49 protein-coding genes and 1 riboswitch are annotated in these 55,335 nt (G+C 67.0%); of the genes, 27 read left to right on the plus strand and 22 right to left on the minus strand.

Annotated features, from left to right (window positions below; translation table 11 throughout):
• Window position 1: 1 nt before the first annotated feature.
• Complete coding sequence (locus tag ACSQ3Q_RS01060) at window positions 2-646, minus strand: hypothetical protein (protein WP_436132592.1); 645 nt, start codon at window positions 644-646, stop codon at window positions 2-4.
• 216 nt (window positions 647-862) lie between these two features.
• Between ACSQ3Q_RS01060 and ACSQ3Q_RS01065 the strand changes: the two genes are divergently transcribed.
• On the plus strand, window positions 863-2,005 hold the full coding sequence (locus ACSQ3Q_RS01065; RefSeq protein ID WP_436132593.1) for a hypothetical protein: 1,143 nt from the start codon (window positions 863-865) through the stop codon (window positions 2,003-2,005).
• A gap of 373 nt (window positions 2,006-2,378) precedes the next feature.
• On the plus strand, window positions 2,379-2,798 hold the full coding sequence (locus ACSQ3Q_RS01070) for a BLUF domain-containing protein (RefSeq protein ID WP_436132594.1): 420 nt from the start codon (window positions 2,379-2,381) through the stop codon (window positions 2,796-2,798).
• A 96-nt stretch (window positions 2,799-2,894) separates the two neighbouring features.
• Here ACSQ3Q_RS01070 and ACSQ3Q_RS01075 read toward each other — a convergent pair whose 3' ends face one another.
• From ACSQ3Q_RS01075 to ACSQ3Q_RS01100, 6 genes are all read right to left on the minus strand, one after another.
• Window positions 2,895-4,280: an MFS transporter gene (locus ACSQ3Q_RS01075; RefSeq protein WP_436132595.1), complete on the minus strand. Its 1,386-nt coding sequence runs from the start codon at window positions 4,278-4,280 to the stop codon at window positions 2,895-2,897.
• Entirely contained in the window at window positions 4,280-5,935 is a 1,656-nt protein-coding gene (locus ACSQ3Q_RS01080) for a class I adenylate-forming enzyme family protein (protein ID WP_436132596.1), read from the minus strand. The genes ACSQ3Q_RS01075 and ACSQ3Q_RS01080 overlap by 1 nt, the downstream gene beginning before the upstream one ends.
• 307 nt (window positions 5,936-6,242) lie before the next feature.
• Complete coding sequence (locus ACSQ3Q_RS01085; protein WP_436132597.1) at window positions 6,243-7,562, minus strand: Glu/Leu/Phe/Val family dehydrogenase; 1,320 nt, start codon at window positions 7,560-7,562, stop codon at window positions 6,243-6,245.
• 149 nt (window positions 7,563-7,711) lie between these two features.
• Complete coding sequence (locus ACSQ3Q_RS01090) at window positions 7,712-8,608, minus strand: PPK2 family polyphosphate kinase (RefSeq protein WP_436132598.1); 897 nt, start codon at window positions 8,606-8,608, stop codon at window positions 7,712-7,714.
• 35 nt (window positions 8,609-8,643) lie between these two features.
• The gene (locus tag ACSQ3Q_RS01095) at window positions 8,644-9,045 is read right to left on the minus strand and encodes a GFA family protein (RefSeq protein ID WP_436132599.1); all 402 of its coding nucleotides are present in this window, start codon (window positions 9,043-9,045) and stop codon (window positions 8,644-8,646) included.
• Between the two features lie 178 nt (window positions 9,046-9,223).
• Window positions 9,224-10,213, minus strand: a complete 990-nt coding sequence (locus ACSQ3Q_RS01100; RefSeq protein WP_436132600.1) for a GlxA family transcriptional regulator — start codon at window positions 10,211-10,213, stop codon at window positions 9,224-9,226.
• A gap of 153 nt (window positions 10,214-10,366) precedes the next feature.
• Between ACSQ3Q_RS01100 and ACSQ3Q_RS01105 the strand changes: the two genes are divergently transcribed.
• Complete coding sequence (locus ACSQ3Q_RS01105; RefSeq protein WP_436132601.1) at window positions 10,367-11,191, plus strand: MBL fold metallo-hydrolase; 825 nt, start codon at window positions 10,367-10,369, stop codon at window positions 11,189-11,191.
• A gap of 204 nt (window positions 11,192-11,395) precedes the next feature.
• Here the strand turns inward: ACSQ3Q_RS01105 and ACSQ3Q_RS01110 are convergent, their stop codons facing one another.
• Together ACSQ3Q_RS01110 and ACSQ3Q_RS01115 are read right to left on the minus strand one after the other, a co-directional pair.
• Window positions 11,396-13,546: a TonB-dependent siderophore receptor gene (locus ACSQ3Q_RS01110; protein WP_436132602.1), complete on the minus strand. Its 2,151-nt coding sequence runs from the start codon at window positions 13,544-13,546 to the stop codon at window positions 11,396-11,398.
• Window positions 13,547-13,821: 275 nt separating this feature from the next.
• Complete coding sequence (locus ACSQ3Q_RS01115; protein ID WP_436132603.1) at window positions 13,822-14,772, minus strand: LysR family transcriptional regulator; 951 nt, start codon at window positions 14,770-14,772, stop codon at window positions 13,822-13,824.
• 75 nt (window positions 14,773-14,847) lie between these two features.
• On the opposite strand from ACSQ3Q_RS01115, the gene ACSQ3Q_RS01120 reads away from it, so the two are divergent.
• The 3 genes from ACSQ3Q_RS01120 to metH all read left to right on the plus strand — a co-directional run bounded on the left by ACSQ3Q_RS01120 (window position 14,848) and on the right by metH (window position 19,085).
• Window positions 14,848-15,303, plus strand: a complete 456-nt coding sequence (locus tag ACSQ3Q_RS01120) for a PACE efflux transporter (protein ID WP_436132604.1) — start codon at window positions 14,848-14,850, stop codon at window positions 15,301-15,303.
• A gap of 102 nt (window positions 15,304-15,405) precedes the next feature.
• On the plus strand, window positions 15,406-16,158 hold the full coding sequence (locus ACSQ3Q_RS01125) for a hypothetical protein (protein WP_436132605.1): 753 nt from the start codon (window positions 15,406-15,408) through the stop codon (window positions 16,156-16,158).
• Between the two features lie 34 nt (window positions 16,159-16,192).
• Window positions 16,193-16,314: riboswitch (S-adenosyl-L-homocysteine riboswitch) on the plus strand.
• Between the two features lie 29 nt (window positions 16,315-16,343).
• Window positions 16,344-19,085, plus strand: a complete 2,742-nt coding sequence (gene metH / locus ACSQ3Q_RS01130) for a methionine synthase (RefSeq protein ID WP_436132606.1) — start codon at window positions 16,344-16,346, stop codon at window positions 19,083-19,085.
• A gap of 74 nt (window positions 19,086-19,159) precedes the next feature.
• On the opposite strand, the gene ACSQ3Q_RS01135 is transcribed toward metH, so the two are convergent.
• Complete coding sequence (locus ACSQ3Q_RS01135; protein WP_436132607.1) at window positions 19,160-20,053, minus strand: LysR family transcriptional regulator; 894 nt, start codon at window positions 20,051-20,053, stop codon at window positions 19,160-19,162.
• Between the two features lie 249 nt (window positions 20,054-20,302).
• Between ACSQ3Q_RS01135 and ACSQ3Q_RS01140 the strand changes: the two genes are divergently transcribed.
• The 3 genes from ACSQ3Q_RS01140 (at window position 20,303) to ACSQ3Q_RS01150 (ending at window position 23,124) form a co-directional block, all read left to right on the plus strand.
• Window positions 20,303-20,656: a cyclophilin-like fold protein gene (locus ACSQ3Q_RS01140; protein WP_436132608.1), complete on the plus strand. Its 354-nt coding sequence runs from the start codon at window positions 20,303-20,305 to the stop codon at window positions 20,654-20,656.
• Window positions 20,657-20,762: 106 nt separating this feature from the next.
• Window positions 20,763-21,893, plus strand: a complete 1,131-nt coding sequence (locus tag ACSQ3Q_RS01145; RefSeq protein WP_436132609.1) for an alpha/beta hydrolase — start codon at window positions 20,763-20,765, stop codon at window positions 21,891-21,893.
• Window positions 21,894-21,906: 13 nt separating this feature from the next.
• Complete coding sequence (locus tag ACSQ3Q_RS01150) at window positions 21,907-23,124, plus strand: MFS transporter (RefSeq protein ID WP_436132610.1); 1,218 nt, start codon at window positions 21,907-21,909, stop codon at window positions 23,122-23,124.
• A 28-nt stretch (window positions 23,125-23,152) separates the two neighbouring features.
• Here the strand turns inward: ACSQ3Q_RS01150 and ACSQ3Q_RS01155 are convergent, their stop codons facing one another.
• Both ACSQ3Q_RS01155 and ACSQ3Q_RS01160 read right to left on the minus strand, forming a co-directional pair.
• Entirely contained in the window at window positions 23,153-23,299 is a 147-nt protein-coding gene (locus tag ACSQ3Q_RS01155) for a hypothetical protein (protein WP_436132611.1), read from the minus strand.
• Entirely contained in the window at window positions 23,275-23,967 is a 693-nt protein-coding gene (locus ACSQ3Q_RS01160) for an NAD(P)H-binding protein (RefSeq protein WP_436132612.1), read from the minus strand. Before ACSQ3Q_RS01160 ends, ACSQ3Q_RS01155 begins: the two co-directional genes overlap by 25 nt.
• A 94-nt stretch (window positions 23,968-24,061) precedes the next feature.
• Here ACSQ3Q_RS01160 and ACSQ3Q_RS01165 point away from each other — a divergent pair, with 94 nt between their 5' ends.
• Window positions 24,062-24,757: a TetR/AcrR family transcriptional regulator gene (locus tag ACSQ3Q_RS01165; protein WP_436132613.1), complete on the plus strand. Its 696-nt coding sequence runs from the start codon at window positions 24,062-24,064 to the stop codon at window positions 24,755-24,757.
• Between the two features lie 120 nt (window positions 24,758-24,877).
• On the opposite strand, the gene ACSQ3Q_RS01170 is transcribed toward ACSQ3Q_RS01165, so the two are convergent.
• Together ACSQ3Q_RS01170 and ACSQ3Q_RS01175 are read right to left on the minus strand one after the other, a co-directional pair.
• On the minus strand, window positions 24,878-25,426 hold the full coding sequence (locus ACSQ3Q_RS01170) for a shikimate kinase (RefSeq protein ID WP_436132614.1): 549 nt from the start codon (window positions 25,424-25,426) through the stop codon (window positions 24,878-24,880).
• 90 nt (window positions 25,427-25,516) lie between these two features.
• On the minus strand, window positions 25,517-26,662 hold the full coding sequence (locus tag ACSQ3Q_RS01175) for a serine hydrolase domain-containing protein (protein ID WP_436132615.1): 1,146 nt from the start codon (window positions 26,660-26,662) through the stop codon (window positions 25,517-25,519).
• Window positions 26,663-26,901: 239 nt separating this feature from the next.
• Here ACSQ3Q_RS01175 and ACSQ3Q_RS01180 point away from each other — a divergent pair, with 239 nt between their 5' ends.
• The gene (locus ACSQ3Q_RS01180) at window positions 26,902-27,855 is read left to right on the plus strand and encodes a YihY/virulence factor BrkB family protein (RefSeq protein ID WP_436132616.1); all 954 of its coding nucleotides are present in this window, start codon (window positions 26,902-26,904) and stop codon (window positions 27,853-27,855) included.
• Between the two features lie 48 nt (window positions 27,856-27,903).
• Here the strand turns inward: ACSQ3Q_RS01180 and ACSQ3Q_RS01185 are convergent, their stop codons facing one another.
• Window positions 27,904-28,815, minus strand: coding sequence for a DUF72 domain-containing protein (locus tag ACSQ3Q_RS01185; protein ID WP_436132617.1), 912 nt, complete (start codon window positions 28,813-28,815; stop codon window positions 27,904-27,906).
• 199 nt (window positions 28,816-29,014) lie between these two features.
• Between ACSQ3Q_RS01185 and ACSQ3Q_RS01190 the strand changes: the two genes are divergently transcribed.
• On the plus strand, window positions 29,015-29,812 hold the full coding sequence (locus ACSQ3Q_RS01190) for a glycine zipper 2TM domain-containing protein (RefSeq protein ID WP_436132618.1): 798 nt from the start codon (window positions 29,015-29,017) through the stop codon (window positions 29,810-29,812).
• Window positions 29,813-29,880: 68 nt separating this feature from the next.
• Here ACSQ3Q_RS01190 and ACSQ3Q_RS01195 read toward each other — a convergent pair whose 3' ends face one another.
• From ACSQ3Q_RS01195 to fdxA, 4 genes are all read right to left on the minus strand, one after another.
• Entirely contained in the window at window positions 29,881-31,068 is a 1,188-nt protein-coding gene (locus ACSQ3Q_RS01195; RefSeq protein ID WP_436132619.1) for an amidohydrolase family protein, read from the minus strand.
• A 104-nt stretch (window positions 31,069-31,172) separates the two neighbouring features.
• Complete coding sequence (locus ACSQ3Q_RS01200) at window positions 31,173-31,889, minus strand: TetR/AcrR family transcriptional regulator (RefSeq protein ID WP_436132620.1); 717 nt, start codon at window positions 31,887-31,889, stop codon at window positions 31,173-31,175.
• A 66-nt stretch (window positions 31,890-31,955) separates the two neighbouring features.
• Complete coding sequence (locus ACSQ3Q_RS01205) at window positions 31,956-32,732, minus strand: ferredoxin--NADP reductase (protein WP_436132621.1); 777 nt, start codon at window positions 32,730-32,732, stop codon at window positions 31,956-31,958.
• Between the two features lie 76 nt (window positions 32,733-32,808).
• Window positions 32,809-33,138: a ferredoxin FdxA gene (fdxA, locus tag ACSQ3Q_RS01210; protein ID WP_436132622.1), complete on the minus strand. Its 330-nt coding sequence runs from the start codon at window positions 33,136-33,138 to the stop codon at window positions 32,809-32,811.
• 174 nt (window positions 33,139-33,312) lie between these two features.
• On the opposite strand from fdxA, the gene ACSQ3Q_RS01215 reads away from it, so the two are divergent.
• The 13 genes from ACSQ3Q_RS01215 to ACSQ3Q_RS01275 all read left to right on the plus strand — a co-directional run bounded on the left by ACSQ3Q_RS01215 (window position 33,313) and on the right by ACSQ3Q_RS01275 (window position 49,276).
• Window positions 33,313-34,947: a 6-hydroxynicotinate reductase gene (locus ACSQ3Q_RS01215; protein WP_436132623.1), complete on the plus strand. Its 1,635-nt coding sequence runs from the start codon at window positions 33,313-33,315 to the stop codon at window positions 34,945-34,947.
• 10 nt (window positions 34,948-34,957) lie between these two features.
• Entirely contained in the window at window positions 34,958-35,878 is a 921-nt protein-coding gene (locus ACSQ3Q_RS01220; protein ID WP_436132624.1) for a UPF0280 family protein, read from the plus strand.
• Window positions 35,879-35,911: 33 nt separating this feature from the next.
• A complete protein-coding gene (locus ACSQ3Q_RS01225) occupies window positions 35,912-36,553 on the plus strand; it encodes an amino acid synthesis family protein (RefSeq protein WP_436132625.1) in 642 nt (213 codons plus the stop codon).
• A 53-nt stretch (window positions 36,554-36,606) separates the two neighbouring features.
• Window positions 36,607-37,191, plus strand: a complete 585-nt coding sequence (locus ACSQ3Q_RS01230) for an amino acid synthesis family protein (protein ID WP_436132626.1) — start codon at window positions 36,607-36,609, stop codon at window positions 37,189-37,191.
• Window positions 37,192-37,278: 87 nt separating this feature from the next.
• Window positions 37,279-38,484 (plus strand): ABC transporter substrate-binding protein, encoded by a 1,206-nt coding sequence (locus ACSQ3Q_RS01235; RefSeq protein WP_436132627.1) that lies wholly within the window; start codon window positions 37,279-37,281, stop codon window positions 38,482-38,484.
• 162 nt (window positions 38,485-38,646) lie between these two features.
• The gene (locus ACSQ3Q_RS01240) at window positions 38,647-40,554 is read left to right on the plus strand and encodes an ABC transporter permease (protein WP_436132628.1); all 1,908 of its coding nucleotides are present in this window, start codon (window positions 38,647-38,649) and stop codon (window positions 40,552-40,554) included.
• Entirely contained in the window at window positions 40,551-41,351 is an 801-nt protein-coding gene (locus ACSQ3Q_RS01245; protein ID WP_436132629.1) for an ABC transporter ATP-binding protein, read from the plus strand. Before ACSQ3Q_RS01240 ends, ACSQ3Q_RS01245 begins: the two co-directional genes overlap by 4 nt.
• 2 nt (window positions 41,352-41,353) lie before the next feature.
• Window positions 41,354-42,109 (plus strand): ABC transporter ATP-binding protein, encoded by a 756-nt coding sequence (locus ACSQ3Q_RS01250; RefSeq protein ID WP_436136910.1) that lies wholly within the window; start codon window positions 41,354-41,356, stop codon window positions 42,107-42,109.
• A gap of 80 nt (window positions 42,110-42,189) precedes the next feature.
• A complete protein-coding gene (pncA, locus tag ACSQ3Q_RS01255; protein WP_436136911.1) occupies window positions 42,190-42,915 on the plus strand; it encodes a bifunctional nicotinamidase/pyrazinamidase in 726 nt (241 codons plus the stop codon).
• Window positions 42,916-43,102: 187 nt separating this feature from the next.
• Window positions 43,103-44,278, plus strand: a complete 1,176-nt coding sequence (locus ACSQ3Q_RS01260) for an ABC transporter substrate-binding protein (RefSeq protein ID WP_436132630.1) — start codon at window positions 43,103-43,105, stop codon at window positions 44,276-44,278.
• 222 nt (window positions 44,279-44,500) lie between these two features.
• A complete protein-coding gene (locus ACSQ3Q_RS01265) occupies window positions 44,501-45,016 on the plus strand; it encodes a (2Fe-2S)-binding protein (protein WP_436132631.1) in 516 nt (171 codons plus the stop codon).
• Window positions 45,013-48,804, plus strand: a complete 3,792-nt coding sequence (locus ACSQ3Q_RS01270) for a molybdopterin cofactor-binding domain-containing protein (protein WP_436132632.1) — start codon at window positions 45,013-45,015, stop codon at window positions 48,802-48,804. Before ACSQ3Q_RS01265 ends, ACSQ3Q_RS01270 begins: the two co-directional genes overlap by 4 nt.
• Window positions 48,805-48,991: 187 nt before the next feature.
• Window positions 48,992-49,276 carry a TIGR03643 family protein gene (locus ACSQ3Q_RS01275; RefSeq protein WP_436132633.1) on the plus strand — a complete coding sequence of 95 codons (285 nt, stop codon included), beginning with the start codon at window positions 48,992-48,994 and terminating at the stop codon, window positions 49,274-49,276.
• 31 nt (window positions 49,277-49,307) lie between these two features.
• Here the strand turns inward: ACSQ3Q_RS01275 and ACSQ3Q_RS01280 are convergent, their stop codons facing one another.
• From ACSQ3Q_RS01280 to ACSQ3Q_RS01290, 3 genes are all read right to left on the minus strand, one after another.
• Window positions 49,308-49,847, minus strand: a complete 540-nt coding sequence (locus tag ACSQ3Q_RS01280) for an EVE domain-containing protein (RefSeq protein ID WP_436132634.1) — start codon at window positions 49,845-49,847, stop codon at window positions 49,308-49,310.
• 178 nt (window positions 49,848-50,025) lie between these two features.
• Window positions 50,026-50,403: a VOC family protein gene (locus ACSQ3Q_RS01285; RefSeq protein ID WP_436132635.1), complete on the minus strand. Its 378-nt coding sequence runs from the start codon at window positions 50,401-50,403 to the stop codon at window positions 50,026-50,028.
• A gap of 204 nt (window positions 50,404-50,607) precedes the next feature.
• The gene (locus ACSQ3Q_RS01290) at window positions 50,608-51,036 is read right to left on the minus strand and encodes a VOC family protein (protein ID WP_436132636.1); all 429 of its coding nucleotides are present in this window, start codon (window positions 51,034-51,036) and stop codon (window positions 50,608-50,610) included.
• 622 nt (window positions 51,037-51,658) lie between these two features.
• Between ACSQ3Q_RS01290 and ACSQ3Q_RS01295 the strand changes: the two genes are divergently transcribed.
• Complete coding sequence (locus ACSQ3Q_RS01295; protein ID WP_436132637.1) at window positions 51,659-53,425, plus strand: ATP-dependent nuclease; 1,767 nt, start codon at window positions 51,659-51,661, stop codon at window positions 53,423-53,425.
• Entirely contained in the window at window positions 53,418-55,241 is a 1,824-nt protein-coding gene (locus tag ACSQ3Q_RS01300) for a UvrD-helicase domain-containing protein (protein WP_436132638.1), read from the plus strand. Before ACSQ3Q_RS01295 ends, ACSQ3Q_RS01300 begins: the two co-directional genes overlap by 8 nt.
• The last annotated feature ends 94 nt before the right edge of the window (window positions 55,242-55,335 follow it).

A 55,335-nucleotide genomic window follows, 5' to 3' on the forward strand; every position in this document is an offset into this window, starting at 1 on the left:
CTCACCGCAGACCGGGCTGCCGCAGCAGCGCCGCCAGCACCAGCGCCTCGGCCACCACTTCCAGCGCCTCTTCCAGCGCGGCGATCAGAGCGGGTAGCTCCGGCAGCCACGGCCAATGCGGCTGCGCTTCGGGCCAGAGGTCCACCCCAATCGCCGCCACCCCCACGGCGAACCCGGTCCACAACAGCACGCGGGTGCTGCGGTGCGACAGTGCCCGGTGCAACCAGGCCAAGGTGACCAAGCCCACGGCGGCCACAGCCAGGATCGGTGCCTCGCGCACGGCGCTGGCTCGGCAGGCGTCGAGCCACTCGTGGCAGCGAAACTTCCACAGCTCGTGCAGCATGAACTGTTCGTCCAGCGCCAGCGCGCCAAACGCCAGCGTCAGCCACACGCCCAGCCGCCAAGGCAGGGCGCGCTCGGCGGTCAGGCGCAGGGTGGTGATGCTCAGCGTGAGCAGCAGCGCGCCGGACAACCACGATGTGGGCGAGTTGTCCGAGCGGAAAGCGCGCTCCCAGCCCGGCGCAAACAACCAGGCGCTGAGCAGCAGAAAGCCCAGCACCGCGCACAGCAGTGCCGGCGCAACCCACGGGTAGGGCGCTGGTGTGGCGCCGGGCAGGGTGTGGGGCGCGCGGCGGTGTGGGGTCATGGCAGCAGACGGCAAGTAAAGGAAAAGAGGGCGCCAACGGGCCAGCGGGCGGGCTCAGGCAGTGTGATTTTGGATGAAATACGGCTCCAGCGCTGATTCGTATTGCACTTTATGCTATCAATTTTGTAGTAACCGCGATTTGGCGCATCACGGCGGCCGGCGCCTGTTCATGCGGGCTGAATCGCTACAGAATCGGGCTCTCCCTCCTTTCCCGCCATGGCCCTCCCCATCGACCCCTCCCGCAGCGCGCTGCCGCCCGTGGCCCAGTTTCTGGCCGAGGCGGCGCTGCAGCGGCAGTCGTCGCTGCTGGGGCTGGACAAGCCCGGCGCCGTGCCTGCCCCCCTCCCAGCCGACGCCAGCGCGCCGCCGCCATCGGCCACATCTCCGTCGCCGCCCGCCGGCCCGCTGCCTGCGCCGGCGCCTGCTGACAAAGCCAGCATCTCGGCCCAGGCGCGCGAGCAGCTGGGGGCAGGCTTCGATCCGCGGCGTGCTGCGGCGGATGGCGCAGCGCAGAGCGCGCGGGCCGGCGGCACGTTGCGCGCGCCGTCAGCGCCGCCGCTGCCCAAGGGCGCGCCGGCGAGTGCGGGGGCGTCCGCCGGTGCCGGGGTCACGTCCGGCACTGCGGCCACGTCGGGCGCTGCCTGGCCCGCCACGGGGCTGGCCGCACCGCTGATGCGCTGGGTGAGTGCGCTGGTGCAGCAGGTCACGGCCGGCAGCGGCGCGCCGCAGCGGGTGGTGTCGGCACAGCCGTGGCCGATGGGCCTCGCGCAGGCGCTGGAGAGCGGCGCCCTGGACCCTGAGCAGCCTCCGCTGCAGACCTGGCTGGTGCAGCAGGGCACAGCGCAGACGCCCGAGGGGCCGCGCGGTTTTGCGCTCACGCTGCGGGTGCCGGTGCCCTGGCTCGCGGCCCAGGCACCGCTGCCGGCGGGCCCGGCCGCAGCGGGCGCATCCTTGCCCGCGCCTGCATTGCAGCTGCCTTTTGCGGGGAGCGTTTCAGGCGGGGCGCTGGGGCTGCAGTCCGGCGTGGTGGCCTTGGTGCTCCAGGGCGCTGACGCCGCCACGCCCCGCACCAGCGCGCTGCTGGTGCTGGACTTTCAGCCGCAGCTGGCGGCCACCGTGTACGGCCGCGACATGCTGCAGCAGGCCACCGGCCGCCTGGACCCGTGGACCCAGATGGCCGTGCTGCAGGCCAGCGGCCAGCTGCCGCGCGAGGACGAGCGTGCGCGCAATGGCGCGTCGGGCCTGTGCGAAACCGTGGGTTGCCCGTATGCGGCGCGCGCCGAATGCGTCCAGCCGTTTTGCCTGGCGCTGCGCGGCGTGGTGCCGCCCGAACCGGTGGGACCTGTGCCCGCCGCGTAGAGGTGTGGCGCGGCCCGCCGAAAGGATGGCGGGTCCGTCATCGGTGGTGGGTGCATCGCCTCGGCCGTGCAGAGCGGTTCATGGCTTGGGGTATGCGGGATCTGCAACACACAAGGCAGCAGAGTGTTGAGATGGAACAGGGCTCGGCCGAATGCTGAGCGCATAGCACCTCACCTCACCGCATCTCTGCACACCGCGCGTTTGCACACTGCCGAATGCGGCGAGCGCTAGCCGCAGCCGTGCGCCCACCCCACACCATTTCTTCTCCCGCGCACGGACGGCGCCCGGATGCACGAGCGGTTTAGGAGGTCATTCATCGCGCGCCCAAAGCCAGGCCCCCATCGCTGACACACTCCGCCCCAAGGAGACATACATGTTGATACAACTGATCTACGCCAGCCGCACCGCGCGCATCCTGGGGCCCGCAGACGTCAAGGACATCCTGGGCGCATCCCAGCGCAACAACACGCGGGCGGGCGTCACCGGCGCGCTGTGCCTGAACAACGGCATTTTTCTTCAGCTGCTCGAAGGCGACCGCACGGCGGTCAATGCGCTGTACCACCGGCTGCTCAAGGACAGCCGCCACCGCGACCCGGCGGTGCTGGACCTGAGCGAAATTCCCTACCGGCGTTTTACCGGCTGGTCGATGGGGCTCATCGCCTCGCTCGAGGCCAACCGCCAGCTGTTCCTCAAATATTCCGGCACCGCCGACTTCGATCCGTACAGCATGCGCGCGGCCACGCTGCGCAGTTTCTTCGACGAGATCGTGGAGAACGTGCGCTGGCTGGAGTGAGCGCGACCGCGGCCCCGGGGGCTGGGTCGGGTGCCGCGAACGCGGCAACCTCAAAACGTGTTGCCGCGTGCGCCCTGCCGGCGCGGGGGCAGGGGCTCAGGGAGCCCCGGTGCGGCGCAGGATGTCCGCGTGGCGCGTGCGCGTGATCGGGTATGCCACCAGCAGCGGGATCGCCAGCACCAGGCACACTGCGGGCAGCACGCCCGTCATCAGCGTGATGCCCTGCAGCGCACTGGCCGACTGCGCCACGTTGGGCACGTAGCCCGTGATGTCGAGCATGCCGGCGACCATTACCGTGGCCAGCGTGCGCGCCAGCTTGTCCATCAGGCCGTACAGCCCGTAGTACATGCCCGTCTTGCGCTCGCCGGCCTGCATCTCCCCGTGGTCGATGGTGTCGGGCACCATCGCAAATGGCACGATCCAGTGCGCGCCCATGCCAATGCCAATCACCACCAGGATGCCCGTCACCAGGCGCTGGTCGCCCGGGCTTACCCAGTACAGCGCAATCAGGCCGCCCGCGCACAGCGCCAGGCCCAGGATGTAGGCCCAGTTCTTTTCCCAGCGGTCCACCACGACCTTCCACACGAACAGCGACAGGCCCACCACCCCGAGCAGCGTGCCCATGTAGCGCGGCAGGTCGCCCTTGTCGCCCTGCAGCTGGTAGATCACGAAGTACGCGAGCGATGCCTGCACCAGCGTCAGGCCCAGGCGCACCAGCGTGGCGGCGCTCATGAGCATGAGGAAAGGCCGGTTGCGCAGCGTGGTGCGCAGGGTCTCGCGCACCGATTCCCACATCGCCGGCGCCTCGGCCTCGTCCGGCTGCACGGGGCTGGCTGCGGGCTCGCGCACGCGCCAGGCCACCACGGCAATCGCCACGCCGGCCACCAGCCCAAAACACGAGCCTGCCAGCGCATAGCCGGTGCGCGCATCGGGCGCGGCGCGCACCAGCATCGGCATGAACACGCTGCCCGAAAAGAATCCGATCAGCGCACCCATCGATGCATAGGCCGTGAGGCTGGTGCGCTCGTCGTAGTCGCGGGTCATGTTGGCGGCCATCGCCTGGTAGGGCAGCTGCACCAGGGTCATCAGCGTGTCGAACACGGTGTAGGTAATGGCGATCCAGAAGAACGCGGCCAACGGGCTCAGGCCCGGGGGCACCATCCAGACGGCGGCCGCTGCGATGCCCAGCGGAATAGCGCCGTAGATCAGGTAGACCCGGTGGCGGCCGTGGCGCGAACGCGTGCGGTCGGTCACCCAGCCAAACAGCGGGTCGTTCACGGTGTCCCACACCTTGCCCACCAGCAGCGCCGCGCCAGCCACGGCGGGCGCGACCAGGGCGACGTCGGTGTAGAAGATCATGAGCATGAAATTCATTGCCGCGATCAGCATCTGCAGGCCGACATTGCCCACCGAGTAGCTGAGCTTGGTGCCAACGGAGAGGGGTTGCGCGGCAGCAGCTGCCGTGTAAGTAGCGTCGTGCATCACAGGGCCGCAGCTGGCACAGAGGCAAACGCGGGTGCGGCGTAAGCGCCCCCCTCTGCGGCGTGCGACTCGGCCTCAAGCATCCAGCGCACCTCGCGGCGCAGCATCTTGTTGAGGAAGCTGCGCGGGATCTCCTCGACAACGCGTATCCGATCAGGCTGCTGGTGCGCAGGCAGCTTGCCGGCCAGGTACTGCGCAACGTCCGCCTCCAGCGCCTGCCAGTCGTGCGTCTTGCGCCAGCTCTGGCGCAGGCTGAGCACGAGCACCGCGCCCTCCCCATGCTGCACAAAACACGCTTCCTTGACGGCGGGGTGTGTATGCGCCGTCTCTTCCACCTCGCGGGGGTTGAGCAACTCTCCGCCGCGGAGCACACGGTCGGCATTGCGGCCCAGCACGTGCAGGTAGCCAGCGGCGTCGAAGTAGCCCAGGTCGCCCATCACTACCCAGTCGCCGCGCAGTGTTTCGGCCGTTTTTTGAGCGTCGAGCCAGTAGCCGTCAAAACGCACGGGCGTTTTCACGGTGACCAGTCCCACCTCGCCCTGGGCCAGGGGCGCGAAGCTGTCGTCACGGATGACGACCTCCACGCCTTGCATGACCCGCCCGACCGTCGACAGCACCTCGGGGCCGCGCGGGTTGCCGTCTGCATCGACGTGCTCGTGCGGCAGCAGCCAGGTGATGGGCGGCAGTGCCTCCAGGCAACCGTAGCCTTGCTGAAAGATCGGGCCAAAACGGCGGATGGCCTCGGCGATCTTGGGCGCCGGCATCATCTCGGAACCGTACGGCACATGGGTCAGGGAGGAGAGGTCGTACTGGTCGAGCGTGGGCTCATCCAGCATGTCGATGATGGCCGAGGGAGAGAGGTAGGCGCGTGACACGCGGTGGCGCTCGATCAACGCTGCCAGCGTGGGCGCACTGAAGTCCTCGGGCATCACCAGCGCCGCGCCCGACAGCAGCGTGGGCAGCACCATGCCGGAGCCCGGGCCGGTCAGCGGCAGGCCCAGCATGTTCACATCCAGCCGGTCGGCCGGTGGGCGAAAGTCGATCGACCGCGAGATAAAGCGCACGCTGTCCAGGTACTTGCGGTTGCTGTAGCCGATGGATTTGGGAAGGCCCGTCGTGCCCGAGGTCATGTGCAGGGCAAAGATGTCGTCTTCCCGCACATCGGCCGTGCCTGCGGCAGGCGGCTGCTGTGCCAGAGCCTTCTCGTAGTCGTCGCCCAGGGCCAGCAAGCGCAGGTTGGGCAGCTGCGCGCGCACTGCATCCAGAATGGGCGCGCTCAGCAGCGGATCGTGGATGAACAGCGTGGGCTTGACCCGGGTGATGGTCGTCAGCGCTGCATCCGCCGGCAGGTGCTTGTGAAAGCTGGCAAAGATGGTGCCGTTCTCAAAGGTGGCGAGCCGCGTCTCGTATTGCTCGCCGGTCTCGGGCAGCCAGGTGAAGACCACATCGCCCTTTTGGATGCCCTGTGCGTGCATCCATGCCTGCAGACGCTCCACCCGCTCCTGCAATTGGGAATAGGTGAGCGTGCCGCGCCGGTCGATGAGCGCGGGTTTGTCGGGAAATCGGCGGTAGGCAAGCCGGGCCATGGCGCGCGCCGTGCGAAGGCGGCTGAGCAGGAATCGCACCACGAGGCTGCGCAGGGTGGGTAGAGCCACTGAAATCTCCCAGGCAAAACGTCAAAAGAACCAGGGAGTTTTTCACGCAAGGCGACCCCGGACGCCCCGGATTTGTATGCATACGTATCTTTGGGGTGTGCTGCGGCTGAGCGGCGGGTCTGGCGTGGTGAGCGGCTGCTCGGCGTCGCCAACGCGCAACAGCCACGCCACAGGTGAGCGGGCTTGCTGCGGCGCACAAACAAAAACCGCCAGGGTCGGATCACGGCCGTTGGCGGTTGGGTGTTGCGCGCGCTTGCCCGGTAGGGCTGGGCGGCACAGGACGCAGCAGTGGTGCTGCGCCGCAGGCTTATGGGTACAGGCCGCGCATTTCGCGGGCGTGCAGGATGCGCTGGCAGGCCACGATAAAGGTGGCGGTGCGCAGGCTGACCTTGTGCTCTTGCGACACTTGCCAGATGCCCGCAAAGGCCTCTTGCATGATGCGCACCAGGCGGGCGTTGATCTCGTCTTCGCTCCAGAAGAAGCTGGAGAAGTCCTGCACCCATTCGAAGTAGCTCACCGTCACGCCGCCAGCGTTGGCGATCACGTCGGGCAGCACCAGCACGCCCTTGTCGTGCAGGATGTCGTCGGCCTCGGTGGTCGTGGGGCCGTTGGCGCCTTCGATCACGAGCTTGGCCTTGATCTGGCCCGCGTTGTCCTTGGTGATCTGGCCTTCCAGCGCGGCAGGGATCAGGATCTCGCAATCCACGCCCCAGAACTCCTCGGCCTTCATCACATCGGCGCCAGCAAAGCCGCCCACGCCGCCACGGGTCTTCACATGGGCCAGCAGGGCGGGCACATCCACGCCGTTGCCGTTGAAGATGGTGCCGGTGTGGTCCTGCACGGCCACGACCTTGGCGCCGGCTTCAGCAAACAGCTTGGCCGCGATGCCGCCCACGTTGCCAAAACCTTGTACTGCGATGCGGGCACCTTGCAGCGCCAGGCCGGTGAGCTTGGCGGCTTCCACGCCCACGGTGTACACGCCGCGGCCGGTGGCTTCCACACGGCCCAGCGACCCGCCCAGGTCCACGGGCTTGCCGGTGACCACGCCGGTGGCGGTGGCGCCGGTGTTCATGGAATACGTATCCATCATCCAGGCCATGATCTGGCCGTTGGTGTTCACGTCAGGTGCGGGGATGTCCTTGGACGGGCCGATCAGCAGGCCGATTTCGCTGGTGTAGCGGCGCGTCAGGCGCTCCAGTTCGCCCATCGACAGCTTCTTGGGGTCGACACGGATACCGCCCTTGGCACCGCCGTAGGGCACGTTCACCGCGGCGTTCTTCACCGACATCCAGGCCGACAGGGCCATCACCTCGGACAGCGTCACATCCTGGTGAAAACGCACGCCGCCCTTGCCGGGGCCGCGGCTCAGGTTGTGCTGCACGCGGTAGCCTTCGTAGTGGGCGATGGTGCCGTTATCGAGCTCGATCGGCACGTCCACGATCAGGATGCGCTTGGGGCGCTTGAGCGTTTCCACCCAGCGCGCCAGGTTGCCCAGGTAGGGGGTGACGCGGTCGACCTGTTGCAGGTAGTTGCCCCAGGGGCCGAGGTGGTCGGCCTGCAGGTACGACGGCAGGGTGTGTGCGGTACCCGCGGGGGTGGAGGCGGGAGCGCCGGAGGATGAAGACATGGTGAATTCCTTGTGGGATCAGTTCAAGCCGCGAACTGTATGCCTGCGCCCGCCGGCTGTCTAAGGCCGTCATGTTTGCGCGTTATGCATCAGATGCATAACCCCGGGAAAGCACCGCTGCATGCGGCACTGCAGCAAAAACGGGGGCGCTATTTGACCTTGAGCCCTGCCAGCGCAGGGTCACCCGGGGGGTAGCGCAACCCGAGGTTCTGCAGCACCTCGCGCAGCACGGTGGCAATCATCAGGTTGCGGTGTGTCTTGGAGTCGGCCGGCACGATGGTCCACGGCGCCCAGGGCGTGTGCGTGGCACCCAGCAGTGCTTCGTAGGCGCGCTGGTAGTCGTCCCACTGCTTGCGCACCTCGATGTCGCCGAGGCTGAATTTCCAGTGCTTGGCCGGGTCGTCCAGCCGCTCCTGCAGGCGCTGGCGCTGCTCCTCCACGCTGATGTGCAGCATGAACTTGAGCACGACGGTGCCGGTCTCGCTGAGCATGCGCTCAAAGTCGTTGATGTGGGCCAGCCGCTGGCGGTGCTGCTCGGGCGTGATCCAGCCGTTGACCACCGGCACCAGCACGTCCTCGTAGTGGCTGCGGTTGAACACCGTGATGTCACCTGCCTGCGGTACCTGCTGGTGGATGCGCCAGAGGTAGTCGCGGGCGCGCTCGGCCTCGCTGGGCGCCTTCCAGCCCACCGCGTGCACACCCAGCGCGCTCATGCGGCCGAACACGCCGCGCAGCGTGCCGTCCTTGCCCGAGGTGTCGGTGCCCTGCAGCACCACCAAAAGCTTGTAGCGCTTGTCGGCATAGAACACGTCCTGCAGCGTGTCGAGCTCCGTGGCCAGGGCTTCCACCGCCGCCTTGTCCTGGGCCTTGTCGCCCAATGAATACGGCTTGGCGCCCGCGTCGAAGTCCTTGAGCGACACGCCTCCCTTGCGCTTGCCGCGGGGGCTGTCTTGGTTGTCGCCCTCGGCGCTCGGCGTGCCGGGCTGCCATTTCGACCAGAGCTGTGTGGCTTTGCTGCGGGAACTCTTGGGAAAGGGTGAGGGCATAGGGGTCCTGGGCAGTGGGTGGGAGAAAAGATGATCTACAGGTGACCCGCGTGCGTGGGCGCTACCTGCCATTGGTCGTGCAGCCCGTCGATGCGCACGATCGTCAGCCGCGACAGGTCTTCGTCGGTGAGGCCGTCGATGCAGCCCACGTTGACACCGTACATCTCGCCCATCGGCGTCTCGGTGCCGTGGCCGAATACGCGCACGCCGCAGTGCCGGCAAAAGTAGTGCAGGTTCTTGCGCGAATGGAATTGGTAGCGCGTGAGGTCGTCCTGCCCGCGCAGGATCTGAAAGCCGCCGGGCAGCACCACCGCGGCCCAGAAGCGCGTTCGCCGGCAGATGGAGCAATTGCAGCGAAAGGTGGGCTGGGTGAGGTCGAGCGCGGCCTGCACATGGACGGCGCCGCAGTGGCAGGTGGCGGTGTAGGTCTGGGGCATGGAGGGGATCCTGGGCATGGCGAGCGCACATGATCGCAAAAGCCGGCCCGGGCGCCAAATGCTGCCGGTCATTTCGCTTTGCGCTGCGCGCTGGCTTCGACAAGCTCAGCCCGAACGGTTGGGGTGGGTGGGCCGGATGTTTGGTGCGTGACTTCTCTGGCGAAGCCTTCCGCAAGTCTCACCTCCGCCCATGCGCCATGCGGTAGGCCAGCGGCGTCTGCCCGGTGGCCTGGTGGAAGGCGCGGTGCAGGCCGGCTTCGCTGGCAAAACCCAGGTCCTCGGCAATGCGCTTCAAGGGCTGCGGGGTGTCGCACAGCGCCTCGCTCACCTGGCGCAGCTTGATGCGGCGCATCCAGTGCGCGGCCGACAGCCCCGTGTGGGCCTGCACCCGGCGCGCCAGCGTGCGGGGCGACAGGCCCAGCGCGTCGGCCAGCGCCGGCAGCCGCAGCGCTGTGGCGGGGCTGCGCTGTACCCACAGCAGCGCGCGGCGCAGGTCGGTGTCGGTCACGGCCATGAGGTCGTGGGCGGCAAACGCCGGGTGGGTGGTGCGCGGGCGCGGCAGCATCAGCAGGGCCTGCAGATCGGCGAGTGCCGTGGGCGGCAGACGCTCGCCCAGCACATGCAGCATCAGCGGCAGGTAGCCATTGGCGCCGGCCGCCGTGGTGGCGGTGGCGTCGTGCACCAGGGCTTCGTCAAAGCGCCACTGCACCGCGGCAAACTGCTGCTCCAGCGCGGCACGCAGCCACCAGGTGGCTGTGGCGCCGCGCCCGCGCAGGCGGCCGCTGGCCGCAGCCAGCGCCACGCCGGCGCAGTAGCTCCATACCTGCGTGCGCCGGGGCAACGCGGCCAGGGCCTGCACCACGGGGGCCAGTTGCTGCAGTGGCGCCTGCAGACCGTCGGCGGACGAAAGCCACAGGCCCGGGATCAGCACTGCATCCACCTCAGCCGCGGCCAAGGTGGCCGTCGGTGCCAGCGCCGGCCCCTGCCAGGTGGGCACGGGCTGCAGGTCGGCCCCCACCCACGTGGTGTGGATCACCGTGCGCTGCACCCGCAGATTGGCTGCGCGCGCCATGTCGGTGGTGGCGAACAGGCCGGCGGGCATGCAGCCGGGGTACAGGAGCAGGCCCAGCCGCAGCGGGGCGGGAGTGGGTGAAAAGGGTGCGGGCATGGTTGGCTTGAAATGGCAAGAAATTGTCTTATCAGGCCATTCTCTCCTGCGCGCGGAATCTCAACAATTGACCTCATCGCGTGGCAGGCCTCCCTTGTGTCCAGCCCCGATCTCCACCAACCCCGCCCGCCACTTCAACCCGAGCCCACCGCCATGCACATCACCCACCTGCGCAACGCCACTGTCCTGCTGGAATTCGAATCCGAAGGACGCCCTGTGGGGCTGCTGGTGGACCCCATGCTCGCGCCCCGCGGCACCTTGCCCGCGCTGCGCTACCTGGGCGTGGGCCGCCAGCGCAACCCGATCGTTGATCTGCCTGCGGGCACGGACGAAGCGCTGGAGCGCGTGACCCACGCCCTCATCACCCACTGCCAGCGCGGCCACTTCGACCACCTGGACCGCGCGGGCAAGCGTTTTCTGCGCGAGCGGCAGATCCCCGTGGTCTGCATGCCGCGCGATACGGCCTACCTGGCGCAGCGGGGCCTCAGCGTGCTGCCGCTGTCAGGCGCAGTGCGCCAGCCGTTTGCGCTGGGCGGCCACATCACGCCCATTGCCTGTGTGCACGGCCATGGCTGGGTGGGCCGCTTCATGGAGCACGGGCATGGCTACCTGCTGGAGCTGCCCGGCGAGCCCAGCGTCTACCTGGCAGGCGACACCATGCTCACCCCTGGCGTGGCCGAGTGTCTCGCGCAGCTGCGGCCCGATGTCGCCGTGCTGCCGGCCGGGGGCGCACGTTTTGACGTGGGCGCAGAGATCCTGATGGACGCCGCCGACATGGCCGAGGCCGCGGCGTTGACCCCCGGCCTGCTGGTGGTCAACCACCTGCAGGCGCTGGACCACTGCCCCACCACCCGCACGGCGGTGCGTGCGCTGGCCGAGCAGGGCGGTTGGGCGCACCGTCTGTGGGTGCCCGAGGACGGCGAGCGCCGCCGCTTCGTGCCGGCGGCTGAACCTGTTTGCTATAAAATAGATAGCTAATAGCGCTTATGGATCAAGCGCTAGGGATCCTCTGGACGGATCAAGCTGGTCAAGTGTGCGCTGCGGATCGGGATGGGCTGCTAGGCGCAAAGCGCAGCAATAGCCGCAGCTATTGCGAGCATTTGCAACGCAGCAGACCGCCCGAGGCCGCAGGTGCACACGGCGCGCTGGTTCGTGCAGAGGGTCCCTAGGCCTAAATTTGACCTAAAAAGCTACTTGCACTCCGGCCACCACCTGCCGCGCCGGCCCCGGAATGACGGTGAGCGCGCCCCACGAGGCGGTGGTGTAGGTCTTGTTGAACAGGTTGTGCACGTCCAGCGTCAGGCGCGTGCGCTTGTCGATCTGCCAGTAGCCGGTGATGCGCGCCGTGGTGTAGGCGGGCAGGCGGTAGGTGTCGGTGGCGGTACCCGTGCGCTCGCCCACATGCACCAGGCCGCCGCCCACGCCGTAGCGGCCGCCCCAGGGCGCCTGGTCTTCGCGGATGGCAAACAGCCCGGCGCTCACGCGCGGCACGTTCAGCAGGCGCTTGCCCAGCAGGGCGGCGTTGTTGTCGCGGGTTACCTCGGTGTCGGTGTAGGCGAAGTTGGCGGTCATGCGCCAATGCGCGTCGAGCTGCCCGGCCACGTCCAGCTCCAGGCCGCGGCTTTGCACCTCGCCCGCCGCAATGCTGAAGTTGGCGTTGGTGGGGCTGCGCGTGAGCACGTTGGTCTTGCGGATGTCGAACAGCGCCACACTGGCGTTCAGGCGCTGGTCGGCCGACTGCCACTTGGCGCCCAGCTCCAGCGCCTGGCCCTTTTGCGGGTCGAACGCTTTGCCGCTTTCGTCCGTGCCCGCATTGGGGCGGAAGGATCGCCCGGCCGAGGCATAAATCGACGTGTTCGGGTTGACGAGGTAGGTCAGCCCGATGCGCGGCGTGGCGGCCGAGTGCTCCTGCACCTGGCGGCTGGCGGCCAGGCGGTTTTCGCTGTCCTGGTGGAAGCGGTCAAAACGCACGCCGGCCAGCAGCTTCCATTTTTCGGACAGGTCGATCTGGTCTTGCACAAACAGGCCCGTGGCGCGGGTCTTGTCCACCAGGTCAAAGCCCGGCGTGAGGTTGCCCACGGGCTGGTTGTAGACCGGGTTGTAGATGTCGATGGCAAACGGCTGGGTGGCCAGGCTGGAGTAGCGGATGTCTTGCGCGGCGGTCAGGCGCGAGGTCTCCACGCCGGCCAGCACGGTGTGGCTGAAGCCGCCCGCTTGCAGCTTGCCTTCGACCTCGCCCTGCAGCGATGCATCGCGCGCTGGCAGGCTGCGCCAGCTGTCGCGGCGCGTTAGGGTGCGGCCGTCGGCAGCCAGCGCGCCCGTGAGGTCGATGGCCGGGCCAACCAGGTCCGTTTCGCGGTACGACGCGCCCAAGCGCGTGCGCCAGCCCCGGCCCAGGTCGTGGTCCAGCGTCACCTGGTGCGTGTCGCCGTTGACATGCAGGTTCTCGCGGCTGGGGTCGCCCAGGTAGCGGTCGGACGGCAGCGCGCCCACGTTGCCGCGCACCTGCACGATGCCCCGGTCCAGCGGCGTGCGGATGCGGATGAACTCCGCCTCGTAGTTCAGCACCGTGTTGGCGCCCAGGTTCCAGGTGAGGGACGGGGCCACCACCAGCTTGCGGTTGTCCACCAGGGCGGTGCGGCTGGCGCCTTCTTCGGCTGCCACGTTCAGGCGGTAGGCCACGTTGGCGCCCAGCGGCCCGGTGGTGTCGAGCGTGGCACGGCGATAGCCCTGGCCGCCCACCTGCACGCCCGCCTTGTGGGCCGCGGCGAATTGCGGCTTTTTGGTGACGATGTTGAGCGTGCCGCCGGGTTCGCTGCTGCCGTACAGCGCGGCCGCCGGGCCTTTCAAAAATTCAATGCGCTCAACCGAAGCAATGTCGCGCTGCGGGCCATAACCGCGGTTGGATGCAAAGCCGTTGAGCAGCTGGCCGCCGTCGGTGTTGCTGAAGCCGCGGATCGCGTAGTTGTCCCACGTGCCGCCAAAGTCGTTCAGGCGGGTGATGCCGCTGACGTAGTCCACGGTGTCGGCCAGGCGCGTGGCGCCCAGGTCTTCCATCAACTGTTGCGGCACCACGCGCACAGCTTGCGGGGTTTCGATCAGCGGCGTGTCAGTGCGCGTCGCGGCCGTGTTGCGCTGTGCGCCTTGGTAGCCCTGGGTGGCGGATGTGTCGCGCACCTGCACTTCCGACAGCGCGGCGGGGCTGGTGGCGGCAGGGTCCGCCGCTGGGGCCGTCTGGGCCATCGAGGCTGCGGCGGTGGAGAGCGCGCACAGCGCAAGGGCGGCGCGCGCGATGGCCGTGGTCTGGGCGGGCCGGTGAATCAGGGGATGCATGGTGACGAAGAGGAAATGCGAAAAGTGGTGGGGGCCATGGCGGCGCGGGCGGGTGTCCGGGGAGGTCGGCCCAACGCCGGGGCGGATCGGCCGGCGCGCCGAGAAGGTGAAAGCGCGGTGAAAAGGCGGGCTTGGCGATGAAACACGGCGGAGGGCCGTCATCATAACTTTAAATACAACTAATTCGCATTCGCTTTCATCGCCGTCCATCCACTTCGCCGGGATCGCGGGTCTGCTGCTACGTCCAATGCAGGCCAGGGCGATGCCGGAAGGGCTCAGCGCTGCGTCGTTGTGGCGGCCGCAGCGGCAGACGCCGTTTTCATCAGCGCCACAAACCGCGCAGCGCCCAGGCCCTGCGGGCGCTCCTTGGACCACACCACGTCCACCCACAGCGCCGCCCCGTTGCTCAGGTTCTCAAACGGCATCTTCACCAGCGTGCCCGCGGCAATGCGCGGCTGCACCAGCGCCTGCGGTTGCCAGCCCCAGCCGAGGCCGGCCTCGATCAAGCCCAGCGCGGCCAGGTGGTTGTCGGTGCGCCAGTGGTGGCGGGCAAACACAAACCGCGGGTCGGTCTGCGCCAGGTCGCGGCTGGCCACCACGATCTGGCGGGTGGTGGTCAGGTGCTCCTCGCGCAGCAGGGCGCTCTCAGGCGGCTCGCCCCGCGCCTGTGCCGCAGCGCGCGCGCCGGCCAGCACCGGGTGGTCGGGCGCCATCACGGCCACCAGGGTCTCGGTGCCCACTTCCTGGAAGCCCTCGCGCCCGTCGATGCTGGGGCGCTCGAACACCAGCGCCAGCTGGGCGCGCCCGCTGTGCAGCAGCGCGAGCGCATCCACCTGCGGAGCGGCCAGCACCTCCACCTGCAGCAACGGATATTCCAGCGCCAGGGCCGCCAGCGGCCCCGTCCAGCGCGCTGCCAGCAGCTCGGGTGCGATGGCCAGGGTGATGCGCTCTTCCAGCCCCTGGGTCAGCGCCAGCGCCTGGGCGTTGAGCTGCTGCAACTGCCCTGCAAGCAGCCGCGCCTGCGGCTCCAGCGCCCGCGCCGCAGCGGTAGGGCGCGGCTCGCGGCCAGCGCGGTCAAACAGCAGCACGTCGAGCTCGGCCTCCAGGTGGGCAATGGTCATGCTGACGGCCGACGGCACCCGCGACAGCGACCGGGCCGCGGCCGAGAAGGAACCCTGGTCCAGCACGGCCAGAAAGACCTGCACGCTGTCGGAATTGAAGGCCATGGTGTGCTGCAACCTATCAATAAATCTGAAAGAAGCTGACTTTATATGTCAGACGGCGGCACATACAGTGCCTGCATGGACAAGCAACCCACCCTGTTTCGGCTTCATGGCATCCGGCGCCGCCTGATCTACGTGACCCTGTACGAGCTCATCGCCATCGCGGCGGCTACGGCGGGATTGGCGCTGCTCACGGGCCAGGGCGCGGGCCATTCCAGCGTGGTGGCCGTGGCCGCCTCGGCGATCGCGGTGGTGTGGAACATCGCCTTCAACTGGGCCTTCGAGCGCTGGGAGGCGCGCCAGGCGGTGCGCGGGCGCAGCATCGCGCGCCGCATCGCGCACGCCATCGGGTTTGAGGGTGGCCTGGTCTTCACCCTGGTGCCGCTGTTCGCCTGGTGGTTTGACATCAGCCTGTGGCACGCGTTTGTGATGGACCTGGGGCTGATCGTGTTCTTCCTTTGCTACACCTTTGTCTTCAACTGGGTGTTCGACCACCTGTTCGGGTTGCCGGCCTCGGCCATGGCGCCCGCCTGAAGCTGCGGGCCATCGGCGAACCACCGTCAAACATTGTCACGACGGGCCTTGGCCGCTGCGCAAGCCTTGCGCAGCGGCAGGGCCGGCCCATAATCCGCGCCCATGCATGGGCGTTCCTCTTCCTCCACTTCTTCGACTCGGGCGGTGGCTTGGTCGCTGTGTGGTGCCTTGCTGGCCGGTTGCGCCGGCAATGCGCCCACGCCGCGCGGGGAGGTCAAGGGCGCTTCGGCATCGCCGGTGGAGATGGCCCAGTCCGACGCCAACCGCATGGCCACGCTGGCCATGCAAGAGAACCTTGAGGGCCTGTTCCGCCTCATGGACAAGCTCTACCGGCGCAACCCTGCCGAATGGCGCAAGACCAGCGCCGTCAGCCGTGAACACGCCATCGACCAGGTGCGTGCGGCCATCGTGCAGCGCCAGCCCTGGGCCCCGCTGCAAGGCCGCCGCGACATCGCCGCGATGGGCCTGGCGCTGGCGCCCGAGTTCGTGGGCGACCGCGTGGCCGCCTTCATCCATGCCACGGCCGACATGGTCATCACCGCCCATGGCGGCAAGACTGAGTTCTTCTTGCTCGACGGCATCGACGCCCAGCACGTCTACAACGCAGCGCGCAACGTGGAAAGCGCCGTCTGGCTGCTGGCCCAGCGCCGCAATGCCCAGGGCCAGCCCCTGCTGTGGGCCGACGAGATCGGCCCCCACGGCCGCAACCTGAGCTTTGAGCGCGAGTTCGGCAAGATCATCGCGCGGCTCGACCTGCTGGCCGTCTTCACGACCGAAAAGTACCGGCGCGCGGCGATCAGCTACGTGCAGGGGATCGTGGGCGGGACCTTCCTGCAGTTCCTGCCGGTGCGCTGACGGGCCTCAGAGCGCGGCCCGGTAAAATCCGCGGTTGCCCAAGGAGCGTTGCAGCGGCCCCTCACCCCGACGGGGCCGTCAGGCTTGGGCACACAAGAAGAGCCGTTCGATCGCTTGAACAGGCTCCCAGCCCCACCGCAACGACGCTCACCTGTATCCATTGCTGTTCCTGCGCAGGTGAGCCTATGTCCGATCTGTCCGTCGTCCCCCCCATGAAGTTGTCCGGCCTGGAGCCTGTCTCCATTGGCGAGGGCACGCTGTTCGTCAACATCGGCGAGCGCACCAACGTCACCGGCTCCAAGGCATTCGCGCGCATGATCCTCAACGGCCAGTACGAAGAGGCCCTGGCCGTGGCGCGCCAGCAGGTGGAGAACGGCGCGCAGGTCATCGACATCAACATGGACGAGGCCATGCTCGACAGCAAGGCGGCCATGGTGCGTTTTCTGCAGCTGATCGCGTCCGAGCCCGACATCGCGCGCGTGCCGATCATGGTGGACAGCTCCAAGTGGGAGGTGATCGAGGCCGGGCTGCGCTGCATCCAGGGCAAGGGCATCGTCAACTCGATCAGCATGAAGGAGGGCGTGGACGCCTTCAAGCACCAGGCCAAGCTGGTCAAGCGCTACGGGGCCGCAGCAGTGGTCATGGCCTTTGACGAGCAGGGCCAGGCCGACACCTACGCTCGCAAGATCGAAATCTGCGAGCGTGCCTACCGCATCCTGGTCGACGAAGTGGGCTTCCCGCCCGAAGACATCATCTTTGACCCCAACATCTTTGCCGTGGCTACCGGCATTGAAGAGCACAACAACTACGCCGTTGATTTCATCGAGGCCGTGCGCTGGATCAAGCAGAACCTGCCGGGCGCCAAGGTGTCGGGCGGGGTCAGCAACGTGTCGTTCAGCTTCCGCGGCAACGACCCGGTGCGCGAGGCCATCCACACCGTGTTCCTGTACCACGCCATTCAAGCTGGCATGGACATGGGCATTGTCAACGCGGGCATGGTGGGCGTGTACGACGACCTGGAGCCCGTGCTGCGGGAGCGCGTGGAAGACGTGGTGCTCAACCGCCGCCCCGACGCCGGCGAGCGCCTGGTCGAGATCGCCGAAACCGCCAAGAGCGGCGCCAAGGACGAGAGCAAGCGGCTCGAATGGCGCGGCACGCCCGAAAACCCCAAGACGGTGGGCGAGCGCCTGTCGCACGCGCTGGTGCACGGCATCACCGATTTCATCGTCGAAGACACCGAAGAGGCCTACCGCGAGATCCTGGCCAAGGGCGGGCGCCCACTGCACGTGATCGAAGGCCCGCTGATGGACGGCATGAACGTCGTGGGCGATTTGTTCGGTGCCGGCAAGATGTTCCTGCCCCAGGTGGTCAAAAGCGCGCGCGTGATGAAGTCCGCCGTGGCGCATTTGATTCCGTACATCGAGGAAGAAAAGCGCCTGGACGAGCTGGCCGGGCGCGACGTGCGCAGCAAGGGCAAGATCATCATCGCCACCGTCAAGGGCGACGTGCACGACATCGGCAAGAACATCGTCACCGTGGTCTTGCAGTGCAACAACTTCGAGGTGGTGAACATGGGCGTGATGGTGCCCTGCCACGAAATTTTGGCGCGCGCCAAGGTCGAGGGTGCGGACATCGTCGGCCTGTCGGGCCTCATCACCCCCAGCCTAGAAGAGATGCAGTACGTGGCTGGCGAGATGCAGAAGGACGACCACTTTCGCATCAAGAAGATCCCGCTGCTCATCGGCGGCGCCACCTGCTCGCGCGTGCACACCGCCGTCAAGATTGCGCCGCATTACGAAGGCCCTGTGGTCTATGTGCCCGACGCCTCGCGCAGCGTGAGCGTGGCCCAGAGCCTGCTGGGCGATGGCGTGGACAGCTACGTGCAAGAGCTCAACGCCGACTACGACAAGGTGCGCACGCAGCACGCCAACAAGAAGCAGACACCGCTGTGGTCGCTGGCCAAGATCCGCGCCAATAAGACGCCGGTGGACTGGGCTGCGTTCCAGCCCACCGTGCCGCGCGCGCTGGGCCGCCGCGTGTTCAAGAACTTTGACCTGGCCGAGCTGGCCAAGTACATCGACTGGGGGCCGTTCTTCCAGACCTGGGACCTGGCCGGCCCGTACCCCGCGATCCTGACCGACGCGGTGGTGGGCGTGGAAGCCACGCGCGTGTTTGCCGATGCGCAGGCCATGCTCAAGAAAATCATCGAAGGCCGGTGGCTCACCGCCAGCGGCGTGATGGGCCTGTATCCCGCCAACAGCGTGAACGACGACGACATCGAGTTCTATACCGACGAATCGCGCACCCAGGTGCTGATGACCTGGTATGGCCTGCGCCAGCAGACCGAAAAACACGTCATCGACGGCGTGACGCGCCCCAGCCGCTGCCTGGCTGATTTCATCGCACCCAAGAGCAGCGGCATTGCCGACTACGCTGGTCTGTTCGCGGTGACGGCGGGCCTGGGGATCGAGAAGAAGGAAAAGGCGTTTATCGACGCACTCGACGACTACTCGGCCATCATGTTCAAGAGCCTGGCCGACCGCCTGGCCGAAGCCTTTGCCGAAGCCCTGCACCACCGCGTGCGCACCGATCTGTGGGGCTACGCCGCCAGCGAGCAGCTCAGCAACGACGACATGATTGCCGAGAAGTACCGCGGCATCCGCCCCGCCCCCGGCTACCCGGCCTGCCCGGACCACAGCGCCAAGTCCGAACTGTTCCGCGTGCTGCAGTGCGACGAGGTGGACATGACCCTCACGGAAAGCCTGGCCATGATGCCGGCGGCCAGCGTGAGCGGCTTCTACATCGGCCACCCCGATGCCGTGTACTTCAACGTCGGCAAGATCGGCGAAGACCAGCTGCACGACATGGCCACGCGCCGTGGCATGGACGAAGCTGTTCTGGCGCGGCTGCTGGCGCCGAATCTGTGAGTTGCTACTAAATTAATAGCTCTAAGCGCTTATGGAACAAGCGCTGGCGGCCATTTTGAGGCCTGAAGCTGGCCCTAAGCCTCGAACCGCAGGGCCTGCAGCACCAGCGAGAACGCCGGCGAGGGCTGGCGCCGGCTGGGGTAGTACAGGTGGTAGCCGGCAAACGGCGGGCACCAGTCCTCCAGCACGCGCACCAGGCGGCCGTCTTCGATGTGGGTGCCCAGTTCGTTGTCGGGCAGCAGCGTGATGCCCAGGCCCGCCAGCGCGGCGTCGACCTGCGGCGGCGCGGTGTTGAAGATCAAGGGCCCATCGACCCGCACGTTGACCTGCTTGCCCTTGCGCGAAAAGTCCCACACGTAGAGGCCGCCGGACGTCGGCATGCGCTGGTTGATGCAGCGGTGCGCCGTGAGGTCGTGCGGCGTTTTCGGCGGCGCGTGGCGCGCGAAGTAGTCGGGCGATGCCACCACCGCCATGCGCAGCGGCGGGCCGATTGGCATGGCAATCATGTCCTTGTCGATGGTGTTACCCATGCGCACGCCAGCGTCAAAACGGTCGGCCACGATGTCGCGAAAACCGTAGTTCATGTCGAACTCGATGCTGATGTCGGGGTGCTCGTGCAGCAGCGGCATGAGCTTGGGCAACAGCGTGGCATGCATGACGTGGTCACCGCAGGTGATGCGCACGGTGCCCGCGGGCTTGTCGCGCAGGGCGGTCAGTGCATCGAGCTCGGCCTCGATCTCGTCGAAGCGGTGGCCGATCGCTTGCATCAGCCGTTCGCCCGCGGGCGTGGGCGAGACGCTGCGCGTGGTGCGTGTGAGCAGCCGGATCTGCAGGCGCTCCTCCAGCCCGCGGATCGTCTGGCTCAGCGCCGACTGCGTCACGCCCAGCGTGGCGGCCGCCCGGGTAAAGCTGCCTTCGCGCGCCACCGTGACGAAGGCCAGCAGATCGTTGAAGTTGCGCCGTGCCATGTGTTTACCTGCCCCTTCTTGCGCATTGACTGCGGATGGATAGATGGCTGATTAATTAATTAGCTCAGCTGATAGAACCAAGAAGCATTCATTATCTAGTCAAGTGCGCGATGCCTGGGCAAACTTCACTCCATGGCACGCCCCGTCCGCACTCCCTTCCTTCGCCGCCGCCTCTGGGCGACGTGGGCTGCCGCGTGGGCTCTGGCGCAACCCCTGCTCGGCGGCCCGGCCGCAGCACAGGAGATTTCCATGAAGCTTCGCATCCACGTGGGCGGCGAGGTCGCCACCGCCACGCTCAACGGCTCGGCCGCAGCACGCGACTTTGCCGCGCTGCTGCCGCTGTCGCTGTCCCTCAAAGACTACGCCGTGGTGGAGCGCATTGCCGATCTGCCGCGCAAGCTGGATGTAGCCGGTGCGCCCGATGGCATGGCGCCCATGGCGGGCGACATCACCTACTACGCGCCCTGGGGCAACTTGGCGATTTTTGTCCACGGCCACAAGCACGAGCCCGGCCTGGTTCGGCTGGGCAAGGTCGATTCGGGCCTGGCCTTGCTCCAGCGTCACGGGCCGCTGCCGGTGCGTATCGAGCGCACCAGCGACTGACGCCGCCGTACACCGACTCTGCAGGCCCCGCCGGCTTCACTGCCGGGGCTGGACCTCGCCCATCTTTTTCCTTCCCCCTCTATTTTTTCGACCCCAGGAGCATTCCATGCACACGACCCATCCCTTTGCCACTGAAGACCTCCATCACTTGGACCACCCCGCCCAGGACCGGCGCAGCTTCCTCCTGCGGGCCAGCGCGGGCGCCGCAGCACTGGGTGGGTTGACCGCCGCCCCCGGCACCGTTGCCGCCGCGCCGCAGGCGACCCCTGGCAAGGTGGCCGGTGCCGACAACTTCTACCGCAGCGACAAGGTGATTGCGCGCAAGGTCACGTTCAAAAACCAATACCGCATGAACGTGGGCGGCAGTCTCTTTGTGCCCAAGGACCTCGAGCGCGGCAGCAAGCGCCCCGCGGTGGTGGTCGGCCACCCCATGGGCGCGGTCAAGGAGCAAAGCGCGAACCTGTACGCCACCAAGATGGCCGAGCAGGGCTTCATTGCGCTGTCAGTGGACTTGCCCTTCTGGGGCGAAAGCGACGGCCAGCCGCGCAATGCGGTCGCACCCGACCTTTACGCCGAGGCCTTCAGCGCCGGGGTGGACTTTCTGCGCGCCCAGGCCGCGGTGGATCGAGAGCAGATCGGCGCCCTGGGCATCTGCGGCAGCGGCAGTTTTGTCATCAGCGCCGCCAAGATCGACCCGCGCATGAAGGCCATCGCCACGGTGAGCATGTACGACATGGGCGCGGCCAACCGCAACGCGCTCAACCACTCGCAGACGCTCGCGCAGCGCCAGCAGATCATTGCCGCCGCCGCCCTGCAGCGCGATGTGGAGTTTGCCGGCGGCGCCACCCAGTACACCGGCGGCACCGTGCACCAGCTCACGGCCGACACCCATCCGATCCAGCGTGAGTTCTACGACTTCTACCGCACGCCCCGCGGCGAGGTGACGCCCCGCGGTGCCACGCGCCGGACCACGACGCACCCCACGTTGACCAGCAACGTGAAGTTCATGAACTTCTATCCGTTCAACGACATCGAGACGATTTCGCCGCGGCCCATGCTCTTCATCACGGGGGACCAGGCGCATTCCAAGGAGTTCAGCGAAGAGGCCTTCAAGCTCGCCGCCGAGCCGAAAGAGCTGCACATCGTGCCGGGCGCGGGCCACGTGGATCTGTATGACCGGGTGAATCTGATCCCGTTTGACAAGCTGGCGTCGTTCTTCCGCAAGCACTTGGCGTGACCCAGTGCCACGCATGACAACCCAGGTGTGCGCCTCGGGCGCAGGCGCAGTGCCCGATGGGGCCGCGCCAAGTTCCGCGTGCTGGAGCGGCGTGTGGGCCATGGCGCTCTGCGTTTTCGCCTTGATTGCGTCGGAGTTCATGCCCGTGAGCCTGCTCACACCGATTGCTGCCGACCTGCAGGTCAGCGAAGGTCGTGTCGGGCAGGGGATCGCGGTGTCGGGCGTGCTGGCGGTGCTCGCGAGCCTGGCCATCCCGGCGCTTGCGCGGCGAATGGACCGTCGCGTGCTGTTGCTGTGGCTGACGGGGCTCATGGGCCTGTCTGGTGCGGTGATTGCGCTGGCGGCGGACTATGCGGTGTACCTGGCGGGCCGGGCCTTGATCGGCGTGGTGGTGGGCGGCTTCTGGGCCTTGTCTGCCGCCACCGCGATGCGGCTGGTGCCGACGCAGCAGGTGCCACGGGCCCTCGCGATTTTTAACGGTGGCAACGCGCTGGCCACCGTGGTCGCTGCGCCTCTGGGCAGCTACCTCGGCGCGGTCATCGGCTGGCGCGGGGCCTTTGCGTGCCTGGTGCCGGTGGCCCTGCTGGCGTGGCTGTGGCAGTGGGCCAGCCTGCCCGCCATGCGGCCCGAGCCGCACGCGGCGGGCGCTCGCAATCCCCTGCGGCTGCTCCAGCGCCCGCTGGTGGCCTGGGGCATGTTGGCGGTCGGCGTGTTTTTCATGGGGCAGTTCGTGCTCTTTACCTACGTGCGGCCGTTCGCCGAGACGGTGACGCTGGTGGGTCCGTATTCGCTGTCGATCATCTTGCTGGCGACGGGTGTCGCAGGGGTGATCGGCACGGCGCTGGTCGGGCTGCTGCTGGAGCGGCGCCTGTACACGGTGCTCATCGCGGCGCCGCTCGCGATGGCCGCGGTGGCCGTGGCGCTGGTGGCCTTGGGTGAAAACCTGGCGGCCGTGGTCGCCTTGATGGCAGCCTGGGGTTTTGTGGCCACCGCCGCGCCCGTAGGCTGGTGGACCTGGGTGGCCCGAACGCTGCCGCAACAGGCCGAAGCCGGTGGCGGGCTGATGGTGGCCACGGTGCAGCTGGCCATTGCGCTCGGCTCCACGGTGGGCGGCCTGCTGTTCGATGCCAGGGGCTACCAGAGCACGTTCATGGCGAGCGCTGCATTGTTGCTGGTCTCTGCGGGGCTCGTGTTTGCAACTGCGCGCAAGGACCAGGCGAGCGCGCGCTGATCGGTTGCTCGCGCTCGCCGCTGGTCGCTCAACCTACCAACACCTCGCCAAACACCTCCAGCGCCGAGCCGTGCAGCGCCCGCAGCACCTCCACCGGGTCTACCGCCTGCGCCACGGTGAGCGCGCCGCTGCCTGTGTACGACGGCGCCATCAGCCGCTGGGCGACCTCGACCACGATGGGGGCGGTGACCGCGTAGATGTCTTGCCCGCGCACGCCCGCAGTGCGGTGGGTGCCGTCCTGCGCAAGGCGCACCACCAGCTCGTGTTGGCCAGCGCGCTGGCGTCTGCCGGCACCATCGACGAGATCACGGTCGCTATCGCGCTCGACCGCTGGTGGCCCACGGCCGGCACGCGCAAGACGGGCGAGCGCAACACCGTGCCGCGGCAGGTGGTGACCCAAGGGCGCCTAGCACCGCTGGTGCCATCGGCCACCGTGCCGGACTGGGGGTTCGAGGCGCCGCTAGGCAGCCAGGCCATGGTCGAGATCCCGTTCAGCGAGGCCAGCGTGGCCTGGGCGCTGGCCTGCTCGGCCGTCACATCGATGTAGTGGCAGCCGGCGCGCAGCGCGGCCTGGGCCACCGGCGCCGCGGTGTCGAGAAACGGCCCCGCGCAGTGGATGACCACGGCGCAGCCGGCGAAGGCTTCCGCAAGGGCCGCAGGGTCGGACAGATCGGCCACCCGTTGCGGCACGTGGGCGGGAGTCACTTCGGCAAGCCGGGCGGCGCTGCGGCCGACCGCCACGACCGGCAGCCCGCGGCGAAGGGCTTCTTGCACGACGAATTGGCCGGTGTGGCCGGCGGCGCCGTACACGGCGATGGCAGTGGAGCGTGGGGCGGTGTTCATGGTGATCCTCTCGACGGTGAATGGGTAATTTGCAAACGATACAGACCTGTCTGTTGTTTGAAGTATTACAGACAGGTCTGTATCATGTCAACCCATGGTCATCTCTACCACCTCCGCACCCATTGCCTCCTCGCAAAATCCCGCCCTGGCCGCCGGCAACGCCAAGCCTCAAAGCAGCCGCGCATCTGCCCGCGCCCGGAGCGCGGCCGACGTGGAGCCGTCCCAAGACGTGCGTTCCCGCATCCTGGACACGGCGTCCCGACTGTTCTACGCACGCGGCGTGCGCGCCGTGGGGGTGGATCTGGTGGTGCTGGAGGCAGCCGTGGCCAAGACGAGCCTCTACCGCTACTTCCCCACCAAAGACGACCTCATCGTGGCGTTTCTGGAGCGCGAAGACGTCGACTTCTGGCAGACCTGGGACGGCGTGGCCGAGGCGTTTGCCGCCGACCCGGCCGGTGAACTGCATGCCCACATGGGCTGGATCGGCGAGCGCCTGGCGCGCTCGAACTACCGGGGCTGCCCGCAGATCAACGTGGCCGCCGAGTTTGCCGAGCAGGACCATCCCGCCCGCCAAGTCGCGCAGCGGCACATGCTGGCCTTGCGCCGCCGGCTGCACGGCATTGCCGAGCGCCTGCCGGTGGCCGAGCCCGCGGCCTTGGCCGCTCAACTGGCGGTGCTGGTCAATGGTGCATTTGTCAGTGCCAGCCTTCTGAGCGCCGATGAGGCCACGGGCGTGCTGCAGTCCGCGGTGAAAGCCCTGCTGGCGGGGGCGCGGGCTGGCGGCGCGTAGGCGGCGGGGCGCGGCGGGCCCCAGAGCGCTGCCCGACGACTAGCGGAAAATGCTCATATTTTTATAGCTACCAGCGCTTATTGAATCGGCGCTGGCGGCCAATTTGATTCAAAAACCAGCCTAACCCGCCGCCTCGCTGGCAGCGGGCGCGTTCCCTGCCATCTCCAGCTGCATCATGATCATGTTGACCAGCGTGTGCACCGTGGGGCGGCCGGTTTCGATGATGTAGTGCGCCGTCTCGCGGTACAGGCCGTCGCGCTGGGCGTAGAGGTCGCGCAGCTTGTCCATAGGGTTGCCGCCCTGCAGCAGGGGGCGTGTGCGGTCGTGCTTGACGCGCTTGAAGATTTCCTCGGGCGAGGCGCGCAAATACAGCACGGGGCCAAACTGGCGCAGCAGCTCGCGGTTGCCCTGGCGCAGCACGGCCCCCCCGCCGGTCGAGACCACCATGCCGCCCGGCCCAGCACACACCTCGGCCAGCACCTCGGACTCCAGGTCGCGAAAACGTGCTTCACCTTCGGCTTCGAAAAAGCTGCGGATGGTGGTGCCAATCGCCTGCTCCAGCCGGTGGTCCAGGTCGACAAACGGCACGCCGGCGCGGTGGGCCAGCTGCCGGCCGACGGTGGATTTGCCCGAGCCGGGCATACCGACCAGTGCGCAGCGAATCTGCATAAATGTCCTGTTGTGATGGCGGAGCCAGCTGGGCGCAGAGTTTAAGGGAGCCCCCGCCCAGGCGCGGCAGCGGGCGCTGTGCCCGCGGCGTCAGAGCGCCGAGTAGACCAGCGCAGGGAACAGCGTGCACAGGTAGTGCAGCTGGCCGGGCGCCTGCGTGAGCAGGATGGCGAACAGGTCCTCGGCTGGGTCGACGAAAAAGAAGGTACCGCCCATGCCGCTCCAGCTGTAGGTGCCCGCCGAGCCGGGGCTGGTGGCCACACCAGTGGCCCGCCGCACCGCCACGCCCAGGCCAAAGCCGTAACCGGCGGGCAGGATGTCACCTGCAACGGGGATCGTGCCCAGGTGGTCGGCCGTCATGAAATCCACCGTGGCGCGGCCGGCCAGGCGGACCGGGCCGTCCGCGCCCTGCAGCGTGCCGCGCCCCAGCATCAGCGCCAGAAAGCGCGCATAGTCCGCCGCGGTGGACACCAGCCCGCCCCCGGCAGATTCGAACGCGGGCGGCGCCGACACATCGTTGAGCGCCATCGCCGCCGCCCCCGTCTGCGGGTCGACCGCGAACGGCTCGGCCAGGTCTGCCAGCCGGTGGGGCGGCACAGCAAAGCCCGTGTCGCGCATGCCCAGCGGGCCCAGCACGCGCTGCTGCAGGATGGTGGACAGCGGCGCGCCCTCGATCACTTCGAGCACGGCACCCAGCACGTCGGTGGCGCGGCTGTATTCCCAGGCGCTGCCGGGCGGGTGCACCAGCGGCAGCGGCCCCAGCGCCGCCGCCTGCTGGGCATTGGTGAGGCGGCGCGATCCGATGCGGGCCGCGCGGTAGGCATCCGCGACGGTGCCCGGCTCCCAGGCGTAGCTCAGGCCCGCGGTGTGGCGCAGCAAGTCCTGCAACGTGGCCTCGCGCGGGGCAGGCGTGGTGGTGCCGGTGGCTTCGTCGTACACCGCTTGCCCGGCAAACGCGGGCAGGTAGTGCGACACCGGCTGGGACAGCAGCAGGCGGCCTTCCTCCATCAGCATCAGCGCCACCAGGGAGGCGATGGGCTTGGTCATCGAATAGATGCGGAACACGGCATCGGCGGTCATCGGCGGCGCGCCCTCGCCCGGGCGAAGCGCGCCCACCGCCTCGTGCAGTACCGTCTGGCCCCGGTGGTGCACCAGCGCCACGGCCCCGGGCAACAGGCCCTGGTCCACATGGCGCTCGAGCACGCTGCGCAGGCGGGTGAGGGCAGAGGGGTTCATGGTGGGATCTCCGGGTGGGTGGGCGGCGTTCGCGGGGTGGCGGGGTGGCGGGTGACGGGGCAAGCCGCCCAGTATGCGCAGCGGCGGGCGGGGCGCGGTCACCTGCGCAACAGCCAAGGGTCCGCCGACGTTCGCGCTGTCGCCGTTCCACCTGGGTGTGCACGGTGTCGGCGCCAGCCTACCCGGCTTGCAGCGAAGCGCGGCTGGACGCGCGCACCCCGCGGCCCTAGGCTCGCCGCATGACCCCCCCGCCTTTGCTCCGCCGCATCCAGCACCGTGTCGAGCCCCTGTGGACCTGGCTGCAGCCCTTCTGGCGTGCCATCAACCTGTGGCTCGATGCCGACGGCCTGCGCATGAGCGCGGCCATGTCGTTCTACGGCATGCTCAGCCTGGCCCCGCTGCTGCTGCTGGTGGTGGGCGTGCTTGGGTGGTGGATGGACCGCACCTACCTGGAGAGCAATCTCATCGCGCAGGTGCAGAGCGTGGTGGGGCAGCAGGTGGCCGACGTGGTGCGGCAGGCCCTGGCCAGCGCCAAGGAGCCGTCGGAAGGCCGCCTTGCATCGCTGGTGGGTTTTGTGGTGCTGATCTCCGGCGCTACAGGTGTTTTTGTGGAACTGCAGTCAGCGCTGGAACACCTGTGGCGCGGCGCAGAGGCGCCACCTTCGCGCGCCGCGTGGTGGCGCATGGCATCCCTGCGGCTGCGGGGCCTGGCCTACGTGCTGGCGCTGGGTTTTTTGCTTCTGGTGTCGCTGGCCCTGTCCACGCTGATCCACCTGTTCTCGGGCTGGGCGGGCTCGCACCTCGCGTTTGCGCCGCTGGCGCCGGCCATGCAGGTGCTCAACGAAGTGGTGGCGTTTGGGTTTGCGGTATTGCTGTTCGTGGGGCTGATGCGCATCGGTGCGGGCCCCAAGCCGCCGCTGGGCTGCATCCTGGCCGGGGCAATCATCGGCGCCACGCTGTTCACCGTGGGCAAGCAGCTGCTGGCGTGGTACCTGTCCACCGCGGCGGTGGTGTCGGCCTATGGTGCGGCGGGCTCCCTGGTGGTGTTGCTGATGTGGATCTATTTCTCGTCCGCGGTGCTGCTGTTTTCTGCAAGCTGCGCCAAGGCGCTGGACGAAGCGGGCTTTGGCAAGCGGCCTGAGCGCGCGGGCGGCGCGGTGGTGCCGCCGGCCTCGGCGCCGCGGGGGGACTAAGAACCTGTTCTAAGGCGGTGGTAGCTATCGTTCACGCGCCTTGGCTGGTCAGCCGGGGATCTGCAACTGATCGTCCAGCGCCAGCAAACCAGCCAGCGTGAGGGCGTCGCGGGGCGCGTGGTTCTCTCCGGTGTTGTCGAAAAAACAGAACACGTTGTGCGCTGCCGGGGCGGGCGCTGCGGGGGCGTTCGATAGCCGGGTCATGTCCGTCGGCGCTGCGCCCCGCGCCCAGGCGCGGATGCGCCCGGCCCAGGTGGCCAGCTGCGCATCGGTGTAGCCACTGGCGTACAGCTGCTGCGCGCCGTGCAGCCGCAGGTAGACAAAGTCCGCGGTCACGTCGCCCACCTCGGGCCAGTCCCCGGGCGCATCGGCCACCACCAGCGCCACGCCGTGCCGGCGCAGCAACTCCACCGTTTGCGGCTGGCAGAAGCTCGGGTGGCGGACCTCCAGCGCGTGGCGCAGGCGCAGCGGCTCCACAGGCCCGAGCCATTCCTTGCCCGACATGCGCGCAGGATCACGCCCCCGGGCCAGCGCCAGCGCGGCGTCGGTGTCCCGCGGCAACCGGGCCAGAAATGCGTCAAGCACGGGCTCGTCATACGGCAGGTTGGGAGGTAGTTGCCACAAGAAAGGTCCTAGCTTGGCGCCCAACGCCAGCACCCCGGAGGCGAAAAAATTGGCCATCGCCACCTCGGCATTGCGCAGGCGCAGCAGGTGCGTGACGTAGCGCGGCCCCTTCAAGGTGAACACAAACCCGTCGGGCGTGTCGGCCGCCCAGTGCAGGTAGCTGGCAGGCCGCTGCAGCGAATAGAACGAGCCATTGAGCTCGATTGCCGGGAACTGGCGCGACGCGAAGGCCAGCTCCTTGGCCTGCGTGAGCCCAGATGGATAGAACCCACCGCGCCAGGGCGGATAGCGCCAGCCAGACACCCCGATGCGAATTTGTGCAGCCTGCGCAGCCATCCAGCACCTCCAGCGGTAAACCTCAAAAAATGGGCAGTCTGCCGCAAGGCTGCCGGCCTGCAGCGCCCTTCCGGGCGTTGCAAACAGCTTCTTACGTCCTTTACAGCCGCTATGTCCGGTTTTCCGGCACCGGCAGGTACTCTGCGGCCACCCATCCAGCGTTGTGTTGGTGACCTGGATCTTTTTGGAGAAAAAAATCATGAGCCTCATCGTTTCGCCATCCCCCCAGCAAATTCTTCCCGCCGCGCCGCACGCAGGCGCCATGGGCGCTGCCCCCGGCCCGTCCCTCAAATGGCTGTGGGGCGCCATTGGCGTGCTGGGGGTCAGCGTGGTGGCGCTGGGCACCACCTTGGTGGTGCAGAACGCTGGCAAGTCCGCGGCCGAGGCGCCGTCTGTACCCGTCGTGGCAGCCGCGCAACCCCGGGGTTTTCAATCAAATAGGCCCCTACCGCAAGCTAATCAAAGAGATATTGCTATGAATAACGTAGCAAATCAATCATCCACTCCGCAACCTCCGACATCGCCCGGGTACGCCGAAGCCCCACGCGGGATGCAGCCGCCGCCGCTGCGCACCGCGGCCCCTGCGCCCGTGTGCGCCTCGTGCGGACGGGTAGAGTCGGTGCAGGCCGTGCAGCAGGCCGCACCTGCCACCGGCGTGGGCGCGGTCGCTGGCGGGGTGCTGGGTGCGGTGGTGGGCAACCAGGTGGGCAAGGGCTCGGGCCGCACGGCGGCCACGGTGCTGGGTGCCGTGGGTGGTGGCTATGTGGGCCACAAGGTGGAAGAGCGCACCCGCACGCAGACGGTCTACCAGATCGCCGTGCGCATGGAAGACGGCTCGGTGCGCCGCTTCACCCGCGCCCAGCCTCCGGCCGTCGGCACGCCCGTGGTGCTGCAGGGCAAGGGCTTCCGCGTGGACGACGGCGCGGCGATGCGCGCGGCAGAGCCTGCCTATCCGCGTGCACAGCCCGGTGCGGTGCGGGTGGCCGACACGTACTGATCTGTCGGCTTCTCAATGCAAAAAGCCCGCTGACCGCGGGCTTTCGTTTTTGTGGGCTGGCCGGGCGGCTACAGCACCACCGGGATCTCGGTCGCGGGCGGCGTGTTGCGGCTGCGGCCACAGCGCACCAGGCCGTCGATCATCACCATGCCAATGCCCGGGATGTCGCCCAGCTGCACGCTCTCCAGCAGCGTCGCGCCGGCCGTGTGCTGGGCGCGGTCCATGAAAACGAAGTCGGCCGCACGGCCCGGCTCGATCAAGCCGCAGTTCAGGTTGCGGATGCGCGCCGTGTTGCCGGTCGCAAAGCAGAACACCAGCTCGGCGGGGATATCGGCAAAGCTCGATATCAACGCAATCATGCGCAGCATGCCCAGCGGCTGCACGCCCGAGCCGGCCGGGCCGTCGGTGCCCAGGATCACGCGGTGCGGGCACTTGAGTTCGATGGCCGCGCGCGCGGCCTGGATGGCGATCTTCTCGTTGCCGTTGTGCACCAGTTCGATGGCGCGCGAGGACTTCTCGCACAGCTCGCACACATGCTTCCAGGGCAGTGAGGTGTGGCCGCCGTTGATGTGGCCGATCACGTCGGCATCGGCCTCCAGCACCACGTCCTTGTCGATCAGGCCCGAGCCCGGAATGGACGGGCCGCCCGTGTGGATGGTGCTCTGGATGCCATGCTTGCGCGCCCAGGCCACCATCTGCTGGGCCTCATAGCCCGCCTTGACGGAGCCCAGCCCCACTTCGCCCAGCAGCGTCACGCCTGCGTCGGCCAAGTCCTTGAAGTCCTGCTCGGTCATGCCTTTTTCGATGACCGGTGCGCCTGCGATCACCTTCACGCCGCCGGGGCGGAAGTTGTCGAACGAGCGCTGCGCGGTGATGGCCAGCGCCTTCAGGCCCACGATGTCCTTGGGGCGGCCTGGCAGGTGCACCTCGCCGGCCGACACCATGGTGGTCACGCCGCCGTTCATGGTGGAGTCGATCCAGCCGATCTGGTTTTGCCGCGGCGTCCAGTCGCCAAACACCGGGTGCACATGGCTGTCGATCAGGCCGGGCGCCACGCAGGTCTGGCGCGCATCGATCACGGTCTGCGCGTGTTCGGTGTCGCAGTCCTTGTAGCGGCCTACGGCCACGATGAGGCCGTCGTTCACGACGATGGTGTCGGCATCGAGGATGGGGCGGTCCAGATCGCCCGACAACAAAAGCCCGATGTTCTGGATGACGACTTTGCCCGACTTGCCGCCGGCTGCTGCTTCTGCCATGGATTCTCCTCGTGGGTGGGGGCTCGGGCTCGTTGCGGCCCTCGCTCAGAAAATCGTTGTGTCTTGTGGGCTCTGCGGCGCCTAGAGGCCGGTGCAGAAAACCTTCAGGCCGCAGCCTTGCCCTTGGGCAAACTGGGGCCTGGCGCCACGGTGCGCAGCACGCTGTCGATGACGAAGGACTCCCAGTGCACCAGCGCGTCGGGTGTCTCCAGGTCTTCGCCCAGAAAGGCCGACAGCGTGTGCCGGTTGGACATGTAGAAGTAGCCCGTGGCGGCGATCAGCAGGTACACGTCGCGTGCCGACACGTCCTTGCGGAACAGGCCTTGCGCCTGGCCGCTCTCCAGCACCCGGCGGATCACCTCGATGGCGGGCGACGAGTATTCGCGGGCCCGCATCGACTTGGAAATGTGCTTGCCCTTGTGCAGGTTTTCCGTGTTGAGCAGCGTGATGAACTCGGGGTTCTTGCGGTAGTAGCCCACCACGAAGCGGATCACGGCCTGCAGTGCCTCGACCGGTTTGGCGGTGTCCAGGTCGAGCTTGGATTCGGCATCGTTCATGCGCCGGTAGGTTTCCTCCAGCACCTCGATGAACAGGCCTTCCTTGCTGCCAAAGTAGTAGTAGATCATCCGGTCGAACGACTTGGCCGCCTTGGAGATCTTCTCCACGCTGCCGCCTTCGTAGCCGTAGCGCGCGAACACCTTGGTCGCCGCCTTCAGGATGTTGTCGCGCGTGGTCTGCGCGGCCTGCTCGCGCACCCCCGTTTTGCGCACGGTAGGGGATCGGCTGGACGCTGTCCGGGTCTTGGGTGGAGTGGCAGACATGGCGGGTCCTGGTGGGTGGGGCCGGCACCGGGACCTGTTCAGGAGGTCCTCAGTGCGGCCGGGGGATCACTGCTCTGCGAACGCGCGTTCGATCACGAAGTCGCCGGGCTTCGTGGTGTTGCCTTCCTTGAAGCCTCGCACTTCCATCATGTGCTTGAGGTCACGCAGCATTTCGGGGCTGCCGCAGATCATCACGCGGTCTTCCAGCGGGTTGAGCGCCGGCAGGCCCAGGTCGCGGGCGAGCTGGCCGTTCTCGATCACGGTGGTCACGCGGCCCTGGTGCTTGAACTCTTCGCGCGTCACCGTGGGGTAGTACTTGAGTTGCTTGCTCACGATCTCGCCCAGAAACTCGTGCTGAGGCAGCTCGTTGGTGATGTAGTCCTGATAGGCCAGTTCTTTGACTTCGCGCACGCCGTGCACCAGGATCACCTCTTCGAACTTCTCGTACGTCTCGGGGTCGCGCATCAGGCTCAGGAAGGGCGCCACGCCGGTGCCGGTGGAGAGCATGTACAGGCGCTTGGCGGGCAGCAGGTAGTCGATCAGCAGGGTGCCGGTGGGCTTCTTGCCGACCACGATGGTGTCGCCGACCTTGATGTGCTGCAGGCGCGAGGTCAGCGGGCCGTCGGGCACCTTGATCGACAGAAACTCCAGGTGTTCTTCGTAGTTGGCGCTGGCGATGCTGTAGGCGCGCAGCAGGGGCTTGCCGTTCTCGCCGCGCAGGCCGATCATCGTGAAATGGCCGTTGGAGAAGCGCAGAGCGGTGTCGCGCGTGGTGGTGAAGGAGAACAGGCGGTCCGTCCAGTGGTGAACGGAGAGGACGCGTTCTTCAAGAAATGCGCTCATGGTGCTTAGTCGGAAAAGTTGAAAAAACAGAACAAAACTGGCTGAAGGCAAGGTCTGGAGCGCCGTGGAACAGGTCTCAGAACGCGATATTCAGGCCGGAAAGCTTGTGGCTCACAACCCTCCATTGTTCCGCATCTGGCAAAGCCGGCTTTCTTTTGGTGATTGCGGGCAGGCCCGGGGCCAGCTTTTTGTTGAATTCAAGGAAGGCTTCCATGCCCTCGGGCAGGTCATCTTCTGCGTAGATGGCGTTGGCCGGGCACTCCGGGATGCACACCGCGCAGTCGATGCACTCGTCCGGGTCGATCACGAGATATTCGGGACCCTCCTTGAAGCAGTCCACCGGGCAGACATCGACACAGTCGGTGTACTTGCACCGAATGCATGCGTCAGTCACAACGTGCGTCATTTTGGGGCTCCTCGTGCACCGTTTCAGGGGGTGCGAAAACACCATTGCGGACCATGAACGATTGCGCTACATTCGCGATCAATGTAGTGATCACAACATTTAAGTTAAGTGAATGCTACACAAAATGCAATGCACGTACAAGCATTTGAAAAGATGCAATGAATGGGCTCCACGATGACCGAACACACCAAGACCGACGGGCTCCCCGGCATGGATGCGCCAGACCTGCCGCAGGTGCTCGAGCGCGCGCGGCCCCGCAACGAGCGGATGAACGCCGCCAAGGTGGAGTGCAACGCGTGCCCGGTGTTGTGCCAGATCTCGGAAGGCCGTGCCGGGGCGTGCGACCGCTATGCCAACCACGCGGGTGTGCTGGTGCGCGTGGACCCGGTGGTCCTGCTGCGCAAGACGCTGGAAGATGGCGAGGCAGCGCTGGTGCCCTTTGCGGGCCGCGCCGCTCCCGTGGATGCCGACACCCCGGTCGATGTGGCAGCAGGCGCCGCCGTGCAGCCGGCCTGGAGCGGCGACTTGTTGCTGACCGAGGAAGTGTTTGTCACCGGCGTGGGCTCCTCCACCACTTATCCCGACTACAAACCCGCGCCCTTTATCGTGGGCTCCAAGGTCGATGGCGTGGACATGGTCACCGTGGTCACCGAGGGCATCTTCAGCTACTGCAGCTTCAAGGTGAAGATCGACACCGACCGCTTCCTGGGCCCTGAGCAGGCCAATGTGCGCTGCAAGGGCGAGGTGGTGGGCCACGTCACCACGGCCGAATACGGCTCGCAGATGCTGTCGCTCGGCGGCGTGCACCACCTCACGGGCGGCAGCAAGAAGGAAGGGCGCATCGCCAACGAGATGATGCAGCTCTTGGGCAACAAGCAGGCGGTCGAGCTCACCATCGACGGCGGTTCGCAGCTCGTGATTCAGGCCGGGCAGGCGCCCATCGTCAACGGTGTGGCCGAGCGGCGCATGCGCGTGGGATGCGGCTCTGCGGCCATCGGGATCTTTGCGCGCCAGTTCTTCGGCCAGGCCGACGAGGTGGTGGTGGTGGACGACCACATCACCGGCGTGCTCACCGAGCACCAGGCCGGCCGCTGCCTGGACATGAAGCCTTCGGGCATCCAGATGCGCGGGCGCAAATCCACGCCGGGCCGGTATTTTCAGGTGGCCAACCCCGGCACGGGCTGGGGCGGCACCGACATTGCCGACCCGCTGTCCATCATCGAAGGCTGGGACGCGTCAGTCGCCTGGCCGGGGCTGCGCCTGCTCATGACCTCCACCACGGGCGAACACGCAAGCTGGTATGTGCTGGACGAATCGCTGGTGCCGGTGGAGGCAGAAATGCCCGAAGCCGTGCGCCGCATCGTGGACCGCATCGGCGAAAACTGCGAGCCCTCGCTCACATCGGTGCTCTTCCTGGGCGGGGCGGGCGGCAGCCTGCGCGCCGGCGTCACCGAAAACCCGGTGCTGCTGACCCGCTCCATCAAGAACGCGCTGGTCAATGTGACCTGCGGCGGTGCCCCGGCCTATGTGTGGCCCGGCGGCGGCATCACCGTCATGGCCGACGTGCTGCGCATGCCCGACAACAGCTTTGGCACCGTGCCCACGCCCGCCATCGTGGCGCCCATCGAGTTCAGCATGCGCCGTTCGGACTTTGAGGCGCTGGGCGGCCATGGCGAGCAGATCCGCAGCCTGCGCGAGGTGCTGGAGCACGGCGCCTGGCACAACGACGGCGCTCCGCAGGCCCTGTCCTGGCAGGCCCTGCCAGCGGGCAATCCGTGGCCGCTGGGCCGTCCGCCCCTGCTGGGTTGACGGACGCACCATGCAAGCCTGCCGCAACCTTCTGCCCGATGGCCGCTGGCACTTCCAGCACGGCCCCATCGATCTGGTGATCCACGCCGATGGCGACCGCGCCGCCGTGACCGCCGCGCACGAGGGCGCTTGGCAGCGCTTTGAGGGCTTGCTGCAGGAGCTGGTGGACGAGCTGCCGGGGCTGCGCGCGCCGGTGGGCGAAAGCTGCCATGTGCGCGGCGCAGTGGCGCAGCGCATGTGGTGGGCCTGCCATCCATACCGCCGGGGTTTCATCACCTCGATGGCCGCCGTGGCGGGAGCCGTGGCGCAGGAGATTCTTGCCTGCTACGCCCAGGACGGCATCGCGCGCGCCTGGGTCAACAACGGGGGCGATATCGCATTGCACCTTGCCCCCGGGCAGTCGGCCTCGGTGGGGGTGTATTCAGACATTGCCCAGCTCGACGCCTCCCAGCTGCGCCACGGGCTGCTGCTGGACGGCCAGCTGCGCATAGCCAGCACCATGCCGGTGCGCGGCGTGGCCACCAGCGGCTGGCGCGGGCGCAGCCAGTCGCTGGGCATTGCAGACAGCGTCACGGTGCTGGCCCGCACGGCGGCCGAAGCCGATGCGGCCGCCACCGTGGTGGCCAACGCGGTGAACGTGCCGGACGAGCGCATCACGCGCATGCCAGCGTGGCTGGTGCGTGACGACAGCGACCTGGGTGCCATTCCTGTCACGGTGGATGTGCCATCGTTGCCCCCGGCGCAAGTGCAGCGAGCACTGCACCACGGGTTGCGACAAGCGCAAGAATTGCAGTCGCGCGGATTGATCTGGTGTGCACTGCTGGCCTGCCAGGGGCAGTTTGTGGCCACCAGCACGCAGGGCCTGGCGCCCACAGGGCTTCTGGCCGGCGCGGCCACCGGTGAGGCGCTGGTTGGTTCAGTATTTGCTTAACGAATTCACAGGTCAAAGATCACAGGTCCCGACATGATTCAGATACGACGCGTTTTCACCCACCTTGAGGAAATCCGGCACGAATTCGGTCCGGTGGCCGATGTGCCCCTGCTGCGTGGTGCTGTGGGTGCGGTGCTGACCAACCCCTATGCCAGCCGTTACGAGGCGGACATCCTGCCCATGATGGAAGCCCTGCAAGACGTCGGCCTGGACATGGCGCGGCGCCTGCTGGCTGCCATGGGCGTTCCGGCCGAGCGCATCGAAACCTATGGCAAGGGCGCCATCGTGGGATCGGCAGGCGAACTGGAGCACGGCGCGTTGTGGCATGTGCCGGGCGGCTACGCCATGCGCGAGCTGCTGGGCTGGAAGGGCGACCGCAACGCCTACGCCAAGGGCCAGGCCGAAGAAAAGACAGGGCAGCCCGCCAACGCGCTGTCCATCGTGCCCTCCACCAAAAAAGTGGGCGGCCCGGGCGCCACACTCGACGTGCCGCTCACGCACATCAACGCCAGCTACGTGCGCAGCCACTTCGACGCCATCGAGGTGCGTGTGCCCGGCGCGCCACTGGCCGACGAGATCGTCTTCATTCTGGCCATGACCACCGGACCCCGCGTGCACGCCCGGGTCGGAGGCCTTAAGGCGGTAGACATCAGCCAGTGGAACGGCCTGCGCTAGGTCGGGCGCGATAACGCAAGAACGCAGCAACACAAGAACCCAGGAGTACAAGAATGCCCGCCAAGATCCGGAAAATCATTGTCCAGACCGACGAAGTGCGCGTAGAGATGGGGCGCGACATCAACCCGCCGGTGCGCAAGGCCCTGGCCATCGCCGTGATCGAGAACCCCTGCGCCGGCCGCTATGTCGAGAACCTCGATGAGCTCACTGCCATTGGCGAGGAACTGGGCGCGTTGCTCGGCGAGCGCTGCGTGTTGGCGCTGGGCATTGCGCCGGGCCAGGCCCATAGCTACGGCAAGGCGGCCATCGTGGGCGAGGCGGGCGAGCTCGAGCACGCCGCCGCCATCCTGCACCCCAAGCTGGGCGCGCCCCTGCGCATCGCGGTCGAGAAGGGCGCCGCGCTGGTGCCGTCCAGCAAGAAGATCGGTGGGCTGGGCACCGCCATCGACGTACCCCTGGGCCACAAGGATGCCGCGTACGTGCGCAGCCACTTTGATGCGATGGAAGCGCGCGTGGCCGATGCGCCGCGCGCCAACGAGATCGTGGTCGCCATCGTTGTCACCGACAGCGGCCGGCCGCTGCCCCGCATTGGCGGCCTCAAGGCTTCCGAAATTCAGGGCGTCGATGGCCTGCGCTGAGCACGCCCCATTGCGCTACATCGCACTACCATCCTCCATCCCGGCGATCTCCCACACCAACCCCTCACTTTCTTCAGGAGTGTTCCCATGACGATGCGACGAAACCTCATGCGTGCCACGGCGGCCGCCGCGCTGGCCATCACGCTGGCCCCTGTGCACGCACAGGATGTCATCAAGATTGGCGAAATCAACAGCTACAAGGCGCAGCCCGCTTTTCTGGAGCCCTACAAGAAAGGCATGGAGCTGGCGATCGATGAGATCAACGCAGCAGGGGGCTTGCTGGGCAAGAAGGTCCAGCTGGTGATCCGCGACGACAACGCCAACCCGGGCGATGCCGTGCGCGTGGCCGAAGAGCTGGTGTCGCGCGAGAAGGTCGATGTGCTCACCGGCTCGTTTCTGTCGCACATCGGCCTGGCGCTGACCGACTTCGCCAAGCAAAAGAAATTCTTCTTTCTGGCCAGCGAGCCGCTGACCGACAAGATCGTCTGGCAAAACGGCAACCGCTACACCTACCGCCTGCGTGCATCCACCTACATGCAGGTGGCGATGATGGTGCCCGACGCCGTGGCGCTCAAGAAGAAGCGCTGGGCGCTGGTGTACCCCAACTACGAATACGGCCAGTCGGCCGTGGCCACCTTCAAGCAGCTGCTCAAGGCAGCGCAGCCTGATGTGGAGTTTGTCGTTGAGCAAGCGCCGCCGCTAGGCAAGGTCGATGCGGGCAGCGTGGTGCAGGCGCTGGCCGATGCCAAGCCAGACGCGATCTTCAACGTGCTGTTTGGCGCCGACCTCTCCAAGTTCGTCCGCGAAGGCAACACCCGCGGCCTCTTCAAGGACCGCGAAGTGGTCAGCCTGCTGACCGGCGAGCCCGAGTACCTGGACCCGCTCAAGGACGAAGCCCCCAACGGCTGGATCGTGACCGGCTACCCCTGGTACGGCATCCAGACCCCCGAGCACAAGGCCTTCCAGACCGCGTACCAAGGCAAGTTCAACGACTACCCGCGTCTGGGCTCCGTCGTGGGCTACAGCGCCATCAAATCGCTGGCCGAGGGCATCAAGAAGGCTGGCTCCACTGACACCGAAAAGCTCGTGGTCGCGTTCAAGGGCCTACAGGTGATGACCCCGTTCGGCCGCGCCACCTACCGGGCGGAGGACAACCAGTCCACCATGGGCAGCTACGTGGGCCGCACCAAGAACGAAGGCGGCAAGGGCGTGATGGTCGACTACCGCTATGTGGACGGCGCCAAGGTGCAGCCGAGCAACGAAGAAGTCAAGAAGCTGCGCGCGGCAGAGTGACTTCCCCCTGAGACGCTCCGCGTCTCCCCTCTTCTCACGCGCTGCGCGTGGGAAGGGGGCGCAGCCCTCGCTGCGGAGCGGCCCTTGCCCGGTCGCTCTTGCCGGGGCGCGCCAGTTTCATAGGACGTGGGCGGTGCGCAGGTTGCGCCGTGGAGACCAGAGATGAGTTTTTCGAGTTTTATCGTTCAGCTGCTCAACGGACTGGCGGGCGCGTCCTCGCTGTTCCTCGTGGGCGCCGGGCTCTCGCTGATCTTCGGCGTCACGCGCATCGTCAACTTTGCGCATGGCTCGTTCTTCATGGTGGGCATCTACGTGGCGTATTCGCTGGTGGCCAAGCTGGGCACGGGCCTGGCCTTCTGGCCCGCATTGCTGCTCGCCGCCGTGATTGCGGGCGCGTTGGGGGCGGTGGTAGAAGTGGTGCTGCTGCGCCGCATTTACAAAGCGCCGGAGCTGTTCCAGCTCTTGGCGACCTTTGCGCTGGTGCTGGTCATCAAGGATGCCGCACTGTGGATCTGGGGCCCCGAGGAGCTGCTTGGCCCGCGCGCGCCGGGGTTGTCCGGTTCGGTCGACATCCTGGGTCGCCAATTTCCTTCATACGACCTGTTCCTGATCGTCGTGGGCCCGGTGGTGCTGGGCCTGTTGTGGCTGCTGCTCACCCGCACCCGCTGGGGCACGCTGGTGCGTGCTGCCACGCAAGACCGTGAGATGGTCAGCGCACTGGGCGTGAACCAGGCCTGGCTTTTCACGGCGGTGTTTGCGCTCGGTGCCATGTTGGCAGGCTTGGGCGGTGCACTGCAGCTGCCGCGTGAACCCGCCACCCTGGAGATGGACCTCAACACCATCGGCGCGGCGTTCGTGGTGGTGGTGGTGGGAGGCATGGGCTCGATCCCTGGTGCCTACATCGCAGCGCTGCTCATTGCCGAGATCAAGGCCGTTTGCATTTGGCTCGGCGTCGTGGAAATTTTTGGCTACAGCGTGTCGTTCTCCAAGCTCACGCTGGTGGTCGAGTTTCTGGTGATGGCTGTGGTGCTGGTGGTGCGCCCCTGGGGCCTGATGGGCCGCCCGCAGGCCGCCAGCCGCAACACCGGCCTGCCCGAGGCGCCGCTGCGCGCGCCGGACCGCTGGTTCAAGATCGGCGGCATGGCGCTGCTCGCGGTGCTGGTGCTGCTGCCGATGCTCACGGCCGGCTCGCCCTACCTCACCGTGCTGTTTATCGACCTGTTGATCGCTGCGCTCTTCGCGGCCAGCCTGCACTTCCTCATGGGGCCAGCGGGCATGCATTCGTTTGGCCATGCAGCCTACTTTGGTCTCGGGGCGTATGCGGCGGCGCTGTTGGTGCGTTCGGCCGGCATCCCGATGGAGCTGGCCCTGGTGCTGGCGCCACTGGCGGCCGCGGCGGGGGCGCTGCTCTACGGCTGGTTCTGCGTGCGGCTGTCGGGCGTGTACCTGGCCATGCTCACGCTGGCGTTTGCACAGATCACCTGGGCCATCTGCTACCAGTGGGACGGTTTTACCGGCGGCAGCAACGGCCTCACCGGCGTATGGCCGGCCGAGTGGCTGGCGGACAAACGCAACTACTACTACCTGACGCTGGCCCTGGTCGCAGGCAGTGTGCTGCTGCTGCGCCGCATCCTGTATTCACCATTTGGCTATGCGCTGCGTGCAGGCCGCGATTCGGTGCTGCGCGCCGACGCCATCGGAATCGACGTCAAGCGCATGCAATGGACGGCGTTCGTGATCGCAGGCCTGTTTGCAGGCCTGGGCGGATCGCTGTTCGCCTTCTCCAAGGGCAGCATTTCACCCGAGACGCTGCACGTGGGCCGCTCGGTCGACGGCCTGGTGATGGTGCTGCTCGGCGGCATCCAGACGCTGGCCGGCCCCGTGGTGGGCGCGGTCACCTTCACCTGGCTGCACGACACGGTGGCGCGCAACACCGACTACTGGCGCGCGATGCTGGGCGCCATCATCCTGATCCTGGTGCTGCTCTTCCCGCAGGGCATTGCAGGCGCCATCAAGCAGATCTTCGACAACCGGCGCGAAGCCAAACACACCAAGGAGGGCACGGCATGAGCCTCCTCAAAGTCACTGGCCTGGGCAAATCCTTTGGTGGCGTCAAAGCGGTGGACGGCATCCACTTCGAGCTGGCTGCGGGCGAATTACTGGCGCTCATCGGCCCCAACGGCGCGGGCAAGTCCACCACCTTCAACATGGTCAACGGCCAGCTGCCGGCCGACGTGGGCTCCATACAGCTCAACGGCCAGGAGCTGGTGGGCCGCAAGCCCCGCGACATCTGGCGCATGGGCGTGGGCCGCACCTTCCAGATCGCCGAGACATTCGCTTCGCTCACCGTGGTCGAGAACGTGCAGATGGCGCTGATCTCCAGCGACAGCCGCTTGTTCTCGATGTGGCGCAAGGCGGCGGACCACAAGCGGGACGAGGCGCTCGCGCTGCTGGACCAGGTGGGCATGAAGTCCCAGGCCGACCGTCCCTGCAGCGTGCTGGCGTATGGCGACGTCAAGCGCGTGGAGTTGGCCATTGCCATGGCCAACAGCCCGAAGCTGCTGCTCATGGACGAGCCCACCGCCGGCATGGCGCCCAGGGAGCGCAACGAACTGATGGCCCTGACCAAACAGCTCGTGATCGACCGCGGCATGGCCGTGCTGTTCACCGAGCACAGCATGGACGTGGTGTTCGCCTATGCCGACCGCATGATCGTGCTGGCGCGCGGCCGCCTCATTGCCGAGGGCAAGCCATTGGAGCTGCGCGACCACCCCAAGGTGCAGGAGGTGTACTTCGGCACCGGCAAGACCTTCGAGAAGAAAACAGCAGCATCGGCCGCAGCGGCCCCGGCTGCGGAGACGGCATGACCATGAACGTGAACATGACGAGCAGCGCAACGAACGAAGTTCTCCTTAAGGCCCAGGGCCTGCAGGCCTGGTACGGCGCCGCGCAGATCCTGTACGACGTCGACCTGGAAGTGCGCCGCGGCGAGGTCGTGGCGCTGATGGGCCGCAACGGCGCCGGCAAGTCCACCACGCTCAAGACGCTGATGGGCATGCTGGCCAAGCGCAAGGGCAGCATCCAGTTCATGGGCAAGGACCTGTCCAAGAGCGACCCGCACGACGCGGCCCGCCTGGGCCTGGGCTTCGTGCCCGAAGACCGCCGCGTGTTCACCGACCTCACGGTGATGGAGAACCTGGAGGTGGGCCGCCAGCCCGAGCGCCACTGGCCGGATGGCACGGCGGCGCCGGTGTGGACGCCCGAGCGCCTGTTCAAGCTCTTCCCCAACCTGGGCGAGATGCCCCAGCGCCCGGGTGGCCGCATGAGTGGCGGCGAGCAGCAGATGCTGACCGTGGCGCGCACATTGATGGGCAACCCCTATCTGGTGCTGCTCGACGAACCCTCCGAAGGTGTGGCGCCGGTGATCGTCGAGCAGATGGCCCAGATGATCCTGGAGCTCAAGGACCAGGGCGTGAGCATCCTGTTGTCCGAGCAGAACATGCACTTTGCTGAGCTCGTGTCCGACCGGGCGTACGTGCTCGAAAAAGGCCAGATCCGCTACCAGGCCTCGATGGCCGATCTGGCCGCCAACGAAGAGGTGCGCAGGTCCTACCTGAGCGTCTGAAGGAAGAATCCCCCGGCCTGGCCCCACCGGGCGATGGCCGATCTGCCAGTGCGTTACCTACCGGAGTGTTCGCCATGATGATGATCCCCGCCCAGCGCCGATTCTTCCTTCAATCTGCAGCCGCCTTCACGCTCACGGGGGCCGGCATGCCCCTGGTGTGGGCCGCGGGCAAGATCAAGCCCGGGGAGCGAGCGGCCTTGATCGTGGTCGATGTGCAGAACTGCTTTGTGCCGGGCGGCACGCTGCCGGTGGCCAAGGGCGACGAGGTGGTGCCGGTCATCAACCGCATCGCCACTGCGTTCGAGAACGTGGTCGTCACGCAGGACTGGCACACGCCGGGCCATGCCTCCTTTGCCAGCGCGCACGCTGGCAAGAAGCCCTTCGAGACCACCCAACTGAGCTACGGCCAGCAGGTGCTGTGGCCCGACCACTGCGTGCGCGGCACCGACGATGCGGCGCTGCACAAGGACCTGAAGCTGCCCCAGGCCCAGGTGATCCTGCGCAAGGGCTTCCACGAGCATGTGGACAGCTACTCGGCCTTCGAGGAAGCGGACCGCAAGACCTCCACCGGCCTGGCCGGGTACCTGAAGCAGCGCGGCATCAAGACCGTGTTTGTCACCGGCCTGGCCACGGATTTTTGCGTGGCCTGGACGGCGCTCGACGCCAAGCGCCTGGGCTTTGAAACCTATGTAGTGGAGGACGCTTGCCGCGGTATCGACCTCAATGGCTCCCTCGCTGCAGCGTGGAAGCAGATGAAGGCCAAGGGGGTCAAGCGCATCCAGTCGGACGACATTGCCGTGGCCTGACGCGGGAACACTTTGCCGCTGCAATAGCGGGCTTGACCGTCGGCATGGGACTTGCGTCAGCTCGGTCACGCCGGCTCCACCGGCGGCGCGTACCGTCGTTTGACGGTTTCACAACAACCCCTGATAAATGGTTGCGAAACCCCGCACATTGAGGGGACACTGCCACCTTTGATGTAAGGAGCGTTTCATGAAGTTTCGTGCGATGGAGAGTGGGCGCACCGACCGCAGGGCTGTGCTCATGACCCTGGCCGCCACGGCCCTGGGCAGCGCGGGCACGGCTGCGGCGGCGGAGACCGGCGTGACGGACAACCGCATCAAAGTGGGGCAGTCCGCCGTGTTCACCGGGCCGGCCAAGGACTTCGGCGTGGACTACAAGGCCGGCATTTCGCTCGCCTTCGACAAGGTCAACAAGGGCGGCGGCGTGTTGGGCCGCACGCTGGAGCTCGTCTCGCACGACGACGCTTACGAGCCCAAGAAAACGGCCGAGAACACCGCACGCCTGATCGATGACGACAAGGTGTTTGCCCTCATCGGCTACGTGGCCACGGGCAACCTTATCGCCGCCATGCCGCTGGCCGAGAAAGCCGGCGTGCCGATGTTCGCGCCGCTCGTGGGCACCACGTCGTTTCGCACCAACCACAACCGCTACCTGTTCCATGTGCGCGCCAGCTACGAAACTGAGCTGCGCAAGATCGTCGGCCACCTGGCCACCCTGGGCATCACCAACATTGCCGTGGTCTACCAGAACAGCGCGTTCGGCAAATCCAACCTCGACACCTGCCTGCAGATCGCGCAGGGCCTGAAGGTCAAGGTGGTCGAATCGGTGCCGCTCGAGATTGCCGCCACCGACGCCAAGCCCCAGGTCGCTGCGCTCACCAAGGCCCAGCCAGGCGCGGTCGTGATGATCATGGCCGGCAAGATGGTGGAAGTATTCCTGCGCGACTACCGCACGGGCGGTGGCGCTGCGCCGCTGTACACGATCTCGGTCGGCATCACCGATGCGCCCGGTTCGGCCCAGCGGCTCAACGGCGGGCTGGAAGGGCTGGTCACTGCCAGCATCGTGCCCTCGCCGCAGGCCAGCCGCCTGCCCATCGTGGCCGACTACCGCAAGGACCGCGTCGACGCCGGCGAGAAGATCGACAGCTACACCATGCTGGAGGGCTACATTGCCGCGCGCGTGTTCGTGGAAGGCCTCAAGCGCGCCGGCCGCAACCTCACGCGCGAAGGCTTCATCAAGGCCATGGAAGACATGGGCACCACCAAGATCGGCGACTTCCCGTTGCAGTACGGCCCGGGCAACCACAATGGCTCCAACTTTGTGGATCTGGAGATGTACACGCGCACCGGTAGCCTCAAGCGGTGAGATGAAGCTCCCCCTGTGCGGCTGCGCCGCTTCCCCCTCTCTCTTGCATCGCTGCGCGATGCGGGAGGGGGACGACGCCCTCGCTGCGGGGCGGCCCTTGCTCGGCGTCCCTGGCCTGGGCCGCGCCGGTCTCAAAGAAGCTTGCTGATGGCCGCACCGCGGTGAGTTGAAGCCTCCGAAGAGACAAAGAGACAAAGAGACGAGAAAGCGAATCCGCGAGAGATGTCCACCGCCATTTCCACAGCTACAGCCACCGTCAACGGCCAGCCCTGCACACTGCTCACCACCAGCAGCGCAGGCGGCGCCACGCTGCTGCACGTGCTGCGCAACGATCTGGCGCTCAACGGCCCCAAGTACGGCTGCGGGTTGGGCCAGTGTGGGGCGTGCACGGTGTTGGTAGATGGAGTGGCCGCACGGTCCTGCGTGATCCCCGCAGGGGGCGTGGCGGGGCGCGACGTGACCACGCTCGAGGGCCTGCCCGCGCGGTGCGGCAACCAGTACGGTTTGCACCCGGTGCAGCAGGCCTTTGTGCAAGAGCAGGCCGCGCAGTGCGGCTATTGCCTGAACGGCATGGTGATGATGGCCGTGGCCCTGCTGGAGCGAAACCCCGACCCCGACGAAGCCGCCATCCGCCGCGAGCTGTCCGGCAACCTGTGCCGCTGTGGCACCCATGTCGAGATCATTCGCGCCGTGTTGCGCGCCGCGGTGTTGATGCGAGAGGCAGGCCGCAGCGCATGAGCCAATCCACCAGCCCCTCCGTGCCGCCACGCGCCCAGGCGCCCCACACCCGCGCCGACTTCCGCGCCGCGCAGGGCGTGCTGCTCGTGGTGCGCAACCCACCCCCCGCGCCGCCCCCCGTGAAAGGCCAGCCCGCGCTGGTGGCGGGCAATCCGGTCGAGGGCGTCGAGATCCTGATCGCCGTGTGGGACGACGGCAGCGTGACCGCGCTCAACGGCCATGTGGACCTGGGGACTGGCATCCGCACAGCGCTGGCGCAGATCGTGGCCGAAGAACTGGACGTGCGCCTGGACTGCGTCCACATGGTGCTCGGTGACACCGCGCGTGCGCCCAACCAGGGCGCCACCATTGCCAGCGCGTCCATCCAGATCCATGCCAAACCGCTGCGCATTGCCGCTGCGCAGGCGCGCCACTGGCTGGTGGCCCGCGCGGCCGAACGGTTGAACCTGCCCGCCGAAGCCCTGCAGGTCCACCACGGCATGGTGGTGGCCAGCGACGACCCCGGTGTGTGCGTGCGTTATGGCGACCTGCTGGCCGACCAGCACACGGTGCTGGAGCTGGCCGAGGCCACGCCCACCAAGCCCGTGGCCCACTACACCGTGGTCGGCCAGTCCGTGCCGCGCGTGGACATCCCTGCCAAGGTCAGCGGCGAGCTGGTGTTTGTGCATGACATGCGCGTGCCCGGCATGCTGCACGGCCGTGTCGTGCGCCCGCCCTACGCCGGGGCCGACCACGGCGACTTCATCGGCAACACGCTCGAATCGGTGGACCAGACCTCCATCGCCCACATCCCCGGCATCCGCGCGGTGGTGGTGATCCGCGACTTTGTCGGCATCGTGGCCGAGCGCGAGGAGCAGGCCGAGCAGGCGCTGCGCGAGCTCAAGGTGCAATGGAAGGACTGGCCGGGCTTTCCGCGCCAGGACAGCCCCGAAGCCATTGCCCAGGCGATCCGCGCCAACCCCGCCACGCAGCGCCGGCTGGTGGACGAAGGCGACGTCGACGCGGCCCTGGCCGCGGCCGACCAGCCGATGCCGCGCACCTACGTGTGGCCGTACCAGATGCACGGCTCCATCGGCCCATCGTGCGCGGTGGCCGAGTGGCGCGGGCACGATGATCCCGCCGGCCGCCCGCGCATGACCGTGTGGGCCGGCACACAAAACCCGCATGTGTTGCGCGCCGAGCTGGCCCGGCTCATGGGCATGGCCGATGTGGACATCGACCTCATCCGCATGGAGGCCGCTGGCTGTTATGGGCGCAACGGCGCCGATGACGTGGCGGCCGATGCCGCGCTGCTCGCACGCGCCGTGGGCGCCCCCGTGCGCGTGCAGCTCACGCGCGAGCAGGAGCATCTGTGGGAGCCCAAGGGCGCGGCCCAGCTCATGCAGGTGCGTGGCGGGCTCAATGCCGATGGCTCGGTGGCGGCCTACGACTTCGAGACGTCCTACCCGTCCAACGGCGCGCCCACGCTGGCCCTGCTGCTCACGCGCACTATCGAGCCCGTGGCCCAGGCCTACGAAATGGGCGACCGTACCGCGCGCCCGCCCTACGACTACGACCACCTGCGCGTGGCGGTCAACGACATGCCGCCCATCGTGCGCGCGTCGTGGCTGCGCGGTGTGTCTGCACTGCCCAACTCGTTCGCACACGAGTCGTATGTGGACGAGCTGGCCACGGCCGCGGGAGTGGACCCGGTCGAGTTCCGCCTGCAGCTGCTGAGCGACCCGCGCGCCGCAGAGCTGGTGCAGGCCACGGCCGAGAAGGCCGGCTGGGTGCGCCGCACCGGCCCGCAGCAGCGCGAGCTGTCAACCGACGATGACGGTGACGACTGGGTGCAGGGCCAGGGCTTTGCCTACGCCCGCTACATCCACAGCAAATGGCCTGGCTTTGGCGCCGCGTGGGCCGCGTGGGTGGCCGATGTAGAGGTCAACAAGCGGACCGGCGAAGTGCACGTGCGCCGCGTGGTCGTGGGGCACGACGCCGGCCTCATGGTCAACCCCGCGGGCGTGGAGCAGCAGGTGCATGGCAACGTGCTGCAGACGACCAGCCGCGCGCTCAAGGAGCAGGTGCAGTTCGAGCCCGTGAAGCAGGCCGTGGACAGCCGCGAGTGGGGCAGCTATCCCATCCTGAGCTTCCGCGAGGTGCCCGTCATCGAGATCATGCACATGCCCCGGCAGGACGAAGCACCGCTGGGCGCGGGCGAGTCGTCCTCCGTGCCCGGCACAGCGGCCATCGCCAATGCGATCTTCGACGCCACGGGCGTACGCTTCAGGGCGCCGCCGTTCACGCCCGAGGTGGTGCGCGCGGGCCTGAACCCGCTCACCGCCGCGGCCGAGGCTGCTGCCGCATCGGCCGCGGGCGCAGGCCAGGTTGGCGCAGGCACAGGCGCTGCGCCGCTGCAGCCCGCCGATGTGGTGCCCGCGCTGGGGCTGCCCGCACCCGCCGTGCCCGCCACAGCCACCTGGCCACGCCGCCGCAGCCTGTGGGCCCGCGCGGGCGCGCTGGCGGTCGGCTCCCTGGCGCTGGGCGCTGCGCTGCTGGGCTGGCGCCCTTCCATCGCGCCCGTGGTGCAGACAGCCGGTGGCGCCGCGGTCTACAACGCCGCCACCATCGAACGCGGGCGCCTGCTGGCCGCAGCCGGCGACTGCGTGGTCTGCCACACCGCGCCCGGCGGCGTGCCCAACACCGGCGGGCGCGCCATGGACACGCCGTTTGGCACCGTCTACACCACCAACCTCACGCCCGACGCAGAAACCGGCATCGGCCAGTGGTCCTTCAGCGCCTTCCAGCGCGCCATGCGCGAAGGCATCTCGCGCGATGGCAAACACCTGTACCCCGCGTTCCCGTACACCGCGTTCGCCAAGATGGGCGACGACGACCTGACTGCGCTGTACGCCTACCTCATGGCCCAGCCCGCGGTGCGTGCCGAGGTGCCCAAGACAGACCTCGCCTTCCCGTTCAGCGTTCGCCCGCTCATGGCCGGGTGGAACGCGCTGTTCCACAACGCCACGCCGTACCAGCCCGACCCCACCCGCCCGCCCGAGTGGAACCGCGGCGCCTACCTGGTGCAGGGCGTGGGCCACTGCGGCGCCTGCCACACGCCGCGCAATGCACTCGGCGCGGAGCAGGGCGGCGCGGCGTTTCTCTCGGGCGCGCTGGTGGATGGGTGGGAGGCGCCCGCACTCACCGCCTTGTCCAAATCGCCGGTGCCGTGGAGCGCCGAATCGCTCTACAGCTATCTGCGCCATGGCCACAGCCCGCAGCACGGCAGCGCCTCGGGCCCCATGGCGCCGGTGGTGCGCGAGCTGGCGCACCTGCCCGACGGCGACATCCGCGCCATGGCCACCTACCTCGCGTCGTTCAATGCGTCCACAGAGCCTGCCGCTGACGCCGTGCAGGCCCGCGAGGCCTTGGCAAATGCCGCAGTGGCGCAAGCCGCGGCCCTGGCACCGCAGCCCGGCCGGGCGCAGCGTTTGTTCGACGGCGCCTGCGCGGCCTGCCACCACGACGGCGACGGCCCCAAGCTGCTGGGCGTCAACATCCCGCTGGCGCTCAACAGCAACCTGCACAGCGACCGCCCCGACAACCTGCTGCAAGTCATCGTGCACGGCATCCGCGAACCCGCCGCGCGCGACATCGGCTTCATGCCCGCGTTCGGCCCCGCGCTCAGCGATGCGCAGATCGCCGAGCTGGCCCAGTACATGCGCCAGCGCTATGCGCCGGGGCGGCCTGCATGGCGCGATGTGCCCGAGGCGCTGGCACGGGTGCGCGCGGGGCCTGCGCACCCCTGAGGGTGCTGGTTTTGAGGCCTTTTAGGCCGCCAGCGCTTGATCCATAAGCGCATGCAGCTATCAAAAAAGTAGCGGCTGTCTTTTCCCAGCGCTGCGCTGGGGCATGCACCGGGACACCAGGGACTCGCGTGGCCTGGTGTTCAATACACGGATGCCCGGCCACGGACTTGCCGTTTACATCCCCACCATGTCCACTGCTCCTTCCGCCATAACCCGCCCCCACCCGTTCACGGACGAAGACCTCTCCCGCATCATCGAAATGGCGTGGGAGGACCGCACACCCTTCGAGTCCATCGCTGTGCAGTTTGGACTGAGCGAGGGCGATGTCATCACCCTGATGCGCCGCCAGCTCAAGCCCAGCTCTTTTCGGCTGTGGCGCCAGCGCGTGACCGGCCGCGCCACCAAGCACCAGGCGCTGCGGCCGCCCGCGGTGGACCGGGCTTACTGCCCCACGCAGTACAAACACCGCTGACCAAGGCCGGCCGATGCCGCATGGGTTGCGGCTACGCCAAGCCCAGCAATGAAGCATCGGCCCCCATCGCCTGCGCAATCAGGCGCATGTCGTGGTCGCTGATGGCAAACAGCCCGAATCGGAACTTGCTGCCCCAGCGCGTGCGGTCATCGACAAACTCGAAGTGGTCCAGCAGCGGCGCAATCGCCGCCTCGCGGGCGGGCACGTAGGCCACGTCCTTGCGGTACGGCACAAAACCGCCGCCCATGTCGAACGCATACGGGTCGCCCTGCTGCACGGTGCCAATCGAGACAAAGGCCTGCAGCCGGTCGCTGCCGCCCATGGTGACCGTGGGTGAGTAGTACGCCACGCGGTCGCCGGGCTGCACGCGTTTGAGCGGCGCGGCTTTGCCATGGCACACCTGCATGTAACCCGCGCCGGGTTCAGCGCACCCGCGGCGCGCATGCTGGGCCGAAGCGACGGCGATCCAGTTGCGGGATGTTTGCGACGCGGCATGCGGGGCGTGTGCCCGCAGCGCTGCACGGGCTGAAGTGGCTCTGCGGGGCGTCTCTTCCCAGAGTGCGTGTTGCATGGGTGGGGTCCTTCCTCGTCGTTGTCGTTGTAGTTATTGCAGTCGTCGTTCGATGCCGTGTGCCCCTTGGTCTGTGAAGTGGTGCAGCGGATACCAGCGCACCCGCGGATCCGGCTTCGCCGGTCCACCGGGTGCGTCCCCCTTGGGGGGAAGACGCCGCTAGGCGGCTCAGGGGTGGCTACTCCGCCGCGTGCAGGCCGACGCGGTTGCCGTCCAGGTCGTGGATCTGCGCAAAGAAACCCAGGCCCGGCGGCAGCGCGGTGCGCGGCACGGCCACGCGGCCGCCCTGGGCCACGGCGCGTTCCAAAGCGGCGTCGAGCGAGGGAGATGCGTCCAGGTACACCAGCGTGCCGCTGTCCGATACGCGCGGGGCGGTCGGGCCCATCATCAGCGCGCCGCCCACGCCGTCGGTGGCGGGGTCATAGGCAAAAACGGCACCCTCGCTGGGGCCCATGTTCTCGCGGCGCATGGGCTTGCCCAGCACGGTTTCATAAAAAGCCTGGGCGCGGTCCAGTTGCGTGGTGGGGATCTCGAACCAGGTGATGGCGTGGGTCATGGCAGGGGCTCCTTGGTGTGCAGACATGCACGTTTGTTGAAGAAGCCGTGATGCTGACGGGGGGCTGCTGACAGCGCTTTGTCAGTAGCCTTCAGGAGGCCCTCAAGGAGTTGGTAGCCCGCAAAAATGCGGAAAGGCCGCAGCGCCCGCAGGCACTGCACGCAGCGCTAGTGTGCTCGTGCACGCGTGCGTGCAGGCACCCCGCTAGAACGTGATCTGGACCGATGGCGCGCTGCGCTTCGCCTCGCCATGGAACACGGCCTCGATGTTGTTGCCATCGGGGTCAAGCACAAACGCGGCGTAGTAGCCGGGGTGGTACGGGCGCTCGCCCGGCGCGCCGTTGTCCTTGCCGCCGTGGGCCAGAGCAGCGCGGTAAAACGCATCCACCATAGCCCGGTCCTGCGCCTGAAAGGCCAGGTGGTGCCGGCCCGTCAGGTGGCCCTGGGCGGCCACGCTGTCTGCGGTCGAGATGAACAGTTCGTCGGCCCAGAAGTAGTCCTCGGCGGTGCCGCCCATCGGCACGTTCAGGGCTTCGAATACGGCCGAGTAGAAGGTGCGGCTGGCGGCCAGGTCGCGCACGACGAGCTGGATGTGGTCGATCAGCCGACCACGGTGCAGTTCCTGTGTTTCCATGGTGGTGTTCCTTTCAAATCTAGAGGTGCGTGCGAACGCACGCGGTTGCCGTTCAGGGCACTGAATGTGCGCCAAAACCCCTTGATCGTGTGTCGGCGCTGCTGACGGCGGGGTGTCAGCAGGGGTGCCGCCGGGCGAAGGTGAAGCGCTCCTTCGTAGCCCCATTTGGAGCAATCTCAAACCATACTGCACACCTTCCCCGGCGCCATCGAATACGACCAAAAGCTGCAGGACACGACCTGGCGTATCTGTTCTCGTCGGAGAAGGCGCTGGGGTCGCTAGCGGAGAACTATGTGGGGTTACCGTTCTGAGCATTCGGAGGCGCGTGGGTGAGGTCCCTGCAGTGGGGACAGCGCTGTTAGGCCCCAGTAGAAACGCATCGGCGTTGCATTCAGCCCGTGAGCGCCCCGTGCATCAGCACCATGTGGCTCCTTTGGCCCTCAAACATGACTGCATGAGGCCAGTTGTCGTGGTGTCGGTCGCGTATCTCAGTTCGACGAAGCCCGCGTTGCAGCCTGGGGTTGGAAGCCGCCTTTCGGATAAAGCCCCTCTGATGGCGGCTATCCTTGTGTTGCAAGCGCGTAGGTGACGCTCTGCGACGGAACAGAGGTAACTAAGAACCATGTACCTGAAGACACTTCGCATCCAGGGCTTTCGCCGCTTCGACGACCTCTCACTCAGTTTCAAAGATGGCCTGAACGTCATAGTCGGCCCCAACAACGCGGGAAAGACAGCAGTTGTTGATGCGCTGCGCGTACTTCTGGCGGCTAGCGACGAAGGCAACCTCCGCCTCACGGAGCTGGACTTACACGAGAAGCCCGGCGGACCACCGAGCCCCACCGCAACGTTCACGTTTGTTTTTAGCGGCCTATCTGAGCAGAATGAGGCGGACTTCTCCAACGCCCTCATCGCAATCAAGGGCGCTGACGGTAAGACGATTGAGCGCTATGACGCGCAGTTCTTCGTGCAGTACACCCAGGCCGAGCCCGGTGGCCGACTCCGCCTACGTCGTTGGGTTGGCATGCACGAGGAGAACTCGATGACCACTGAGATGCTCGAAGAACTGCGGGCCATCTATCTGCAACCGCTGCGGGACCCTCAGCAGGGGCTCAAACCTGGTCGGATGAGCCAGATTTCAAAGCTCATCCAAAACATGATGCCGGACAAGGCTGCGCGGAAAGAGCTGGTCAAGAAGCTGACGACAATCGACGAAGAGCTCGCGAAAAGCGAGCCCATCTCAACCACCAACGCGGCCATTTCGACCAAGCACGAGTCGATGCTCGGAACTGTACTTGCTCAGGCCCTTGAGCTCGACCTGACCTCTAGCGACTTCAACAGGTTCGCGGCACGCGTCGGCATAGCGGTTGGCGGCCGAGATGTCGAGCAGAACGGTCTTGGGTTCAACAACCTCATCTACATGGCGGTCGTACTCAGCGAACTGGCTTTCAACAAGACAGCGTCCTACTGCGGACTGCTCGTTGAGGAACCGGAAGCGCATCTCCATCCGCAGTTGCAGGCCGTCCTTCTCGACTATTTGAAGACAGTCGAGCAGCCGGTTGTCGGCGAACGGCCAGTCCAGGTCTTCGTCACGAGCCACTCCCCAAACTTCGCGGCTCTCGCAGATCTTGACTCGATTTGCTGCGTCTACGACAGCCCGGCCGGGCCGGTCGCCTTCGCACCACGCGGCGTGGCGTTCGGCAAGGGCAAGAAGGAGAAGTTGCAGCAGTATCTCAACGTGACCCGCGCAGAGTTGTTCTTTGCTCGGCGCATCGTCTTCGTCGAGGGGGCGGCGGAGCTGTTCCTCGTTGAGGCCCTGGCGAAGAACGCGGGCTACGACCTGCGCAAGCACTCCATCAGCGTCATCAGCACCGACGGTTTGAACTTTGACGCATTCCTTCCGCTGTTTGGTGAGAAGGCAATGCAGATTCCCGTGGCGATCGTCACCGATGCAGACCCGGCAGCGCCAGACCAGTTCCCCGCAGCCACGGACGCACTGAAGCTCTCCGCAACTGCCACGGCAATCTCGAAGGCCGAGGACGAGTATGTGAAGTGCTTCTTCGCGCAGAAAACGCTGGAGTACGACCTCGCCTTGGACGCGACGCGCAGGGGTCTCATGGTCGAGGCCTTGACTGATATTCACCCAACGATTGGTGCTGATCTAAAGGTCGTTGTCGACGGCGCCGCTACAGAGCAGGAGAAGGCCAAGCTTTTCTTTGCCGGCACGTTCGAACGACCGGAAGGCAAAACAAGCGTGAAGAAGGGCCAGTTCGCTCAAGCACTCGCGCAGGGCATCTCTGAGTCCAACGCTGCGATAGAACTACCGGCCTATATTGAGTCCGCGCTGGATTACGTGACCGGCGTCATCGCGCAGGGGCCTGTCGGTGTCTGAGTTCCAGGCCACGGTCGAACAGCAGGCCATCATCGATGCACCCCTCACCCCCCTTGCGGTCGTTGCCTGCCCTGGAAGCGGAAAGACCGCCACTGCGGTCCGTCGCGTCGCCGAGGTACGTCGCCGGCTTGAGGTAGCGGGCTCGCGCGGTCACGTCGCCCTACTGTCTTTCTCCAACATCGCCGTCGATACCTTCCGCGATGAGTATCGGCAGCTACGAGGACGGGACGGAGATTCAGACCGCGTTGTCATCCAAACAGTCGATTCTTTCCTAACCACTTTCATCCTGCGCCCACATGGCTCCCGCGCGATGAATTGCTTTCGCACCCCGTACTTGGTGCTGGGCACCGAACCCTTTCTATCCAGCTTCCGCTTCGGCGACCCGAAGAATCTCATCGGTCTCGATGAACTTGCGTTCGACCTTGAGAACGGAGAAGTTGTAGTTCACCGCAGGTTTAAGAACGGCGGGGCCCAGCGCCTCGACGATACGCTTGCCAAGGCCGCTAAACAGAAGGTTGTGGCGCTGGCTACGAAGGGCGCGTACACCTACGGAGCTGGGCGCGTCTGGGCGTTGGTCCTCCTCAAGAACGAGCCGCGAATCACCAAGGCACTCGCACGCAGATTTCCTCAAATCCTGGTGGATGAGGCACAGGACATCGGACCATTTGAAGGCGTCTTGCTCGACAGGCTAAGCGCCGCAGGAAGCACCATCTCTCTCGTTGGCGATTTTCATCAGAGCATCTACAGCTTCAATTTCGCAACAGGCGAGTATCTCCGCCAGTTCGCCAGCAGAGCCGATGTCCTCGGGCTGCCGCTCACACAGAACCGTCGTTCGGTGGGATCCATCGTAAGTGCTGCAAATTTGCTTGCCGGGACAGATTCGACCAACTTCCGAAAGCCGCCTGCCCGACTGACCGGGGCGTACTTCTGGCGTTGCGACCTGAAGACCCTCCCAGAGCTCATGTCGTCCTGGGTATCTACCCTTAATGGTGCTGGCTACGCCATCGACGAGGCTGCCGTCCTGTGCCGCGGCAGTGGCATGCTTGCGAAGCTATCGACTGTATCCAACCAGATAGGTCAGTCGGCGGTCAAACACTTTGCGGCCGCCGCCATCGAACGTGAGCAAGCTGCTGATATCTCGAAGGTCTTGGAGCACTGCGCAAAAGGCGTTCTAGCCATCGTGTCGAACCTGCCGGATAGCTTCATCTCCGAAGTCAGAAGCATGCGTGGCGACGCTGACGTGAAGACGCTTCGGCGACTCATGTGGTCACTGATTCGAGCGCCCGCAACCGGCATCCCCCGTGCAACGCTCGCGGCCAGGATCTCGTGGTTGACCGGGCTGAAGAAAAACTTGAACGATTGGCTGACGCTGGTTGAGCAGGAAACCACCTTCAGGCGTGAGCCGACGTGGAACAAGCGGGTGACTGCTGCAGACCTTCCCAAGACGGGGCCGCTCATCGCCGTTGACATCGGGCAGCGCGATTGGTCCGCCTTGCGGTGCGGGACGGTTCACTCTGCGAAGGGTGAGGGCATACCGGCGGTCATGTACCTGACCAACAAGAGCGACCTCGACGCGCTTGTGGCTGGAACGGGAGATGAGGAGGGTCGCATCGGATTCGTGGCAGCCACGCGAGCTCGGGATTTGCTCGTGGTGGCTATCCCCGCCGGAATGTCCGATGAGACCATCGAGAAGCTGAAGGCGAGGGGGTTTGCGGAGTCAGGGCCAGCGCAACTGGCGGCTGCCGCAGCTGCAAGGATTCAGTTGGCAAGCCTGGGCGCTGCTGAGACCGGTGCCTGGCCAGAGCCGCGCTCCTAGTCGGCACGAGCAATGCGTCCAAGTGTTGGAGCGCCTGGCGGGTGACGGAAATCCGCTTTCGCTGCGAAGCTGCCAGTAAATCAACTTGGGCAGC

The sequence above is a fragment of the Acidovorax sp. LjRoot129 genome (assembly GCF_964253765.1).
In the GTDB taxonomy this organism is placed as follows: Bacteria; Pseudomonadota; Gammaproteobacteria; order Burkholderiales; family Burkholderiaceae_C; genus Acidovorax.

Excerpts from the sequence above, each read along its gene's own strand:
- ACSQ3Q_RS01060 (WP_436132592.1), bottom strand. The coding sequence starts at position 646 with ATGACCCCACACCGCCGCGCGCCCCACACCCTGCCCGGCGCCACACCA.
- ACSQ3Q_RS01065 (WP_436132593.1), top strand. The coding sequence starts at position 863 with ATGGCCCTCCCCATCGACCCCTCCCGCAGCGCGCTGCCGCCCGTGGCC.
- ACSQ3Q_RS01070 (WP_436132594.1), top strand. The coding sequence starts at position 2,379 with ATGTTGATACAACTGATCTACGCCAGCCGCACCGCGCGCATCCTGGGG.
- ACSQ3Q_RS01075 (WP_436132595.1), bottom strand. The coding sequence starts at position 4,280 with ATGCACGACGCTACTTACACGGCAGCTGCTGCCGCGCAACCCCTCTCC.
- ACSQ3Q_RS01085 (WP_436132597.1), bottom strand. The coding sequence starts at position 7,562 with ATGTCTTCATCCTCCGGCGCTCCCGCCTCCACCCCCGCGGGTACCGCA.
- ACSQ3Q_RS01090 (WP_436132598.1), bottom strand. The coding sequence starts at position 8,608 with ATGCCCTCACCCTTTCCCAAGAGTTCCCGCAGCAAAGCCACACAGCTC.
- ACSQ3Q_RS01095 (WP_436132599.1), bottom strand. The coding sequence starts at position 9,045 with ATGCCCCAGACCTACACCGCCACCTGCCACTGCGGCGCCGTCCATGTG.
- ACSQ3Q_RS01100 (WP_436132600.1), bottom strand. The coding sequence starts at position 10,213 with ATGCCCGCACCCTTTTCACCCACTCCCGCCCCGCTGCGGCTGGGCCTG.
- ACSQ3Q_RS01105 (WP_436132601.1), top strand. The coding sequence starts at position 10,367 with ATGCACATCACCCACCTGCGCAACGCCACTGTCCTGCTGGAATTCGAA.
- ACSQ3Q_RS01110 (WP_436132602.1), bottom strand. The coding sequence starts at position 13,546 with ATGCATCCCCTGATTCACCGGCCCGCCCAGACCACGGCCATCGCGCGC.
- ACSQ3Q_RS01115 (WP_436132603.1), bottom strand. The coding sequence starts at position 14,772 with ATGGCCTTCAATTCCGACAGCGTGCAGGTCTTTCTGGCCGTGCTGGAC.
- ACSQ3Q_RS01120 (WP_436132604.1), top strand. The coding sequence starts at position 14,848 with ATGGACAAGCAACCCACCCTGTTTCGGCTTCATGGCATCCGGCGCCGC.
- ACSQ3Q_RS01125 (WP_436132605.1), top strand. The coding sequence starts at position 15,406 with ATGCATGGGCGTTCCTCTTCCTCCACTTCTTCGACTCGGGCGGTGGCT.
- metH (WP_436132606.1), top strand. The coding sequence starts at position 16,344 with ATGTCCGATCTGTCCGTCGTCCCCCCCATGAAGTTGTCCGGCCTGGAG.
- ACSQ3Q_RS01135 (WP_436132607.1), bottom strand. The coding sequence starts at position 20,053 with ATGGCACGGCGCAACTTCAACGATCTGCTGGCCTTCGTCACGGTGGCG.
- ACSQ3Q_RS01140 (WP_436132608.1), top strand. The coding sequence starts at position 20,303 with ATGAAGCTTCGCATCCACGTGGGCGGCGAGGTCGCCACCGCCACGCTC.
- ACSQ3Q_RS01145 (WP_436132609.1), top strand. The coding sequence starts at position 20,763 with ATGCACACGACCCATCCCTTTGCCACTGAAGACCTCCATCACTTGGAC.
- ACSQ3Q_RS01150 (WP_436132610.1), top strand. The coding sequence starts at position 21,907 with ATGACAACCCAGGTGTGCGCCTCGGGCGCAGGCGCAGTGCCCGATGGG.
- ACSQ3Q_RS01160 (WP_436132612.1), bottom strand. The coding sequence starts at position 23,967 with ATGAACACCGCCCCACGCTCCACTGCCATCGCCGTGTACGGCGCCGCC.
- ACSQ3Q_RS01165 (WP_436132613.1), top strand. The coding sequence starts at position 24,062 with ATGGTCATCTCTACCACCTCCGCACCCATTGCCTCCTCGCAAAATCCC.
- ACSQ3Q_RS01170 (WP_436132614.1), bottom strand. The coding sequence starts at position 25,426 with ATGCAGATTCGCTGCGCACTGGTCGGTATGCCCGGCTCGGGCAAATCC.
- ACSQ3Q_RS01175 (WP_436132615.1), bottom strand. The coding sequence starts at position 26,662 with ATGAACCCCTCTGCCCTCACCCGCCTGCGCAGCGTGCTCGAGCGCCAT.
- ACSQ3Q_RS01180 (WP_436132616.1), top strand. The coding sequence starts at position 26,902 with ATGACCCCCCCGCCTTTGCTCCGCCGCATCCAGCACCGTGTCGAGCCC.
- ACSQ3Q_RS01185 (WP_436132617.1), bottom strand. The coding sequence starts at position 28,815 with ATGGCTGCGCAGGCTGCACAAATTCGCATCGGGGTGTCTGGCTGGCGC.
- ACSQ3Q_RS01190 (WP_436132618.1), top strand. The coding sequence starts at position 29,015 with ATGAGCCTCATCGTTTCGCCATCCCCCCAGCAAATTCTTCCCGCCGCG.
- ACSQ3Q_RS01195 (WP_436132619.1), bottom strand. The coding sequence starts at position 31,068 with ATGGCAGAAGCAGCAGCCGGCGGCAAGTCGGGCAAAGTCGTCATCCAG.
- ACSQ3Q_RS01200 (WP_436132620.1), bottom strand. The coding sequence starts at position 31,889 with ATGTCTGCCACTCCACCCAAGACCCGGACAGCGTCCAGCCGATCCCCT.
- ACSQ3Q_RS01205 (WP_436132621.1), bottom strand. The coding sequence starts at position 32,732 with ATGAGCGCATTTCTTGAAGAACGCGTCCTCTCCGTTCACCACTGGACG.
- fdxA (WP_436132622.1), bottom strand. The coding sequence starts at position 33,138 with ATGACGCACGTTGTGACTGACGCATGCATTCGGTGCAAGTACACCGAC.
- ACSQ3Q_RS01215 (WP_436132623.1), top strand. The coding sequence starts at position 33,313 with ATGACCGAACACACCAAGACCGACGGGCTCCCCGGCATGGATGCGCCA.
- ACSQ3Q_RS01220 (WP_436132624.1), top strand. The coding sequence starts at position 34,958 with ATGCAAGCCTGCCGCAACCTTCTGCCCGATGGCCGCTGGCACTTCCAG.
- ACSQ3Q_RS01225 (WP_436132625.1), top strand. The coding sequence starts at position 35,912 with ATGATTCAGATACGACGCGTTTTCACCCACCTTGAGGAAATCCGGCAC.
- ACSQ3Q_RS01230 (WP_436132626.1), top strand. The coding sequence starts at position 36,607 with ATGCCCGCCAAGATCCGGAAAATCATTGTCCAGACCGACGAAGTGCGC.
- ACSQ3Q_RS01235 (WP_436132627.1), top strand. The coding sequence starts at position 37,279 with ATGACGATGCGACGAAACCTCATGCGTGCCACGGCGGCCGCCGCGCTG.
- ACSQ3Q_RS01240 (WP_436132628.1), top strand. The coding sequence starts at position 38,647 with ATGAGTTTTTCGAGTTTTATCGTTCAGCTGCTCAACGGACTGGCGGGC.
- ACSQ3Q_RS01245 (WP_436132629.1), top strand. The coding sequence starts at position 40,551 with ATGAGCCTCCTCAAAGTCACTGGCCTGGGCAAATCCTTTGGTGGCGTC.
- ACSQ3Q_RS01250 (WP_436136910.1), top strand. The coding sequence starts at position 41,354 with ATGAACGTGAACATGACGAGCAGCGCAACGAACGAAGTTCTCCTTAAG.
- pncA (WP_436136911.1), top strand. The coding sequence starts at position 42,190 with ATGATCCCCGCCCAGCGCCGATTCTTCCTTCAATCTGCAGCCGCCTTC.
- ACSQ3Q_RS01260 (WP_436132630.1), top strand. The coding sequence starts at position 43,103 with ATGAAGTTTCGTGCGATGGAGAGTGGGCGCACCGACCGCAGGGCTGTG.
- ACSQ3Q_RS01265 (WP_436132631.1), top strand. The coding sequence starts at position 44,501 with ATGTCCACCGCCATTTCCACAGCTACAGCCACCGTCAACGGCCAGCCC.
- ACSQ3Q_RS01270 (WP_436132632.1), top strand. The coding sequence starts at position 45,013 with ATGAGCCAATCCACCAGCCCCTCCGTGCCGCCACGCGCCCAGGCGCCC.
- ACSQ3Q_RS01275 (WP_436132633.1), top strand. The coding sequence starts at position 48,992 with ATGTCCACTGCTCCTTCCGCCATAACCCGCCCCCACCCGTTCACGGAC.
- ACSQ3Q_RS01280 (WP_436132634.1), bottom strand. The coding sequence starts at position 49,847 with ATGCAACACGCACTCTGGGAAGAGACGCCCCGCAGAGCCACTTCAGCC.
- ACSQ3Q_RS01285 (WP_436132635.1), bottom strand. The coding sequence starts at position 50,403 with ATGACCCACGCCATCACCTGGTTCGAGATCCCCACCACGCAACTGGAC.
- ACSQ3Q_RS01290 (WP_436132636.1), bottom strand. The coding sequence starts at position 51,036 with ATGGAAACACAGGAACTGCACCGTGGTCGGCTGATCGACCACATCCAG.
- ACSQ3Q_RS01295 (WP_436132637.1), top strand. The coding sequence starts at position 51,659 with ATGTACCTGAAGACACTTCGCATCCAGGGCTTTCGCCGCTTCGACGAC.